At 54.2% G+C, this 57070-nt stretch carries 53 protein-coding genes and 2 tRNA genes (1 of these 55 cut by a window edge); 28 read left to right on the top strand and 27 right to left on the bottom strand.

All coding sequences use genetic code 11. The features are described from left to right. The first annotated feature begins 150 nt into the window (after positions 1–150). From JXQ85_RS07700 to JXQ85_RS07690, 3 genes are all read left to right on the top strand, one after another. Positions 151–747 (top strand): hypothetical protein, encoded by a 597-nt coding sequence (locus tag JXQ85_RS07700; RefSeq protein WP_421748308.1) that lies wholly within the window; start codon positions 151–153, stop codon positions 745–747. 269 nt (positions 748–1016) lie between these two features. Further along, positions 1017–1526, top strand: a complete 510-nt coding sequence (locus JXQ85_RS07695; protein WP_421748307.1) for a redoxin domain-containing protein — start codon at positions 1017–1019, stop codon at positions 1524–1526. 76 nt (positions 1527–1602) lie between these two features. Further along, positions 1603–2490, top strand: coding sequence for an NAD(P)-dependent oxidoreductase (locus JXQ85_RS07690; protein WP_421748306.1), 888 nt, complete (start codon positions 1603–1605; stop codon positions 2488–2490). A gap of 83 nt (positions 2491–2573) precedes the next feature. Here the strand turns inward: JXQ85_RS07690 and JXQ85_RS07685 are convergent, their stop codons facing one another. Continuing rightward, entirely contained in the window at positions 2574–5369 is a 2796-nt protein-coding gene (locus JXQ85_RS07685) for a bifunctional aconitate hydratase 2/2-methylisocitrate dehydratase (RefSeq protein WP_421748305.1), read from the bottom strand. Positions 5370–6206: 837 nt separating this feature from the next. Between JXQ85_RS07685 and JXQ85_RS07680 the strand changes: the two genes are divergently transcribed. Further along, complete coding sequence (locus JXQ85_RS07680) at positions 6207–6947, top strand: ribonuclease activity regulator RraA (RefSeq protein WP_421748304.1); 741 nt, start codon at positions 6207–6209, stop codon at positions 6945–6947. Positions 6948–6979: 32 nt separating this feature from the next. Then, entirely contained in the window at positions 6980–8515 is a 1536-nt protein-coding gene (locus JXQ85_RS07675) for an aldehyde dehydrogenase (NADP(+)) (RefSeq protein ID WP_421748303.1), read from the top strand. A gap of 168 nt (positions 8516–8683) precedes the next feature. On the opposite strand, the gene iolG is transcribed toward JXQ85_RS07675, so the two are convergent. From iolG to iolD, 5 genes are read right to left on the bottom strand one after another with little or no spacing between them, the layout of a single operon-like run. Beyond that, on the bottom strand, positions 8684–9670 hold the full coding sequence (gene iolG, locus JXQ85_RS07670; RefSeq protein WP_421748302.1) for an inositol 2-dehydrogenase: 987 nt from the start codon (positions 9668–9670) through the stop codon (positions 8684–8686). Between the two features lie 3 nt (positions 9671–9673). Next, complete coding sequence (locus tag JXQ85_RS07665; RefSeq protein ID WP_421748301.1) at positions 9674–10507, bottom strand: class II fructose-bisphosphate aldolase; 834 nt, start codon at positions 10505–10507, stop codon at positions 9674–9676. Continuing rightward, entirely contained in the window at positions 10504–11361 is an 858-nt protein-coding gene (locus tag JXQ85_RS07660; protein ID WP_421748299.1) for a 5-deoxy-glucuronate isomerase, read from the bottom strand. Before JXQ85_RS07660 ends, JXQ85_RS07665 begins: the two co-directional genes overlap by 4 nt. Positions 11362–11375: 14 nt before the next feature. Beyond that, complete coding sequence (gene iolC / locus JXQ85_RS07655; RefSeq protein WP_421748297.1) at positions 11376–12356, bottom strand: 5-dehydro-2-deoxygluconokinase; 981 nt, start codon at positions 12354–12356, stop codon at positions 11376–11378. Then, the gene (gene iolD / locus JXQ85_RS07650) at positions 12357–14225 is read right to left on the bottom strand and encodes a 3D-(3,5/4)-trihydroxycyclohexane-1,2-dione acylhydrolase (decyclizing) (RefSeq protein WP_421748296.1); all 1869 of its coding nucleotides are present in this window, start codon (positions 14223–14225) and stop codon (positions 12357–12359) included. A 152-nt stretch (positions 14226–14377) separates the two neighbouring features. Here iolD and JXQ85_RS07645 point away from each other — a divergent pair, with 152 nt between their 5' ends. From JXQ85_RS07645 to JXQ85_RS07635, 3 genes are read left to right on the top strand one after another with little or no spacing between them, the layout of a single operon-like run. Continuing rightward, positions 14378–15481 carry a Gfo/Idh/MocA family protein gene (locus tag JXQ85_RS07645; protein WP_421748295.1) on the top strand — a complete coding sequence of 368 codons (1104 nt, stop codon included), beginning with the start codon at positions 14378–14380 and terminating at the stop codon, positions 15479–15481. Positions 15482–15499: 18 nt separating this feature from the next. Next, entirely contained in the window at positions 15500–16393 is an 894-nt protein-coding gene (locus JXQ85_RS07640; RefSeq protein ID WP_421748294.1) for a TIM barrel protein, read from the top strand. A 12-nt stretch (positions 16394–16405) separates the two neighbouring features. Beyond that, positions 16406–17539 (top strand): Gfo/Idh/MocA family protein, encoded by a 1134-nt coding sequence (locus JXQ85_RS07635; protein WP_421748293.1) that lies wholly within the window; start codon positions 16406–16408, stop codon positions 17537–17539. On the opposite strand, the gene JXQ85_RS07630 is transcribed toward JXQ85_RS07635, so the two are convergent. The 5 genes from JXQ85_RS07630 to JXQ85_RS07610 form a co-directional block, all read right to left on the bottom strand. Next, entirely contained in the window at positions 17536–18558 is a 1023-nt protein-coding gene (locus tag JXQ85_RS07630) for a LacI family DNA-binding transcriptional regulator (protein ID WP_421748292.1), read from the bottom strand. The genes JXQ85_RS07635 and JXQ85_RS07630 overlap by 4 nt on opposite strands. A 322-nt stretch (positions 18559–18880) precedes the next feature. Continuing rightward, the gene (locus JXQ85_RS07625; protein WP_421748291.1) at positions 18881–19666 is read right to left on the bottom strand and encodes an ATP-binding cassette domain-containing protein; all 786 of its coding nucleotides are present in this window, start codon (positions 19664–19666) and stop codon (positions 18881–18883) included. A gap of 15 nt (positions 19667–19681) precedes the next feature. Then, positions 19682–20755: an ABC transporter permease gene (locus tag JXQ85_RS07620; protein WP_421748290.1), complete on the bottom strand. Its 1074-nt coding sequence runs from the start codon at positions 20753–20755 to the stop codon at positions 19682–19684. An 83-nt stretch (positions 20756–20838) separates the two neighbouring features. Then, positions 20839–21786 (bottom strand): substrate-binding domain-containing protein, encoded by a 948-nt coding sequence (locus JXQ85_RS07615; RefSeq protein WP_421748289.1) that lies wholly within the window; start codon positions 21784–21786, stop codon positions 20839–20841. Positions 21787–21869: 83 nt separating this feature from the next. Continuing rightward, positions 21870–22688 carry a TIM barrel protein gene (locus JXQ85_RS07610; RefSeq protein WP_421748288.1) on the bottom strand — a complete coding sequence of 273 codons (819 nt, stop codon included), beginning with the start codon at positions 22686–22688 and terminating at the stop codon, positions 21870–21872. A 324-nt stretch (positions 22689–23012) separates the two neighbouring features. On the opposite strand from JXQ85_RS07610, the gene phnC reads away from it, so the two are divergent. The 5 genes from phnC (at position 23013) to JXQ85_RS07585 (ending at position 27711) form a co-directional block, all read left to right on the top strand. Beyond that, a complete protein-coding gene (gene phnC, locus JXQ85_RS07605; protein ID WP_421748287.1) occupies positions 23013–23822 on the top strand; it encodes a phosphonate ABC transporter ATP-binding protein in 810 nt (269 codons plus the stop codon). 55 nt (positions 23823–23877) lie between these two features. Further along, positions 23878–24786, top strand: coding sequence for a phosphonate ABC transporter substrate-binding protein (gene phnD / locus JXQ85_RS07600; RefSeq protein ID WP_421748286.1), 909 nt, complete (start codon positions 23878–23880; stop codon positions 24784–24786). Between the two features lie 93 nt (positions 24787–24879). Further along, positions 24880–25758: a phosphonate ABC transporter, permease protein PhnE gene (gene phnE / locus JXQ85_RS07595; protein WP_421748284.1), complete on the top strand. Its 879-nt coding sequence runs from the start codon at positions 24880–24882 to the stop codon at positions 25756–25758. Position 25759: 1 nt separating this feature from the next. Further along, positions 25760–27091 (top strand): phosphonate ABC transporter, permease protein PhnE, encoded by a 1332-nt coding sequence (gene phnE / locus JXQ85_RS07590; protein WP_421748283.1) that lies wholly within the window; start codon positions 25760–25762, stop codon positions 27089–27091. Between the two features lie 2 nt (positions 27092–27093). After that, positions 27094–27711 carry a chloramphenicol acetyltransferase gene (locus JXQ85_RS07585; RefSeq protein WP_421748282.1) on the top strand — a complete coding sequence of 206 codons (618 nt, stop codon included), beginning with the start codon at positions 27094–27096 and terminating at the stop codon, positions 27709–27711. A 29-nt stretch (positions 27712–27740) separates the two neighbouring features. Here JXQ85_RS07585 and phnF read toward each other — a convergent pair whose 3' ends face one another. Further along, the gene (phnF, locus tag JXQ85_RS07580; RefSeq protein ID WP_421748280.1) at positions 27741–28463 is read right to left on the bottom strand and encodes a phosphonate metabolism transcriptional regulator PhnF; all 723 of its coding nucleotides are present in this window, start codon (positions 28461–28463) and stop codon (positions 27741–27743) included. 96 nt (positions 28464–28559) lie between these two features. On the opposite strand from phnF, the gene phnG reads away from it, so the two are divergent. The 8 genes from phnG to JXQ85_RS07540 are packed head-to-tail and all read left to right on the top strand — an operon-like array spanning position 28560 to position 34723. Beyond that, positions 28560–29021: a phosphonate C-P lyase system protein PhnG gene (phnG, locus tag JXQ85_RS07575; RefSeq protein WP_421748279.1), complete on the top strand. Its 462-nt coding sequence runs from the start codon at positions 28560–28562 to the stop codon at positions 29019–29021. Then, the gene (gene phnH, locus JXQ85_RS07570) at positions 29021–29584 is read left to right on the top strand and encodes a phosphonate C-P lyase system protein PhnH (protein ID WP_421748278.1); all 564 of its coding nucleotides are present in this window, start codon (positions 29021–29023) and stop codon (positions 29582–29584) included. The genes phnG and phnH overlap by 1 nt, the downstream gene beginning before the upstream one ends. Next, positions 29584–30672 (top strand): carbon-phosphorus lyase complex subunit PhnI, encoded by a 1089-nt coding sequence (locus JXQ85_RS07565; RefSeq protein WP_421748277.1) that lies wholly within the window; start codon positions 29584–29586, stop codon positions 30670–30672. Before phnH ends, JXQ85_RS07565 begins: the two co-directional genes overlap by 1 nt. Continuing rightward, complete coding sequence (locus tag JXQ85_RS07560) at positions 30669–31541, top strand: alpha-D-ribose 1-methylphosphonate 5-phosphate C-P-lyase PhnJ (RefSeq protein WP_421748276.1); 873 nt, start codon at positions 30669–30671, stop codon at positions 31539–31541. Before JXQ85_RS07565 ends, JXQ85_RS07560 begins: the two co-directional genes overlap by 4 nt. After that, positions 31538–32308 (top strand): phosphonate C-P lyase system protein PhnK, encoded by a 771-nt coding sequence (phnK, locus tag JXQ85_RS07555; RefSeq protein ID WP_421748275.1) that lies wholly within the window; start codon positions 31538–31540, stop codon positions 32306–32308. The genes JXQ85_RS07560 and phnK overlap by 4 nt, the downstream gene beginning before the upstream one ends. A 2-nt stretch (positions 32309–32310) precedes the next feature. Next, positions 32311–32994: a phosphonate C-P lyase system protein PhnL gene (gene phnL, locus JXQ85_RS07550; protein WP_421748274.1), complete on the top strand. Its 684-nt coding sequence runs from the start codon at positions 32311–32313 to the stop codon at positions 32992–32994. Next, positions 32991–33539 carry a phosphonate metabolism protein/1,5-bisphosphokinase (PRPP-forming) PhnN gene (gene phnN / locus JXQ85_RS07545; RefSeq protein ID WP_421748273.1) on the top strand — a complete coding sequence of 183 codons (549 nt, stop codon included), beginning with the start codon at positions 32991–32993 and terminating at the stop codon, positions 33537–33539. Before phnL ends, phnN begins: the two co-directional genes overlap by 4 nt. After that, positions 33536–34723: an alpha-D-ribose 1-methylphosphonate 5-triphosphate diphosphatase gene (locus JXQ85_RS07540; protein WP_421748272.1), complete on the top strand. Its 1188-nt coding sequence runs from the start codon at positions 33536–33538 to the stop codon at positions 34721–34723. Before phnN ends, JXQ85_RS07540 begins: the two co-directional genes overlap by 4 nt. A 3-nt stretch (positions 34724–34726) precedes the next feature. Here JXQ85_RS07540 and JXQ85_RS07535 read toward each other — a convergent pair whose 3' ends face one another. The 8 genes from JXQ85_RS07535 to JXQ85_RS07500 form a co-directional block, all read right to left on the bottom strand. Next, complete coding sequence (locus JXQ85_RS07535; protein WP_421748271.1) at positions 34727–35374, bottom strand: DsbA family oxidoreductase; 648 nt, start codon at positions 35372–35374, stop codon at positions 34727–34729. Between the two features lie 98 nt (positions 35375–35472). Further along, positions 35473–36402: an AEC family transporter gene (locus JXQ85_RS07530; protein WP_421748269.1), complete on the bottom strand. Its 930-nt coding sequence runs from the start codon at positions 36400–36402 to the stop codon at positions 35473–35475. 6 nt (positions 36403–36408) lie between these two features. Next, positions 36409–37209, bottom strand: a complete 801-nt coding sequence (locus JXQ85_RS07525) for an MBL fold metallo-hydrolase (protein WP_421748268.1) — start codon at positions 37207–37209, stop codon at positions 36409–36411. Beyond that, positions 37206–38012, bottom strand: coding sequence for a TatD family hydrolase (locus JXQ85_RS07520; protein ID WP_421748267.1), 807 nt, complete (start codon positions 38010–38012; stop codon positions 37206–37208). Before JXQ85_RS07520 ends, JXQ85_RS07525 begins: the two co-directional genes overlap by 4 nt. An 11-nt stretch (positions 38013–38023) precedes the next feature. Continuing rightward, positions 38024–39145: a DNA polymerase III subunit delta' gene (locus JXQ85_RS07515; RefSeq protein WP_421748266.1), complete on the bottom strand. Its 1122-nt coding sequence runs from the start codon at positions 39143–39145 to the stop codon at positions 38024–38026. Beyond that, on the bottom strand, positions 39142–39783 hold the full coding sequence (gene tmk / locus JXQ85_RS07510) for a dTMP kinase (RefSeq protein WP_421748265.1): 642 nt from the start codon (positions 39781–39783) through the stop codon (positions 39142–39144). Before tmk ends, JXQ85_RS07515 begins: the two co-directional genes overlap by 4 nt. Before the next feature lie 10 nt (positions 39784–39793). Then, positions 39794–40972, bottom strand: a complete 1179-nt coding sequence (locus JXQ85_RS07505) for a D-alanyl-D-alanine carboxypeptidase family protein (RefSeq protein ID WP_421748264.1) — start codon at positions 40970–40972, stop codon at positions 39794–39796. Between the two features lie 37 nt (positions 40973–41009). Further along, a complete protein-coding gene (locus JXQ85_RS07500; protein WP_421748263.1) occupies positions 41010–41882 on the bottom strand; it encodes an SPOR domain-containing protein in 873 nt (290 codons plus the stop codon). A 198-nt stretch (positions 41883–42080) separates the two neighbouring features. Between JXQ85_RS07500 and JXQ85_RS07495 the strand changes: the two genes are divergently transcribed. The 7 genes from JXQ85_RS07495 (at position 42081) to JXQ85_RS07465 (ending at position 50012) form a co-directional block, all read left to right on the top strand. Next, a tRNA-Ser gene (locus tag JXQ85_RS07495) sits at positions 42081–42139 on the top strand. A gap of 816 nt (positions 42140–42955) precedes the next feature. Further along, positions 42956–44572, top strand: coding sequence for a peptide ABC transporter substrate-binding protein (locus tag JXQ85_RS07490; RefSeq protein ID WP_421748262.1), 1617 nt, complete (start codon positions 42956–42958; stop codon positions 44570–44572). Between the two features lie 66 nt (positions 44573–44638). Then, positions 44639–45571: an ABC transporter permease subunit gene (locus tag JXQ85_RS07485; protein ID WP_421748261.1), complete on the top strand. Its 933-nt coding sequence runs from the start codon at positions 44639–44641 to the stop codon at positions 45569–45571. Continuing rightward, on the top strand, positions 45568–46497 hold the full coding sequence (locus JXQ85_RS07480; protein ID WP_421748260.1) for an ABC transporter permease: 930 nt from the start codon (positions 45568–45570) through the stop codon (positions 46495–46497). Before JXQ85_RS07485 ends, JXQ85_RS07480 begins: the two co-directional genes overlap by 4 nt. Positions 46498–46500: 3 nt before the next feature. Then, positions 46501–47457 carry an ABC transporter ATP-binding protein gene (locus JXQ85_RS07475; protein ID WP_421748259.1) on the top strand — a complete coding sequence of 319 codons (957 nt, stop codon included), beginning with the start codon at positions 46501–46503 and terminating at the stop codon, positions 47455–47457. Then, on the top strand, positions 47457–48431 hold the full coding sequence (locus JXQ85_RS07470; RefSeq protein WP_421748258.1) for an ABC transporter ATP-binding protein: 975 nt from the start codon (positions 47457–47459) through the stop codon (positions 48429–48431). Before JXQ85_RS07475 ends, JXQ85_RS07470 begins: the two co-directional genes overlap by 1 nt. A gap of 201 nt (positions 48432–48632) precedes the next feature. Next, positions 48633–50012, top strand: a complete 1380-nt coding sequence (locus JXQ85_RS07465) for an FAD-binding oxidoreductase (protein WP_421748256.1) — start codon at positions 48633–48635, stop codon at positions 50010–50012. Positions 50013–50082: 70 nt separating this feature from the next. Here the strand turns inward: JXQ85_RS07465 and JXQ85_RS07460 are convergent. The 7 genes from JXQ85_RS07460 to JXQ85_RS07430 form a co-directional block, all read right to left on the bottom strand. Beyond that, positions 50083–50156: transfer RNA gene (locus JXQ85_RS07460), tRNA-Gly, on the bottom strand. Between the two features lie 256 nt (positions 50157–50412). After that, complete coding sequence (locus JXQ85_RS07455; RefSeq protein ID WP_421748255.1) at positions 50413–51813, bottom strand: TRAP transporter large permease; 1401 nt, start codon at positions 51811–51813, stop codon at positions 50413–50415. Positions 51814–51822: 9 nt separating this feature from the next. Beyond that, positions 51823–52455, bottom strand: a complete 633-nt coding sequence (locus tag JXQ85_RS07450; protein WP_421748253.1) for a TRAP transporter small permease subunit — start codon at positions 52453–52455, stop codon at positions 51823–51825. Between the two features lie 99 nt (positions 52456–52554). Beyond that, positions 52555–53565 (bottom strand): TRAP transporter substrate-binding protein DctP, encoded by a 1011-nt coding sequence (dctP, locus tag JXQ85_RS07445; protein ID WP_421748252.1) that lies wholly within the window; start codon positions 53563–53565, stop codon positions 52555–52557. Between the two features lie 127 nt (positions 53566–53692). Then, complete coding sequence (locus JXQ85_RS07440) at positions 53693–54886, bottom strand: helix-turn-helix transcriptional regulator (RefSeq protein ID WP_421748251.1); 1194 nt, start codon at positions 54884–54886, stop codon at positions 53693–53695. A 291-nt stretch (positions 54887–55177) separates the two neighbouring features. After that, a complete protein-coding gene (locus tag JXQ85_RS07435; protein WP_421748250.1) occupies positions 55178–56521 on the bottom strand; it encodes a sigma-54-dependent transcriptional regulator in 1344 nt (447 codons plus the stop codon). Next, positions 56518–57070, bottom strand: partial view of a sensor histidine kinase gene (locus tag JXQ85_RS07430; protein WP_421748248.1) — the end only. The gene runs 1208 nt beyond the window's last position; only the last 553 of its 1761 coding nucleotides appear in the window; its start codon lies off the right edge, out of view — the gene reads right to left on this strand; the stop codon is at positions 56518–56520. Before JXQ85_RS07430 ends, JXQ85_RS07435 begins: the two co-directional genes overlap by 4 nt.

Raw genomic sequence — 57070 nt, 5'->3', positions numbered from 1 at the left:
CAATAGGCACCAATATCTTTTCAGGAGAAGGGTTAAGGGTATTCATTTCAATCACTTATTGCTTTGATCTGTGAGTATGGACAGAGCCGAGACGGCATTAAAATCACGGAGCGCATGGCAAAAAAGGGCACCTAAAAACAGGAGAACATCATGATTGTTCGCACCATGTGCCCCAAGGATATCGCAGAAGTGGCTGAGGTCGAAAAAATCGCTTGGGGACCGTTGGCAGCCTCAAAAGAAACTATCGCGCAACGGTCGGCCGTTTTTGAAAAAGGCAGTATTGTTGTTATCGAAAAGGGGCAGGTCGTTGGCTATGCCGCCTCTCAATTGACGGATCATATCTCAACCAAAAGCTGGGATGCTCAGACTGATTGCGGTCAGATAGCTCAGAGCCATCGACCAGAGGGCGCGATTGCCTATGGGGTTTCCATGTCCGCGCGACCTGGGGTGTCTGGCAAAGGCGTGGCGCATCATGTGATTGATGCCTATACGAAGATGTATTTAGGGGGCGGATGCCGTGCCATGTGTGTCGGCAGCCGTGTGCCGGGCTTCGTAAAGTGGATACGTCATAACCAAGATGGAAATCTAACGGACTATGTTGTTCCGCAGACTGATGGCCGGTTTCGCGATCCCGAGCTGCGCCTTTATGCGGCCAATGGGTTCAACCTTTTATGGGATATGCCTGACTACTTTCCTGACGAGAAAAGTGCAGGGCATGGTGCAATGATGATCCGCACTCAGATGTAGTCTGTGTTTAGCGCGGCAGATTAATATCACGACGACGCCCTTCGCGCGCAGCCGGGGGCGGATCGCTTTCTTCTCGACTTAATAAAGACAGACAATCTCAACTTATGGGTGGCCAGATCGGCCGCCCTTTTTTGTCCTCCGACCCCGAGGCGGGCCTTAGGCAATTCGTCAGATTTGGGCACATTGATCTGATTTGACGATACTAGAATGCTACTATAGTAGTCGGGCAATGTAGTGAAAACATAAAGGCATGCGCGAGAGGGATGCATATGAAACCTAAAGTAGGAGCCCAAGTCGGGCCGATTAGCATTCCAAGGGTGACAGGCGGCGAACCGATCCAGATCGGCACGCATAAGGATCGCTGGACCATGTTGTTTGTTTACCGCGGTGCGCATTGTCCGCGCTGCAAGCGGTTTCTCAACAAACTCAATGCCGTATTACCCAACTGGACCGATGTGATGGATGTGGTCGTGACTTCTGCCGACACATTGGAAAAGGCTCAGGCCGACCAGGCTGAATTTGATTGGACCTTTGATCTTGGCTATGGGCTTAGTGTCGACCAGATGCGCGCACTTGGTCTTTACGTGACCGAACCGCTGTCAGAGGCAGAAACCACGGATCTGTTTGCCGAGCCGGGGGCCTTTGGCATCCGGCCAGATGGGACATTGATGCTCGTTGATATTTCCAACGGCCCGGCCGCCCGCCCAGATTTGGAAGAGCTACTGGATGGGATGATTTTCAACATCACCAACGATCGTCCAACGCGCGGTACGGCCTAATCGCCTCTATTTTTCAACCACTCAAAGTCCAGCTCTGACGGAACAAACACATGGCTGGATCCCTCAGGAGAATACAATGTCAAAACCAAAAATCGGATTTATGGGGCTAGGCCTTATGGGAGCCCCTATGTGTCAGCGTCTGCTGGATCAAGGCTATGACATGTCCGTTTTGGCCAATCGCACACGGGTGCAGATCGATGCTGCATTGGCACGCGGAGCGACAGAAGTGTCGTCAGCGCGTGAGTTGGCTGAAACCGTGGATATCGTGATGATGTGTATGGATACGTCAAATTCTGTTGAAAACCGGATGCGCGGGCCAGAAGGTGTAATCGCGGGGCTGACGCCCGGAACGATTGTCATTGATTTTGGCACTTCTTTGCCAGAATCCACTCGCGCGCTTGCCGAAGAAGTGGCCACGGCTGGGGGTGTTTATTTGGATGCGCCTTTGGGCCGGACCCCGGCACATGCTGCGGATGGCTTGCTGAATATCATGTGCGCTGGCGATCAGGCTGCCTTTGCGCAGGTTAAGCCTGTGCTGGATGATCTTGGCGAAAACGTCTTTCACCTTGGCGCATCAGGCGCGGGTCACACTGTTAAGCTGATAAACAACTTCTTTGGCATGACCACCGCCATGGCCATGGGTGAAGCCTTTGCAATGGGCGAAGCCGCAGGCGTCGCGCGGGACACGCTGTACGAGGTAATGTCTCAGGGGCCGCTGAATTCGGCGATGATGGGTCTTGTGAAAAGCTATGCCGTTGATGGCGATGCAACGCAGCTGGAGTTCGCCTTGAAGAACGCCAAGAAAGACGTTGGCTATTACACCACCATGGCGGATGCGATGGGCAATCTGACAGTCATGTCGACCGGTACCAAACAGGCACTGGGGATTGCAGTGGCGCAGGGCCATGGTGACAAGATGGTTTCGCAGGCGGTTGATATGTTTGCAGATATGTATCGCAACTGATTGCATTACACATTGAAGAAAAAGAAAACCCCGGCGTCTCTTATCGAAACGCCGGGGTCTTTTATTCGTAACGATCCGTAGGATCAGAAGTGAACTGACTTCGGACCAAGAGGCTTTTGAACCGGAGGCGCGAACTTTGTCAGATCGATGCCTTCGACAGCCACTTTGTATTCTTCCAAAGTTGGTGTGCGACCCAAGATGGCGGCTAGAACAACAACCGGTGTGGAGGCCAGCAGGGATTCACCTTTTTTCTCAGGAAGGTCAGCCACAACACGCCCTTGGAACAGACGAGTGGATGTCGCAAGAACGGTATCGCCTTTCGCGGCCTTTTCTTGGTTACCCATGCAAAGGTTACAGCCAGGACGCTCAAGATACAGGATGTTTTCGTATTCTGTCCGTGCAGCAGTCTTAGGCGCTGAATCGTCGAATTCGAAACCGGAATACTTCTGCAGAACTTCCCAGTCGCCTTCTTCCTTCAACTCGTCAACGATATTGTAGGTAGGCGCCGCAACCACCAGAGGTGCTTGGAACTCTACCTTGCCGTTGGCGGCTTCAAGGTTACGCAGCATCTGCGCCACAATCTTGATGTCGCCCTTGTGCACCATGCAGGAGCCCACAAAGCCCAGATCGACCTTCTTTTCTGCGTTGTAGTAAGAGATCGTACGGATGGTATCGTGTGTGTAACGCTTGGAAACGTCAGCGTTGTTCACGTCTGGGTCAGCGATCATTGGTTCAACGATCTGGTCCAGGTCAATCACAACTTCTGCGAAGTATTTTGCGTTCGCATCTGGTGCCAGTGCAGGCACTTCACCCGATTTGATTTCCGCAATACGCGCATCTGCGATGTCGATAAGGCGCTGCAGCATGCCATTTTCATGCTCCATGCCTTTTTCCATCATGATCTTGATACGGGACTTCGCCAGTTCCAAAGAGCCAACCAGCGTATCATCGTTGGAGATACAGACAGAAGCTTTCGCTTTCATCTCTGCAGTCCAGTCGGTGAAGGTGAAGGCTTGGTCTGCCAGAAGGGTACCAATGTGCACTTCGATCACGCGGCCTTGAAAGACGTTGTCGCCGGAGTTCTGCTGAAGCATCTGCAACTGGGTTGCGTGAACAACGTCACGGAAATCCATGTGCTCTGCCATTTTGCCCTTGAAGGTTACCTTCACAGACTCTGGGATGGGCATGGAAGATTCACCGGTTGCCAAAGCAAGCGCAACAGTGCCAGAGTCTGCACCGAAGGCCACGCCTTTGGACATACGTGTGTGGCTGTCGCCGCCGATGATGATCGCGCGGTCATCCACAGTGATGTCGTTCAGAACCTTGTGAATAACGTCGGTCATGGCGTGATATACGCCCTTCGGGTCACGGCCTGTGACCAGACCGAAATCATTCATGAACTTCATCAGACGCGGGGTGTTAGCCTGTGCCTTCAAGTCCCAAACAGAGGCTGTGTGACAACCAGACTGATATGCACCGTTGACGGAAGGGGAGACAACAGTCGCCGCCATTGCTTCAAGTTCCTGCATGGTCATCAGACCAGTCGTGTCCTGAGAACCAACGATGTTGACTTTAACACGTACGTCAGAACCCGCGTGCAGAGGCTTGTCAGTTTTCACACCAACCGCGTTGCGGTTAAAGATTTTCTCTACAGCAGTCAGGCCCTGACCTTCGTTGTGAATTTCTTTGGATGGCGCAAAGACGGGCTTCAGATCAACGCCCAGTGCTTCGGATGCAAAGGCTTGCAGCTTCTTACCAAAGACAATGGCGTAAGAACCGCCCGCTTTGATGAACTCCATCTTCTGCGGTGTGAAGGAGCTGTCGACGCCAACAAGTTCTTTGTCGCCATCTTCGTTATAAAGCTTCTTCTCTTTGGTATTGATCTTCATCACGGTGCCGGTTTTGACAGAGTATTTCTCTTCCAAAACTGGGTTGCCGTCGTTGTTCATGATGACATTGCCGTCTTCGTCGGTTTTCTTGACCCAGTTTTTCAGGTCGATGCCGATGCCGCCTGTCACGCCAACGGTTGTCAGGAAGATCGGAGAAATGCCGTTGGTACCTGCAACGATAGGCGCGTAGTTCACAAACGGAACGTATTTCGATGCTTGCTTACCAGTCCACAGGGCCACGTTGTTGATGCCGGACATCCGAGAGGAGCCAACACCCATGGTGCCCTTTTCAGCAATCAGCATAACGCGCGCATCAGGGTGTTTTAGCTTCAGCGCTTGAATTTCTTCCTGCGCTTTTTCAGAGATCATGCATTTGCCGTGCAGTTCACGGTCCGCACGAGAGTGCGCTTGGTTACCTGGTGACAGAAGGTCGGTCGAGATATCGCCTTCACCTGCAACATAGGTGACAACTTTGATCTCTTCTTCGATCTTAGGTAGCTTGGTGAAGAATTCGGCTGCAGCGTAGCTTTCCAGAACGTCTTTCGCGATCGCGCTTCCGGCGTCCAGCGCATCCTTCAGGCGCGCCATGTCGGCGTCATAGAGGAAGAACTGTGTTTTCAGAACGTCAGCGGCGTCCTTTGCAATCACGTCGTTGTCGCCCAGAGCAAGGTCGAGCAGAACGTCGATAGATGGGCCACCCTTCATGTGAGACAGCAGTTCGAAAGCAAATGCAGGTGTGATTTCTTCAACACCTTGGTTGCCCAGAATGATCTCTTTCAGGAAGGCTGCTTTCACGCCTGCAGCGCTCGTGGTGCCAGGCAGTGTGTTGTAGATAAAGAAATTCAGGGAGGCATCACGGTGTTCGCTGCCGGTGTCTTTGATCTGTTCGATCAATTCGGCAACCAGATCGCCGTTATCAATAGGTTTTGGGCTCAGACCCTCGCCTTTGCGGGTTTCGATTTCGGTTAGGTAATCTGCATATAAGCTCATGATAATCCCGACGCCTTCTATGTTTCCTGTTGCTTGCAGCCAGCGCGCAGAATCGACGGCACACCAGTCAAGCTAGCTCAGCGCTGATATAGTTCAGCATACAATTGTATGCAAGTGTGTTTGGCCAGATAATTAAGGCCTTCATGCACCAATCCAACTTGCAGATCGTGCGCGCAAAACACGACCCAAGAAGGTGATTTGCGCTTGGTTAGCACATTTTAGGCGCTCAAACCAACGCACAGCGTCACAGACAAATGCGTTCCCGCCATCCCGGTTTTTCTTTCGCAAATGTGTAATTGAAACCCACTTGTCTTAATTTGTAAAAATTGGTAAGTATGAGTCACGAAGTTGTATTGCGGCTTTCTGGGGGAGGGATCAGCCCTTCGCCCCCATTGACCGCGTCCGGGAGGGGCTCGCGCGAAGTGCTTGCAGCACTTCATAGAGGTACAGCGATCTATGATGGATCTGAGGAGGGTCGTTTGGAAGAGAGCAGTAAACACGGTGTAATGTGCTGTTTTTTAACAGTAAATGCGCGTGCTTTCATTGAGGTCACGACGCAGTCGATGCACAGAATGTGCGCGACGGTTTTGCCGTTTAACTCTTGCTCACAGCACGGGTGGCACTGGATGTCTTTGCAGCCCGTCGTTGTTTCAAACGAAATTTGTAAGCCCACACCGAATCTGGGCAAACAAATCCGAACCGATTCCATTCCGCTTACTCAGCGCGCCGCGCCGTTCCCAACTTACGGAACCGCGCCCCAATTCATCCAATCACGGAGGTAAGCGCGAAATGACCTCTGATGATCAATCCATTTCCCCGGAAACGAAAGGAAACTCGATGTCCGAACACCCCCTAAAGCCAGCCACACGCGCGCAGCTGGAAAAGGTATCGGTCGCTACGTTGGCAACTGCGCTTTACAAGCGCGGCCTGCGGAGCCAGGTGATCCAAAACGTACATCCTTTGTCACAAAAGGGCCGTAACATGGTCGGTCCTGCCTTCACGCTGCGCTATATGCCGGCACGTGAAGATCGCAACCAACTGGTCGAATTCCGTAACCCAAAGCATCCTCAGCGGGTCGCCGTTGAAGAATGCCCACAGGGTCATGTGATGGTCATGGACAGTCGCAAATGCGCCAATTCGGCGTCAGCCGGTGATATTCTCGTCAGCCGTCTAATGATGCGGGGCGTTGCAGGGGTGGTCACGGATGGTGGCTTTCGCGATGCGATGAACATCGCACAGCTCGACATTCCAGCTTACCATCAGCGCCCGTCCAGCCCGACCAATCTGACCTCCAATGAGGCCATTGAGATCAACGTGCCAATTGGCTGTGGCGATGCACCGGTCTTCCCTGGCGATATCTTGGTGGGTGATGATGACAGCATCATCGTCATCCCCGCGCATTTGGCCGATGAAGTTGCCGAAGAAGCCACGCAGATGACGGCCTATGAGGATTTCGTGCTGTCCCGCGTTGCAGCTGGCGCCAGCATCATCGGTCTTTATCCGGCCACGGATGAAAAGAACCTCATTGCTTTCGAAGCTTGGCTGTCTCAGCAGAACGCCAAAGTCCCCGCTGAATAAGCGCTACTGAACATCGAGTTAAAGAGAACGACATGACATTCACACCTCATGGCAAACACCTGATCGCAGGAGAATGGGTCGCGGGCGAAGCACAGTTTGCAACCTCCCCGGTGCATGGCCCGTCACATCAATTTTCAGTCGGCACCCCGGCTTTGGTGGATGCAGCCTGCGAAGCCGCCGAAGGGGCGTTTTGGTCCTATGGCTATTCCTCCCGCGAAGAGCGCGCCGCATTTCTGAACACAATTGCAGATGAAATCGACGCGCGTGGCGATCAGGTGACTGAAATCGGCACACAGGAAACAGGGCTGCCAGAGGCGCGTCTGCAGGGCGAACGCGGCCGCACGGTTGGCCAGCTGCGCCTGTTCGCGAGCCACATTTTAGCAGGGGATTATCTGGACCTGCGCCATGACCCCGCACTGCCGGATCGCGCGCCGTTACCGCGCCCTGACCTGCGTTTGATCCAACGGCCGATTGGTCCTGTGGCTGTTTTCGGGGCGTCCAACTTCCCCTTGGCGTTCTCAACCGCTGGCGGCGATACGGCCTCAGCTTTAGCGGCAGGCTGTCCCGTCGTGGTCAAAGGCCACAGTGCGCATCCGGGCACAGGCGAGATCATCGCCGAAGCCATCGCAGCGGCCATCGAAAAATGCGGGGTACACCCGGGTGTTTTCTCATTGATTCAAGGCGGTAAACGCGATGTGGGTACAGCCTTGGTGCAGCACCCGCTGATCAATGCCGTTGGTTTCACGGGGTCGCTGGGCGGCGGACGAGCACTCTTTGATCTTTGCGCGCAGCGCGATTTGCCAATTCCTTTCTTCGGAGAGCTCGGCTCCACCAACCCAATGTTCTTATTGCCCAATGCTTTGGCGGAACGCGGTGCTGATATCGGGACCGGCTGGGCCGCATCTTTGACCATGGGGGCAGGGCAGTTCTGCACCAATCCTGGTGTTGCGGTTGTGATCGATGGTCCTGATGCCGACGCTTTTGTGGCCTGTGCCGTTGAAGGGCTGCAGCAGGTGGCCAGCCAGACCATGCTGACTAATGGTATTGCCGAGGCTTTCCGTTCGGGCCGGGACCGTATTGCAGCGGCTTCCGGTGTTTCTGAAGCCTTTGGCACCACTTGTGCCGCGCGTCAGGCCAGCCCGGTGTTGTTTGAAACCACTGGTTCAGAGTGGATGAACAATCATGACCTCAAGGAAGAAGTCTTTGGCCCGTTGGGCGTGGTTGTGCGCGTGAAAGACCTTGTCGAAATGCGCGATCTGGCGCGCGGCCTTGAAGGTCAGCTGACCTGTACGTTGCATATGGATGAGGCGGATACAGTGATTGCGCAGTCTTTGATGCCAGTGCTGGAACGCAAAGCAGGTCGTATTTTGGCCAATGGCTTCCCGACCGGTGTCGAGGTGTCTGACACCATGGTGCATGGCGGCCCATACCCTGCTTCTACAAACTTTGGTGCAACGTCTGTGGGTACGATGGCGATCCGCCGCTTCTTGCGCCCGGTCTGTTTGCAAAGCCTACCAGAGGCCTTGCTGCCAGAGGATTTCAAAGCAGATTTCACAGCGTCCCCATAACGTCTGTGAATTCAAAGGGGCGGTTGCCGCGGATCAGGGACATTCAGCTTAGGTATTCCTCCCCAAGCCGATACTCTCCGTTCTCTGATCCGCACGATACGGGTGGCCGCCCCCTCTAAATAAAACGGCCCGCAAAAATGCGGGCCGTTTTTGAGTCTTTTGTGAGATTCAAAGCGCGACGGGTTGCCCGCTGGCCTGCGATTGCGACGCGGCATCCGCCAGAACCTGCGCTCTGAGCCCGTCGTGAATATTGGGCGAAATCGCAGCTTTACCCTGCACGCCTTCAATAAAGTGCAACATCTCAGCACGATACGCGGCTTCATAGCGTTCTAAGAAGAAATGCTGGGCAGGGGCCTTGTTAAAACCTGATGCCGTCGCTTGCTCGACCGTGGTTTCCAATTGATTGTCTGCCCGCAACATGCCGCCTGAGCCATGCACTTCAATGCGCTGGTCATAGCCATATGTCGCGCGACGTGAGCATGAGATCTGGCAGATCTTACCGCTGTCGGTGGTTAGGATCACGGCGGCTGTGTCCACATCACCGGCCTCACCGATCTCTGGATCCACCAATGACGAGCCGCGCGCAAAGATGCTTGTGGGCTCTTCTCCCAGCAGAAAACGCGCCATGTCCAAATCATGGATCATCATATCCCGGAACAGCCCGCCCGAGCTTTTGATATAACTGATCGGCGGCGGGGAGGGGTCACGGCTCTGGATTGTCACCAGCTCTACATCGCCAATCGCACCATTAGCAATTTGGGCCTGTAGATGGGCGAAATTGGGATCAAAGCGACGGTTGAAGGCTGTCAGAAAAGGCACGCCTGCCTCCTCAACAACTTTGATACAGTCGCGAATGCGGTCAGCAGACATATCCACTGGTTTTTCGCAGAAGATCGCTTTGCCCGCTTTGGCCGCCGCGTGGATCTGATCGTAATGCGTATCCGTCGGCGTGCCGATCACCACCGCATCCACCGCGTCGTTGGCGATCAGTTCGTCGGTGTCCATCACGGCAGCACCGGTCTTGGCGGCAAGGGCCTCGGCGGGTTCCGAAAAAGCATCCGCCACCGCAGAAACCCGCGCATTATCAATGCCAAAGATCGAGCGCGCATGTACGACACCAATCCGGCCACATCCTAAAAGTCCAATGTTCAGCATGGGTTACGCTCCCTTAAAAGCCTGCAATACGGTCCGCGTGGCGGCAACCACCGGATCGTGGGTTTCTTTCAGAATGCTGACGCGATCAAAGCGATCCGGGTCTGCGTTCACCGCCTGACGCAGCGCATTGCCAAAAGCCATGCGCAGTTCCGTCCCGATGTTAAACTTACAAACTGCAGAGCTGCGCGCCAGATGTGTGCGTTGTGCCATCGGCACGCCAGAGCCACCATGAATGACCAAAGGCACATCTGTCACGGCTTCGATGGCCCGAATGCGTGGCTCATCCAGCCCCGCGCCATCCTTATCCTGCTGCAAATGCACGTTGCCAACAGAAATCGCCATGGCATCAACACCCGTGTCTCGCGCAAACTGCGCGGCTTCATCAGGATCGGTGCCCGCAGATTGCTCACCACCGGAATAGCCCACAAACCCGATCTCACCTTCGCAAGACACACCGGCCGCATGGGCCATTTCGGCAATCGCCGCGGTCTCATCGATGTTCTGCTGCAACGGCTTACGAGAGCCATCATACATGATCGAGGTAAACCCGCTGTCGAGTGCAATCTTGCACTCTTCCAATGTGTATCCGTGATCCAAATGCGCAACGACAGGCACCGAGGCATTTTCCGCCAGATACCGGAACGTCTTCCCTAGAATGGGCAAAGGCGTGTGTTCGCGACAGCCGGGCCCCGCCTGCAAGATCACAGCAACACCTTCAGCCTCAGCCGCCGCCACATAGGCGCGGGTTTCTTCCCAACCAAGAGTGACCAATCCAGCCACCGCGTAGTTGTTTTTCAATGCGGGTTGCAGGATTTCTGCAAGTGTCACCAAGCTCATTTGAACTTTGCCACCATATCCATGATCCCCGGGATCGTGTGCAGCTGCGCTTCATGGGTTGGTTGGAAATATTGCTTCAGGCTGCGCTGGCTGAGGCCACCCAAAATGGTGAAGTAATACATCTGATACCCCGGCAGCACCGCGCAGGGGTGATAGCCCTTGTCGATGCAAATCGTGGAGCCATCCATGATGTGATAAGCATCGCCCGGTTCATTGTCTTCACGCTGCAACATCTGCATGCCAGAACCATAGTTCGGCTTGAACCGGAAATTATACGTCTCGTCATGGCGGCTTTCGATCATCTCGCCATTGTCGTCCCAACGGTCGGTGTCATGCTTGTGGCTTGGGAAACCAGACCAGCCGCCTTCGCCCACGGTAAAGAGTTCGCTCACCAGCAGGCGACCCACCTTGTCATGATACTTTGTACCAAGGATGTGTTTGATTTTCCGGTGGGTTTTGGTGTCGTCCGATCCGTATTGCACCAGATCAATTTCTGCCTCGCGCACGTCAAAAGGTTCCAAAACCTTGTCGTATTTCGCCCCGGCGATAAAAACTTCGGTCGCCTCAGAGACGCAGGTAAAGCGGGTTTTGGCACCAACCGGGACATAAACGCCCTCTGGCTCACCACCCCAGACATCTTCGACGCGATTGCCAAGGGCAGGGTAGGATGCGCCCTCAACTTCGACGTTCACAGTACCCGTCGCTGGGACGATGCAGGTTTCATAACCCGGCACGGCGTAGTCAAAGCTCTCACCCTTTTTCAGCTTCACGATATTGAAATAGTTCAGCGGAACCAGCGAGTCTTCGGCGTCGACAATAGGTTTGTTCTGGTTGTCATGTGGCGCGATATGCATGGTCAGCGGGTCCTTTATGGTGCTGTTGGGCCAGCGTGGCTGGCCAGAAAGTCTTCGAGTTGGGGTGTGGTTGGCATGGAAGGCGCGCAGCCCGCTTTGCTGACCACAATTGACGCACAGGCAGAGCCGCGCAAAATGGCCTCTTTCAGATCGCGTCCCTCAGCGATCCCGGCGAGAAGCCCGGCCATGAAACTGTCACCTGCACCGTTGGGTTTAACGGCGGTCACGGGGTAAATCCCGGTGCGGATTTCTTGACCTTCAAAAAAGGTGACAGCACCTTCATGGCCCATTTTGTAGATGATGAAGCGCCCGTCTTGCGAAAGCTCCTTCGCCATGGCGAGGCCCTTGTTGATGCCGCCAGCCATAAAGCCGAACTCTTCGTCATTGCCGACGATCATGTCACTGGCTTCCCCGGCGCGGGTCAGCACATCGGCGGCCACTTGAGGCGAAGGCCAAGAATAGGGCCGGTAATCGATGTCAAAGATCACCGGCAGGCCTGCCGCTTTGGCGTTTTCAAAGGCTTTAAAGGTTGCCTCTCGGGAAGGCTGCCCGGCAAAGACAGTGCCTGCCGTGATCAGGGCAGAAAAGCGAGAATAGTCAACGCGATCAACGTCTTCTTCGGTCACTTGGAAATCAGCAGCCCCATTGCGGTAGATCACATTCTGAAAGTCTTCGATGCAGCTTTCATAGATCGCTAGCGAGGTCCGTGCCTCGCCGCCTTCGGGCCGCACATAGGTTGTGTCGACCCCGTAGTGTTTCAGCCGGTTGGTCGCAAACCGTCCAACAGCGTCATCTGAAACAGAGGTCACCAAAGCCGCCTCGCAGCCCAATTTGACCAGACCGGCACAGATATTGGCGGAGGACCCGCCCAGATCGGCACGGAACACCTCGGCGTGTTCCGATTTCGTGCCCACTGGGTCGGCAAACATATCCATGCCAGCCCGGCCAAAGACCACAAACTTTCGGGCCTTGATGGCTTCGATCAGGTCGCTCATTTAAACGCCCTTCCGCTGCTTGCTGCGGGAGGATTCCCAATCAATATGCGCGTCGCGCACGCGGTCGCTATCTGTGATATGCGGCGTGCCAACCTCCCACCATGTGTGGCCTTCGGTGGTCCAGCCTTCATAGGGGTCAACCTTCATCACAATCACATGGCTGCGGTCGCTGGCTTTGGCGCGTTTGAACGCTTCGCCGAGTTCCGCGGGGTTTGAAACCGTTTCAGCAATGGCCCCTTGCGACGCAGCATGGGCTTCGAAATCCACACCAAAGGCTTTGGGGATTGTCGGGCAATCCGCGAGGAGGTTGTTAAAGCTTTCATTACCAGTGTTGTTTTGCAGCTTGTTGATCACAGCAAAGCCGCCATTATCCAGCACCAGCACAATCAGTTTCTTCTGGCTCAGCACGGACGAATAGAGATCCGAGTTCATCAGCATGTAAGAGCCGTCGCCAATAAAGACGATGGTGTCCTGATCCGGCTCGCGTTCGGCCTGCGCAATACGCGCGCCCCAAGCACCGGAAATCTCGTAGCCCATGCAAGAGAAGCCAAATTCCACATCCACGGTGCCAATATCCAAGGTGCGCCAGTTGGCGGTGACTTCGGCGGGCAGACCACCCGCGGCGGCCACCACACGGTCGCGCGGATCACAAAGCTCGTTCACCACACCAATCGCTTGCGCGTAGGAGTTCGGTCGGTTCCCATGGGCGACATTCTCTGCCACATAGGCATCCCATTTCACACGCTCCGCTTTGGCGAAATCTGTCCAATTTTGTGGGGCCGTATATTCGAGTGCAGCATCCAGCGCCTTTAGGCTGCGTTCTGCGTCGCCAACCACGGGTAGAGAGCGGTGTTTGCCGGCATCATGCCGCGCTGCGTTGACGGAGATCAGCTGCGCATCCTGAGCAAAGGCCGTCCACGACCCGGTGGTGAAATCTTGCAACCGAGTACCAACGGCGACAATCACATCAGCTTTTCCTGCCGTATTGTTCGCACTGTTAGAACCTGTCACGCCCAGCGGGCCGATGTTTAGATCGTGTGTGGCCAACATATTGGCCCGGCCCGCGATGGTTTCGACCACGGGTATTTGGTGTTTCTCTGCAAAAGCGGTCAGTTCATCGACCGCTCCCGAATATTGCACGCCACCACCTGCGATGATCATTGGGCGTTCTGCTTTGGCAAGCGCAGCTACAGCATCGGCAATTTCCGCTTCATCTGGTGAAATGCGGCGAATGCGATGCACTTTCTTTTCAAAGAAAACGGCTGGGTAATCATAGGTCCAACCTTGCACATCCTGCGGCAGCCCTAGGAAGGCAGGGCCACAGTCTGCTGGATCGATCAAAGTCGCCAAGGCAGCGGGCAGGGATTGGATGATCTGTGCGGGATGCGTGATGCGGTCCCAATAGCGCACAACCGGTTTAAAGGCGTCGTTCACGCCAAAAGTCGGGTCGTTGAAATTCTCCATCTGCTGCAACACAGGGTCGGGCAGGCGGGTCAGGAAAGCATCGCCACACAAAAGCAACATCGGCAGGCGGTTGGCATGAGCCAAAGCAGCTGATGTGATCAGGTTGGACGTGCCTGGGCCTGCAGAAGCCGTGCAGAACATAAATCGCTGGCGCAGCCACTGTTTGCCATAGCCCGCCGCAGCGAATCCCATGCCCTGTTCGTTTTGACCACGATAGAGCGGAAGTTCCTCGCGATGGTTATAAAGCGCTTCCCCAAGGCAGGTCACATTGCCATGGCCGAAAATGCCAAACCCACCGCCACAGACGCGCATTTCCTGCCCGTCGATTTCGATGAATTGATTGGAAAGCCAACGAATGATGGCCTGTGCTGTAGTCAGCTGTATTGTGTCAGTTGCTGTCGTCATCTCAGTCTTATTAGGTCGGGCGACCTTCTCCAAAAATTCAGCGTCATGCCGAATGGGGATTGCGAGTTTTCGAATCCCACGATACAGTTTTTGCAACCGGTTGCAAACTGGTTTTCAAAAATCGACAACCAAGTTCTAGAGGGAGGGGCCTCGTGACTGAGATTGGCATTGGCATCCTGGGTGGTGGCTATATGGGGAAGGCGCATTCGGTTGCGATGGCCTCGGTAGGCGCTGTGTTCAACACGGCCATAAGGCCGCGCCTGGAAATGATCTGCGCATCATCACCTGAAAGCGCAGAGCGCTACCGCGTGGCCTATGGGTTTTCCCGTGCCACGCACGATTGGCAGGCGCTGGTGAATGATCCCGCCGTTGAGGCGATTGTGATCGCCACACCGCAGGAAACTCATAAGGAAATTGCCGAGGCAGCGTTCGCTTTGGGCAAGCCGGTTTTCTGCGAAAAACCCTTAGGTGCTTCGATTTCCGAGAGTGCAGCCATGGTCGCAGCCGCGGAAAAAGCGGGCGTCGTGAATATGACGGGGTTTAATTATATTCGCACCCCAGCGAGCCAGTTTGCCCGCAAATTAATCGCAGATGGCGCCATCGGGGATGTGACTTGGTTTCGGGGTGAACATACCGAAGATTTCATGGCCGATCCGCAGTCTCCAGCCACGTGGCGTACGACGGGCATGGCCAATGGCACCATGGGTGATCTGGCTCCGCATATGATCAATGCCGCATTGGCTTTGCTGGGCTCGATTGATCAGGTCATGGCCGATGTGGAAACCGTACATAAAACCCGCCCGGGTGGTGACGTTACCAATGATGATCACGCCCAAATGATGTGTCGTTTTGCAAACGGTGTCATGGGGCATATGTACTTCAGCCGAGTCGCCACAGGGCGAAAAATGGGCTACGCCTATGAGGTCACAGGCACCAAAGGTGCGATCCGATTTGATCAGGAAGACCAGAACGCGATCTGGTTCTATTCCATGGACGAACCCGAAGCCACACGCGGCTTTCGCAAAATTCTGACAGGCCCTGCGCATCCCGATTACGAACCCTTCTGTCAGGGCCCGGGCCACGGCACAGGCTATCAGGACCAGATCATCATTGAGGCGAAGGACTTCTTAGAAGCTATCGCCACAAAAACCAACACATGGCCAACCTTCAAAGATGGCCACGACGTAAATCGTATTGTCGCTGCGGCGCTTGCCAGCTCGGACGCTAAGTCCTGGCAAGACGTCAACGCATTCTGACCTTCGGAAAGGAAAATCATGACCATCAGAATTGGCAACGCCCCCTGTTCTTGGGGTGTGGAATTTGCAAATGACCCACGCAACCCAACCTGGCGCGAAGTGCTGCGCCAATGTGCGGCAGCGGGCTATAAAGGCATCGAATTGGGGCCGGTCGGTTTCATGCCGGAAGACCCGGCAGAACTCGGGTCAGCCTTAGAAGAGTTCGATTTGGAGCTGATTGGCGGCGTTGTTTTCCGCCCCTATCACGCCCCGGATGCATGGGATGAGGTGCTGGATGCAACGCACCGTACGGCGAAGGCTTTGCAAGCCCATGGCGCAAAGCATTTGGTGCTGATTGATTCGATCTCTCCGCGCCGTGCGCCGACAGCTGGTCGCGCGTCAGAAGCCGAGCAAATGGATAAGGCGGAATGGACAGCCTTCCGCGATCGCATTGCGGAATCGGCGCGCATTGGCGCTGAGGAATACGGTCTGACCGTTGGCATGCATGCCCACGCGGCAGGCTTTGTGGACTTTGAGCCAGAGCTGGAACGGCTGCTTGATGAAGTCGACGAGAAGATCCTGAAGATCTGCTTTGACACGGGCCACCATTCATATGCGGGCTTTGACCCGGTGGCCTTTATGAAGCGCTATGTGGATCGCATTTCTTACATGCACTTCAAGGACATCGACCCAAAGGTGAAAGCGAAGGTGATCGAAAACCGCACAGACTTCTACGAAGCTTGTGGCGATGGCATCTTCTGTAATCTCGGCGACGGGGATGTGGATTTCCCAGCTGTGCGCCAGGTGCTTCTGGATGCGGGCTTTGAAGGCTGGTGTACAGTTGAACAGGACTGCGATCCGCTGCTCGACCCAGACACTCTGGGTGATGCGCGCAAGAACAGAGAATATCTTGAATCCATTGGCTTTAACTAAGGAATATCGCTTATGGCAAAACTGAAATGGGGCATGATTGGTGGCGGCGAAGGCAGCCAGATCGGCCCGGCACACCGTATGGGCGCTTTGGCAGATGGCCGCTTTGAAATGGCTGCTGGCGCGCTCGATCACCGGCCAGACATCGGCCGCGAATACGCACAGCGCTTAGGTGTTGCTGCAGATCGCGCTTATGGCGATTGGCAAGAAATGCTCGCAGGCGAAAAGGGCCGTGACGACCGGATTGATCTGGTGACCGTCGCAACCCCAAACTCCACGCATTTTGAGATCACCAAGGCGTTCCTTGAGGCTGGTTTCAACGTGCTTTGCGAAAAGCCGATGACAATGACGGTCGAAGAAGGTGAGGAGATCGTTAAGATTTCTGAAAAAACCGGTAAAATCTGTGCGGTGAACTACTGCTATTCGGCCTATCCGATGGTGCGTCAGGCGCGCGCGATGGTCCGAAATGGCGAGATCGGCAAGCCGCGCGTTGTGGTGACGAATTTTAGCCATGGACATCACGGTGATGCCACCGATGCGGATAACCCGCGTGTGCGCTGGCGGTATGATCCAGCGATGGCCGGTGTCTCTGGCCAGTTTGCTGACTGCGGCATTCACGCGATGCATATGGCGAGCTTCATTTGTGATGATGAGGTCGAGAAACTCTCTGCTGACTTCGCTTCAGCCATCCCAAGCCGCGAGTTGGAAGATGACGCCATGGTCAATTTCCGCATGCAGGGCGGTACCATTGGGCGCCTGTGGACGTCTTCTGTGGCGATTGGGCGTCAGCATGGATTTGAAATTCAGGTTTTTGGTGAGACCGGGGGCCTCCGTTGGGCGTCCGAGCAGCCAAACCAGCTGATTTACACGCCGGTTGGCGGACGCACGCAGATCATCGAAAAAGGCGAGGGGGGCTTGCACGAAGATGCGCAGCGTCTCAGCCGCGTGGCGATTGCCCACCCAGAAGGCTTTCCATTGGCTGTGGCCAATATCTATTGCGATCTGGCGGATGCTATCCGTGGTGAAACCCGTGATGGGTTGCCCAACGCAGCGGCAGGCGTTCGTTCCATGGCAGCGGTGCATACGGCAGTGGCCTCTGCAAAAGAAGATGGCGCTTGGATGGACGCGCGCCCATCTATCTTCCGTTAAGGTGCAGACACCAAATTTAGGACGGGGCGCAATGTGCCCCGTTCAACAATCTCGCAGGGGAAAATGCGGGTTTCTGGATAGCGGTCGCTGTCATCCAGCATCGTCACCATCAGCTCAATGGACGATTGAACGATCTGGCGGATTGGCTGATGCACTGTGGTCAGATTGATGTTTTCCCACCCCGCCATTTCCATATCATTCAGCCCAATGATACCCACATCATCCGGGCAAGAGAGACCGCTGTCTTGCACAGCAGACAGCGCACCAATCGAAAGAACGTCATCGCCGCAGAAATAGGCCTCAGCCGGGTCGTCTTTCAGCAGGCGCAGCATTTCGGTGCGTCCTGCTTCAAAGGTGTATTGATCCGCAAAGGACGCCGTCATTTTAATCTCAGGATGTTTGGCCATTTCCGAGACAAATCCGGCGTGGCGGTCTTGTGTCGAGGTCGCGCTTAATGGCCCGCCCATAAAGGCCACATGTTTATAGCCACGTGCCACCAAAGTCTGCGCCACCATGCGGCCGCATTCCACGTTGTCGATGCTAACGATATGTACTTTAGGGGCAGAGGTCGCACGCCCGAAGGAATGCACCACGGGCACGCCTGCATCACGGAAGGCACGTGAAAACCCATCGGGCAGGGTGGATGATGCCACCACGGCCCCGTCCACCGAATATTGCCGCAGCAATTGTACCGAGGTCTCTGCGTCGGTTTCATCTGTCAGGTTCACGAGCAGGGGGCGCAATCCACGATCCTGAAGCCCCTTGGTGAAGAGATCAAAGACCTGAAGGAAAATTGGGTTGTGGAAGTTGTTAGACACCAGGCCAATTAGCTTGGTGCGGCCCGTTGTCAGCGAGGATGCCAGGGCGTTTGGACTATAGCCCAGATCCTTGGCTGCTTTTTCCACCTTGCGCCGCATTTTCTCAGAGACCGACGCGCCGTCGGTGAATGTCCGGGAAACTGCAGATCGAGAGACGCCAGCGCGCTCTGCTACTTCTTTCAAGGTGACAGTGACAGCCATTGAACTTCTGCAAACTCCTCTTGGTGCCCAATCAGGACCCCGGACGTAAAATTTAACGTCCTTTAGTCGCTCGCAGGCGTTGAGGAAACAGCAGACCGCAGCTTTATTGCTCTGAAAGCCCTATTTTGTTGCCGAATGGACAACGTTTGGGTGGTTTTACCCCGTTGAATATCGGGCAGGTCTCAGATGGGTCTTTGGTCTTTGCCACCATCTCGCGATGGCAATTTCGAGGCTCAACTCCTGATTGTCGCACTGGGGCGGGCGTTGTAAAAAATGTAAGGCCGCGAAAGTCTCCGCGGCCTCTGATTGTTTCGTTTCTGCGCTAAAGCGCATGCTCCATGAACTCTTCTCCGGTTTTGGCTCCGGTGATGTAGGAGACCACATCTTCGCCGGTGTAATCCCCGGTTTTGATGTCAAGGTCGGCACACATGCGCCCGCGTCGGAAGACCACAATCCGGTCCACCAGATCAAAGACCTGCCGCATGTTGTGGCTGATCAGAATCAGGGGTTCGCCAGCTTCTTTCAGAGTGCGTACAATGTTTTCCACTTGTGCGGTTTCCTGAACACCCAACGCTGCTGTTGGTTCATCCATGATGGTCAGGCGCGAGTGGAAGGTTGCCGTCCGTGCGATCGCCACACATTGCCGCTGACCACCCGACATATTGCGGATCGAATTGCGGATGTTGGGGATTTTCACCGCTGTCCGGTTCAGACCCTCGATGGTAGCTTCCCGCATGGCTTTGTAGTCCAGCATCCGAAAAGGGCCGAGCCAGTCGAACTTGGTGATTTCGCGACCAAGGAAAAGGTTGTCTGGCACATCCAAATCATCCGCCAAAGCGAGGGTTTGGAACACGGTTTCAATGCCAGCTTCACGGGCATCCAGAGGGCCTGCGAAATTCACCTCTTCGCCATAGAGCCACACTTTACCGCGGGTGCGTTGTTCAACACCGGTGATCTGGCGCACGAAGGTGGATTTACCCGCCCCGTTGTCGCCCATGATCGCCACGTGCTCGCCTTTGCGCATCTTAAAGTTTGCGCCTTCCAGGGCATGCACGCCGCCGTAGTGTTTCGTCAGGTCTTGGGTTTCTAGAACGTATTCTTCGCTCATGTTCATATCTCCTGACTATGCTCGGTTTCGTTGTCGGTATTGGTCAAGGATGACCGCCGCGATGATGATCGAGCCCATGGCAATGAGCTGGTAGGACCCATCAAGCTTGACGTAAGTAAAGCCTGAACGGATCACACCCAGAACCATCGCGCCCAGAACGGTGCCGATGACCGATCCACGCCCACCAGTCAGGCTGATGCCACCAATCACAGCCATGGCAATCGCAAAGAGTTCATAGAATTCCCCCATGCCTGCCTGCGCAGTAGAGGCTTTGGAGCTCAGAACAATACCCGCAAAGGCCGCCAGCATAGACGCGATCATGTAAACCATGACCTTGTGGCGTTTCACGTTGATGCCCGACATGCGCGCGGCTTCTTCATTAGAGCCAATCGCATAGGTGTGTTTACCGTAAACCGTGAAAGTCAGGATCAAGTGGAACAGGATCGCGAGGCCGATGAACCACACGACTGGCATCATGCCAGATCCGATGGCCGAGTAGGCCTCAGTCGGGAAAGATACAGGGTTACCAGATGTCCACCACAGCGCAATGCCGCGGCAGGCCAGGAACATGCCAAGCGTCGCGATGAACGGTGGGATGCGGAAATAGGCCACAAAGGTTCCGTTAATGGCGCCGATCATGGCCCCAAAGGTTAAACCGGCGATGACCGGGAAGATCACGGGAAGGTCCATCGCCCAAGTGCCGAATACTGCCTTAGGGTTTGGGTTACCATTAACCAATTCAGTTTGCCCAAAGCTCATGGCGATCATGGCTGTGGCGGCCACAAGCGGGCCAGAACTGAGGTCAATGCCTGCGGTCAGGATCACTTGGGTCACGCCGATGGCGATGATCCCAATGATTGCGACCTGTAGAATGATAATTTTCAGACGCGCTTCGTTGAAGATCGAGTCAAACCGATCACGCGTATCAAAGAGGAAACTCTGGCCATTCATATAAGGCAGGATCTGCCCCAATACTTCAAAAATGGCGATAATGATGATCAGGGCGAGCGCGATATTCAGCTCGTTGGGCCATGATCGCTTGGACTTGTCAAATGCAAGTCCGCCGGTGCCGTGGCTGGTGTCTGCCATTAGTCGGGGTTCCTTCTGGCGGCAAGTCGTTACACAGGGCGGCAGCATGTTGTGCCGCCCTGCGCAAGTGATTGAAAGTTAAGTTAGTTCTTGTTCAGGAACTGGTCCATGTTGTCTGGGGTCACCAGAACGAATGGGATGTAAACTTTGCTGTCTACGTCCTCGCCATTGGCCAGTTTGATCGCTGCATCGATCGAGCCTGTGCCTTGACCAACAGAGTCTTGGAACACAGTCACATCATAGTCGCCACCGGCCATAACCAGCAGAGCGTCTTGGGATGCATCAACACCGCCGACTTGTACGTCAGCCATATCGACGCCTGCAGCTTTCATCGCTTGGATCGCACCAATGGCCATTTCGTCGTTGTTCGCGAGAACAAAGTCAAAAGGCTCACCGGACGACATCCAATTGGTCATCAAGTCTTGCGCTTCATCGCGGGACCAGTTTGCAGGTGCTTCATCGATGATTTCCATGAAGTTACACATGTCCATGCCGATCACGTCATGCACGTCTTTGGAACGCTGAACCGCCGCTTGGTTGGACAGCTGGCCGTTCATCAGGTAGCCGCGTGCGCCATTGCCCAGACCCGCTGCACGCAGGTTTTTGCAGACTTCGAATGCAGACAAAGTGCCGGATTCGATTTCATTGGATGCAACAAACGCTTGAGTCGCTGGCAGAACGTCCACGTTGTCAGGCTCACGGTTTACAAACACCAGTGGTGTGTCGCCTGCAGCTGCTGTGATCGCCGCGCCTGCGGATGTGTCCACGATGTTCACGATGATCGCGTCAACGCCCTGTGCCACGAAGTTGGTGACTTGGTCGATCTGCTTTGCAAGGTCATCGCTAGCGTCTTCTTGCTGGTAGGTCAGCCCATCAATGGTGCCTGCATATTCAACCATACCGTTGCGTAGAACGGTCAACCAGTTGTCATCAAACCGCGAAAAGGTCGCGCCGATTTCCAGTGCAAACGCACCAGTGCCCATGACTGTGGCAACGCTGGCCATCATAAATGTCTTGAGTGTTTTTTTCATAAGTTTTTCCTCCCAAAAGTGGTGTCCGGCACACCTTCTCTTTCACCGGAACGCCCCGTGAAGGGGCAAGACAGCACCGCGCGTCAGGCCGCTTTCGACTGTAAATGCGCGGTTATGAATTCAATGGATCGTCTAATCTCTGTGGTCAGTGTCGGCCGCGTCTGTAGTGAAGGCGCGAAACATTCGAATGAAAATGAGCCAGCATACCCAGCTTCCAGTAGGGCGGTGATTTGGCCCAAATTATCCAGCCGATCCGCCGGATCGACCAAGACACGGTGGTCATCTTCAAGGTTGCTCAATGGCAGATCTGTGGCTGTAACGCCTGAAATGTGCACGATGCCGGTTTCAGACGGGTAAAGATCGCTTTCCTGCGCAAGCGCGTGATGGAAAGTGTCGTGAACGATTTTGATCGTCCCAGAAGCACCGATTGATTGGATCACCTCTACAGCTTCGGTTTTTTGCTGCAGTGAAGCGCGCGCAAAGCCCAAAGGTTCCAAATATGCAGCCATACCCGCGTCATTTAACAGAGGTAGAAGCGCCTCTAAGCCACGCTTTAGATCGTCCAGCCGTTCTGGAGCACTCAGCCGCGTACCATCGTTGCAAGGTATCAGATTGATGGCCTCTGCACCCAGTTCAACTGCCGAGGCGATCAAGGTTTGGCTTTCGGTTGCAAGAGAGGCTGACCACCGGTTGCAGGGGTAAATCTGTGACAATCCCAACAGCTTCAAGTCATGATCCTGTAGCATGTCACGCACCGATTTCTCTGGCAGCCCATCAAAAGTGGGCCGCGCAAGATCATTGCGTAACTCTACGCCATAACAGCCTAATTTCTCCGCTGCCGCCAAAAAGGCGGGCAGTGGCGTGGCAGCCATAGTGACTTGGTTTAACGCGAAATCGAGCATTTCTCCCCCTGAGAGCAATTCGGAAATTGCATTGTGTCGACTCTCTTTGTCATACAGAAACTGCGGGTAAAGCGGGTGTGAGTCAATGAATTTTTGCAACCGGTTGCAATTTTTTGCACAACGCCATTTCCCAACAGGCTTTTTGCGCCTCTCAAATTGAGGATTTCAGGAGGGGAGCTGGATGTAATCCGGGCCATTCGCAGGAGGAAAACTTGTCTAGCGTGACATAAAACTGACATCTGCCGTTAACGTGAACGTCACTCGTCCGACAAGAAACTGCAATCCGCCGTCTTTAGGTTGCCCAGAGAATTTTGGGGAACTGCTATGCTGACCGTAACAAGTCTGACCAAACGGTTTGGAACTAAAGCCGCCGTTGATAATGCGAATTTCGATGTGAACCAGCCTGCGATGATCGGCATCATTGGCCGGTCGGGTGCAGGTAAATCGACCCTGTTGCGTATGATGAACCGATTGGCGGATGCGACCGAAGGCTCGATTATCTTTGACGGCGAGGATGTCACTGCTTTAACAGGGGCAGCAAAGCGCCAATGGCAATCACGTTGCGCGATGATCTTTCAACAGTTCAATCTGGTGCCGCGTATGGATGTGGTGTCCAACGTTCTGCACGGCACGCTGAACCGTCGCAGCACATTTGCGACGATGTTTAACCTCTATCCACAGGACGACATTCACAAAGCCATCGACATTTTGGACCGGCTGGGCATCGCCGAGCAGGCGCCAAAGCGCGCAGAGGCGTTGTCAGGTGGCCAGCAACAGCGTGTCGCGATTGCACGGGCATTGATGCAGGACCCGCAGATCATTTTGGCGGATGAGCCGATTGCTTCGCTAGATCCGATGAATGCGCAAATCGTGATGGAGGCCTTGCGCCGCATTCACGAAGAAGATGGCCGGATGGTCATTGCGAACCTGCACACATTGGATACGGCGCGTCGTTATTGTGATCGGGTGATTGGCATGCGCGATGGGCGCATCGTGTTTGACGGAACGCCTGAACAGCTGACCACAGGCGTGGCGCGCGACATCTATGGCGCGGGCGACGACTTCTCTGAAGAAGCCACATCTACAGAAATCGAAACATTGGATCGACCCAGAGCACAGCCTGTTCCGGCTTGATCCTTTTCAATTGCGCACCGAGGGGTGCGTGAGACCTATCATCATGGAGAGACTGATGAAAAAGACTATCGCTTTGGCTCTGGCCACATCTACTGTTCTGTCTTCTGCGGCAATGGCAGACGGCATCACTGAATTCCGCATCGGCGTATTGGGCGGTGAAAACGCACAAGACCGCATGAACTCTTACGAATGCTTGAAGGGCTACGCAGAAGAGGCCCTGGGCGTTCCTGTGAAAATCTTTGCGCCAGCTGACTATGCCGGTGTGATCCAAGGTTTGGTTGGCGGTACGCTGGACATGTCCTGGCTGGGCGCGTCCTCTTATGCGGCAACATATCTGCAAGACCCAGAAGCTGTTGAGCCAGTTCTGGTCAAAGTGAACGTGGATGGCTCCATCGGCTATCACTCCATCGGGTTTGCACGCAAAGATGCACAAATTGCATCTTTGGACGAAATGCAGGGCAAAGTCTTTGGTTTTGGTGATCCAAACTCTACTTCCGGCTACCTGATCCCATCCATCGAGATCCCTCAGTACAAAGACGGCATCACTATGGATTCCGGCGCTTACTTCGGTGAAGTGAAGTTCACTGGCGGCCATGAGCAAACCATCGTTGCGGTCAACAATGGCGACATCGACGGCGGTGTGACTTGGGCAGACGGCCAGGGCAACTGGGAAGACGGTTACAACTCGGGCGCGCTGCGCCGCGCTGTTGATGCCGGCCTGGTTGACATGAATGACCTCGTGCAGATCTGGAAATCCAAGCCAATCCCTGAAGGTCCTGTTGTTCTGCGCAAGCAATTGCCAACAGATGTGAAGGCTATCATGACCGAGCTGGTCGACAACCTTTATGAAAACGACCCAAGCTGTGCCTATGGCGTTTTCGCGGGCGACTCTTTGGGTGCACAGCCAGTGACCCACGCGACTTACGAAACCATCATCGAAGCGCGTCGCCTGAAGTCCAAATAATTGGATCATTGATAGGGGGCGGGTCCTGAAACAAGGGCCCGCCTTTTATATGCAGCCTTCATCAAGTCATTCAAAAATTAGGGGGCATTCCACATGGCAGAACTCTCACCGGGTCAACTATCGGTTGGGCAAATCCAATCATCTTACATGGCGCAAATTCAGCGCAAACGCTTGTATTCAGGACTGACGATGTTGGTCTTTTTGCTGCTGATGATCTCGGGCTTTAACACGGCCGCTGCGCGTAATGGTGGCAGCTTTTGGGGTGGGTTGGACAACTTCTTTGATTATCCTTCTGATGTGATCCGGGAAGCCATAGAGAAAGCCGCTGAGATCCCCGGCCATCTGGTGACCTTCTTTCCAGCGTTGGTGGAAACTGTGAACATCGCTGCCGTGTCGACATTGGTGGGGGCCATTGCTGGCATTTTTCTATCATTGCTGTCCACGCGCGGATTGGCGCGCTGGCCGCGCCTTATCCCAGTGTTCCGCCGCTTGGCGGATACGATGCGCGCGATTCCGGAAATCGTTGTGGCGTTGATCCTGATCTTTGTTTTGGGCGGTGGTCCGGTACCGGCAATGATCGCAATTGCGTTTCACACAACAGGTGCGCTTGGAAAACTCTTTTCCGAAGTGAATGAAAATGCCGATCTAAAGCCCGTCGATGGGTTAAGTTCCGTTGGTGCTACTTGGATGCAAAAGATGTTGCTGGGTGTGGTGCCTCAAGTAGCACCAAACTGGCTGTCTTATGCTTTGCTGCGCTTTGAAATTAACATCCGTGCCTCAGCCATCTTGGGCTTTGTAGGCGCGGGCGGTCTTGGCTACGAGCTGAAGACAGCGATCCAATGGGGGCAGGGCAAATACGATGATGCCGCCGCCATGTTCATTTTGCTGATCTTAACCATCATCTTCGTGGATCAACTGTCGAGCTTCTACCGTGACCGACTGGTCCATGGCACTCAGAAAGGCACGCATTAACATGACCGCAATTGATGCAACCCCGCCGTCCGTTGGCGATCTACGCCGCAAAACGGAACACCTAATGCGCCGCAAACGCATGGTCGCTTTTGCCATTCCAGCGGTGATCCTGGCTTATTTGACCTATATTTTTATCGCCTTTGATGTGGCGGGCCTGTTGGGCAAAGCCAACACGGATAATGCGCGCAGTCTGGTCAATGACATGGTGTCATATAAAACCCATGTGACCCGCGATAACCGTTCAGGTGCCGTGACTTACGCAATCGAAGGTGAGAAAAAAGGGCGCTATCCGGAGGGAGCTTCGCCAAGCTGGGTCACTCAATCTGATGGTGAGACTATTGTCGATTTGGGCGAGGGGCACATTGTTACCTATGGGTCTGAAACCATTTCTTTTAACATTCCGGGCTATGGGGTGATCACCGCCACCCCAAGCCGTGCCAAGGGTGTTGTACAGACCTTTCCAGAGGGTCCGCTGCCTGAGTGGATCAACTCTTCTAAGAACCGGCTGGCAATCACCACAGACGCTGGCCGCCTGACGGTGACGCGCAATCGGGCGGAGGTGTTCCGCTATTTCTATGGTTGGGAGCTGTTCTTTTTTACGCTGGATAGCCCGTACCATGGTCTTGGCTTCGGTGAGCTGGTGACACGTGCGGTCTCTGGTGAGGCTGCGGCTATCTGGGATGGGTTCTGGAACAATCGCATGTGGCGTCACAAGGATGTATTCTGGGCAATCTACGAGACCGTGTTGATGGCTTTCCTTGGAACCATGGGAGCCGCGATTGTGGCTTTGCCACTGGCCTTTCTTGCCGCCAAAAACTTTGCCCCTCTGATGGTTGTGCGTTTTGCCATGCGTCGTGTGTTTGACTTTTTCCGAGGCGTGGATGCTTTGATATGGACGATCATCCTAACCCGTGCCTTTGGGCTTGGGCCTCTGACTGGTGCGCTGGCGATCCTGATCACGGATACCGGCAGCTTTGGGAAGATGTTTTCAGAAGCGCTTGAGAACGTGGATAAAAAGCAAATCGAAGGTATTCGCTCAACCGGGGCCAAACCCGTGCAGCGCTATCGGTTTGGAGTGATCCCGCAGATCACGCCGATCTTGCTGTCACAGGTGCTCTATTTCCTAGAATCCAATACCCGGTCTGCGACAATTATTGGGGCGATCACTGGGGGCGGTATTGGTCTGTTGATCACGCAGGCGATCATCACCCAGAAGGACTGGGAAGAGGTGACATATTACATCGTACTTGTGGTCTTGATGGTTATGGCGATGGATTGGTTCTCTGGCTGGTTGCGTGGACGCTTGATTGGCTCCTCAGAAGATAAGCATTAACCATGGCGCGCTTGAGTGAAGATCAGCCCTTTCTGCATCCGGATGTTGATTTAACAGAGGTGCAGATGGGGCGCTTTGTCGAGATCGGCAAAGGCAGTCGTATCGCCTTTTCCAGCTTTGATGATTACTCCTACTGCGATCGGTTCGCGGATATTGCGAATGCCACGATTGGCAAGTTCAGCAATATCGCGAGCTACGTACGGATCGGGGCAACGGATCATCCGATGGATACCGCCTCGTTGCATCATTTCCTCTATCGGTCAGGTGACTACTGGGATGACACGCCACATGATCCGGCGTTTTTTGAACGTCGCAAATCGAGACGGGCGTTCATTGGGCATGACACGTGGATTGGTCATAACGCGATGGTAAAACCAGAGGTCACAATTGGGCATGGGGCCATCGTCGCCGCCGGATCAATCGTGACCAAGGACGTCGCGCCTTATACGATTGTTGTGGGTGCGCCGGCGAAGGCGATGCGCCTAAGGCAGCCGCCACAGGTCGCTGAACGTATGATCGCTTTGGCTTGGTGGGATTGGGACCACGCGCGCATTCACGCAGCACTTGAAGATTTCCGCACGCTGAAAGCCGAAGCATTTTTGGAAAAATACGAAGGGTAGGGTGCCTGCTTTGAGAGTTGGGGTGGCGCTCAGTCGTCCTCAAGTGTGAGAGTCATGCGATCCCCACAGAACCACGTCATGCCGTATTCCACAGGCAATCCTTCATCATCCACATCCAGACCCGTTGAATAGATCAATGGCGCGCCTTCTGAGATTTGCAGACGCAGGGCGTGCGTCGCGTCGGCCAAGACGGCTCTGATCCGCGTGCTGGCGCGGGTGAAGTCGGCGACACCTACTTTTGTCAGCGCCTTGGTGATACTGGTTTCCTCAGACAGTGCCTGCGCCACGCCTGGCAAGCGTGCTTCTGGGAAATGGCTTTCTGAAATCGCGATGGGTTGGCCATCTGCCATGGACAGCCCGTGTTTTACGCAGATCAAATCGCCTGCTACGAGCTTTAGCCTTGCGGCTTCTTCCTCAGTTGCAGCACGGGTTTCCAGACTGAGTGTGCGTTTGGATGGCAGTCGTCCTGCTTGCCGCAGGTTCTGGTGAAATCGCATGCGTTTGCCAAGCGGGTATTCCGCAGGTGCTGATTTCACAAAGGCTCCAGCGCCGCGCCGGGTGTGAACAAGGCCTTCGTCTACAAGAACTGACAGGGCATGCCGCACAGTATGGCGATTCACACCGAACCGTTCTGACAACACCGCCTCGGTCGGGAGCTTGTCTCCCGGCAGGTAGCGTTGCTCTGCAATGTCCAGCCGCAGCGCATTTGCGATGGCCTGCCAAATCGGGGTTTTACGTCGGGATTGGGTCATTTCACGGAAGTTTCACAAAACTCTTCTGGTTCGACTCACCTATATCGGCGAATATATGTCTAGTTGTATAGTAAACTTCAGATTTGTCGAGAGGGCATGTCGAACGTGATGCAAGAGACCCAACAAAAAATGCGGAAAGCTTGGTTGAGCGTGATGGCAAAGTCGCCAGAGGGGGCTTTGACCAAGCTTTTTGAACAAGAAACGGCTGCACCAGACTTTGAATGGCTGCGCCCACCGGAGGTCGGCAGCGTCATGGTGCGCGGGCGGACTGGTGGAACGGGGGCTCCGTTCAATCTGGGTGAAATGACGGTCACGCGGTGTTCGTTAAAGATTGCCAGCGGAGAGGTTGGTCATGGCTATGTGCAGGGGCGTCGCAAAGGCGATGCGCAATCTGCGGCTTTGATGGATGCGCTGATGCAGACAGAACGCGCTGCGGAATTGCAGGTGAAGGTTTTGAGCCCGCTTGAGGATCACATGGCCGCCGCGCAGGAAAAGCGCGCACGCAAAGCTGCGGCAACCAAGGTCGATTTTTTCACGATGACGCGAGGTGAGGATTGATGCAGGCTATTGAACTTGAAGGTGGGTTTTCAACCCCTGCGCAAGACTCTGCGCGTGCCTTTCGTCAGATTATGACCGTCATGGCCAATCCGGGTCGCATAGAATGTATCGAAGGCGCAGCCGCGCCAGAGCCATTGTCCAAAGCGGCAGCGACTTTGCTTTTGACGCTTTGCGATCCTGAAACACGCATTTTCCTTGCGGGTGAAGTTGATGTCGCACCTGTGCGCAATTGGATCAATTTCCATATTGGGGCACCGTTAGTGGATGCCCAATCTTGTGACTTTGCTGTGGGAACTTGGCAGGATCTGGCACCGCTGTCGCAATATAAGATCGGCACAGCAGACTATCCTGATCGCTCGGCCAGTTTGGTGGTTCAAAGTGACATGCTGGAAGTGCAGGGCGCAGTTCTACAAGGTCCTGGGATCAAAGACCGCGCGGCTTTGTCATTGCCAGAAATCGCGGCTTTTCAAAGCAATCATAAACAATTCCCGCTGGGGTTGGATTTCTATTTCACCTGTGGTGAACGCATCGCAGCGTTGCCGCGCACGACGGAGGTTCGCTGATGTATGTTGCAGTTAAAGGCGGCGAACGCGCGATTGAAAACGCCCATACTTGGCTGGCCGAAGAACGCCGTGGCGATCCATCCGTGGACGTATTGTCGATTGCGCAAATTCGGGAGCAATTAACACTCGCCGTGAACCGCGTGATGGCGGAAGGTTCGCTTTACGATCCTGATCTTGCGGCGTTGGCCATCAAGCAGGCACGCGGGGATTTGATCGAAGCGATCTTTCTGATCCGCGCTTATCGCACAACCTTGCCGCGGTTTGGAAACTCGTCCCCGATCAATACCGCAGAAATGGCCTGCGAGCGTCGCGTTTCGGCAACCTATAAGGATCTGCCGGGTGGGCAAATTCTGGGGCCAACCTTTGATTACACGCACCGTTTGTTGGATTTCAAACTGGCAGCAGATGGCGAAGCTTTTGATGCGCCTGAACGTGAGGCTGCTCCTGAAACCGTGCCGCATGTGACGTCGTTTCTGAATAAAGAAGGGCTTATTCAGGATGAGCCAGCAACTGATGAAACACCGCCTGATTTAACTCGTGAGCCATTGGAACTACCAGCCGAACGCGCGCTGCGTTTGCAATCCTTGGCGCGGGCAGATGAAGGCTTCACCTTGGGCATGGCCTATTCCACACAGCGCGGCTATGGGCGCACTCATGCTTTTGTCGGCGAGTTGCGGATCGGGGCTGTGGCTGTGGAAATGGAGATCGCAGAGCTTGGGTTTGCCATCGATTTAGGCGAAATCACGGTCACGGAATGTGAAACAGTGAACCAATTCACCGGATCCAAAACTGAGCCGCCGCAGTTTACACGCGGCTATGGGTTGGTCTTTGGGCAATCGGAGCGCAAGTCAATTTCCATGTCGCTGGTGGATCGGGCCCTGCGCTGGGAAGAACTGGGTGAGGACAACGTTGGCGCGCCAGCGCAGGACGCAGAATTTGTGCTTTATCATGGAGATAATATTCAAGCGACGGGCTTCCTCGAGCATATCAAACTGCCTCATTACGTGGACTTTCAGTCAGAATTGGAATTGATCCGTAAACTACGTCGCGAGGCAAGCGAACACGCAGTGCCGGAGGCAGCAGAATGAGCGATTACAACTTTGCTTACCTAGACGAACAAACCAAACGCATGATCCGGCGCGCCATTCTGAAAGGGTTGGCGATCCCGGGCTATCAGGTGCCATTTGCCAGCCGAGAAATGCCGATGCCTTACGGCTGGGGCACAGGCGGTGTTCAGGTCTCTGCCGCCACGCTAACGCCCGAAGACACGCTGAAGGTTATTGATCAGGGGGCGGATGACACCACCAACGCGGTCTCTATCCGTAAGTTCTTTGAAAAGACGGCTGGGGTGGACACCACCACCGAAACCTCTGCGGCCACTGTGATCCAAACTCGTCACCGTATTCCTGAAGAAGAGCTGACTGAAGATCAAATCTTGGTTTATCAGGTGCCAATTCCGGAACCTCTGCGTTTTTTAGAACCGCGAGAGACCGAGACACGCAAGATGCATGCGCTCGAAGAATATGGTTTGATGCATGTGAAGCTATACGAGGACATTGCGAAACACGGCCACATCGCGACCAGCTATGCCTACCCGGTGCGCATTGAAGGGCGCTATGTGATGGACCCGTCACCGATCCCGAAATTTGACAATCCTAAGATGGAAATGGCAGCGATCCAATTGTTTGGGGCAGGACGCGAGCAGCGGATTTATGCGCTGCCTCCCTATACTAAAGTTGTCAGCCTCGACTTTGAAGATCACCCGTTTGATCCGTCGAAAGCGCCGCATGCCTGTGGGTTGTGCGGGTCTGAGACCAGCTACTTGGACGAGCTGATCACAGATGACAAAGGCGGTCGTATGTTTGTCTGTTCTGACACTGATTATTGCGAGAAACGCCGGGAGGCGGGGCATTCCGGTGCTGCGGCACCCAGCCCTCAGAAGGAGAGCGCAGCATGACACCGTTGCTATCTGTTCAAAACATCTCGAAAACTTATGGGGCGCATATCGGTTGCGCAGATGTTAGCTTTGACCTTTTCCCAGGCGAAGTCATGGGTATTGTTGGGGAATCCGGTTCGGGTAAATCCACATTGCTAAATTGCCTGGCAGGGCATTTGCCAGCTGATGGTGGGCAGGTGATTTTTGACACGCGCGCCGACGGCCCAAAGGACACTTTGCAAATGAGCGAGCCTGAGCGGCGCATGTTAGGGCGCACGGATTGGGCCTTTGTGCATCAACATGCACGGGATGGCCTACGCATGGGGGTCAGTGCCGGAGGCAATGTTGGTGAACGGCTAATGGCCGTTGGCGCGCGTCACTACGGAGATATTCGGGCTGAGGCTGTGGATTGGCTGGGGCGTGTGGAAATCACCGAGGATCGTGTGGATGATCGCCCGACAACCTTTTCTGGTGGCATGCAGCAACGGTTACAAATCGCCCGCAATTTGGTGACAGGGCCGCGGCTGGTTTTCATGGATGAACCCACCGGCGGGTTGGATGTGTCCGTGCAGGCGCGATTACTGGATTTGCTGCGCGGTCTGGTGCGCGATCTTGGTCTGTCAGCAATCATTGTGACCCACGACCTTGCTGTTGTCCGACTTTTGGCGGATCGTCTGATGGTGATGAAGTCAGGCAAAGTGGTCGAAACAGGCCTTACGGATCAGGTTCTGGATGATCCACAACATTCCTACACTCAGCTGCTTGTCAGCTCTGTTCTACAGGTGTGACTATGATTGAAATTTCAAATGTCTCCAAAACCTTCACCCTGCACAATCAGGGTGGCGCCGTGCTTGAAGTCATGCGGGGTGCCAATCTTTCGGTGCCTGCAGGCGAATGCGTCGCGCTGACGGGCGCGTCTGGCGCGGGCAAATCGACATTGATGCGGATCATCTACGGCAACTACCTTGCCGCGTCAGGCCGCGTCACCGTTGGCGGCCTTGATGTGACTCAAGCCGCGCCGCGCGATATTCTGGCTTTGCGCCGGGACACGCTAGGTTATGTCAGCCAATTTTTGCGCGTGGTGCCGCGTGTGCCGACCTTAGAGGTCGTCGCAGATCCGTTGCTCGCACTTGGTGTGGATGAGGCGCAGGCCAAAGACAGAGCTGCAGCCCTTCTGAGCAAACTCAATATCCCAGAAGCGCTTTGGGGCCTCAGCCCAACCACATTTTCTGGAGGTGAGCAGCAGCGGGTGAATATCGCGCGGGGATTTGCCCATGAATACCCAGCGCTATTGCTTGATGAGCCAACTGCCAGTCTGGACGCCACCAACCGAGAGGTTGTTCTAAGCTTGATTGAAGAGGCCAAGGCACGCGGTACGGCGATTGTTGGCATTTTCCACGATGAAGCCGCCCGCGCGCGGGTCTGTGATCGAGAGATCGACGTGTCAGATTTCACGCCAAAGGTCGCCGCATGACGGGGAGATTGATTGGTATTGTTGGGCCTTCGGGTGTGGGCAAAGACAGTGTGATGCATAGGCTTGTGAGCGCCGTGCCTGACCTGTCGCTCGTAAAACGCACGATCACTCGTGCGCCGGGGTTAGGGGGCGAAGACTACGAGGCTGTGCTCGAGCAGGAGTTTGACATGCGCGCGGCGGCTGGCGAGTTTTGCCTGCACTGGGAGGCGCATGGTTTGTTTTACGGCATACCCGACACAGTGCGTACGCGTGTGGCGCGTGGTGAAGAATTGCTGGTGAACCTAAGTCGCGCCATTTTACCCAAAGCCCAAGAAGTTTTTCCGGATCTGCTGACCTTTAACATCACAGCAAAACCCGAAACCCTTGCCAATCGCTTGGCGGGCCGGGGGCGTGAAAGCGAAGCCGAGATTGTTAAACGGCTCGAGCGCGCCAAAAAACCTCTGCCTGCCGGGGCTAAAGTCATCAATCTTTCAAACGATGGACCTATCGAGGAAACCATCGACGCGGCAATTGCCGTGCTTTATCCAAAGAAAGTACCGTTATGAACTCTCCTGTTTCTTTTAAAAGCTTGACCCCGTCATCGATTGCTCAGGGCCAGTTTTGTCTCGCCAATGCGCAGATCGTACTTGAAGATCAGGTGATCGCAGGGGCGCTTAGGGTGCAGGATGGTGTGATCTCTGAGATTGAAGAGACCGATTTGATCCCAGATGGCGCGATGGATTGCAAAGGCGACTATTTGATCCCGGGTTTGATAGAATTGCACACCGACAATCTAGAGCGTCACATCCAGCCACGTCCAAGCGTGGATTGGCCCCATGATGCCGCGATCTTGGCGCACGATGCAGAATTGGCAAGCGTAGGCATTACTACAGTGTTTGATGCGATGCGGGTCGGATCGATCCCGTCAGGTAAAGGCAATTACGTGAAATACGCGCGCCAATTGTCAAAAGAGCTTTGGCAATTACGCGAGAAAAACGTTTTGAAAATCAGCCACTTCTTGCACCTGCGCGCAGAGGTCTGTTCTGAAACTCTCGCAGATGAGCTGTCGGAATTCAGCGCGGAAGACCGCGTGGGAATTGTTAGTCTGATGGACCACACACCGGGCCAGCGTCAATTCCGAGACATCTCGAAGCTTAAGACCTATGTGGCCTCCAAGCGTGGGATGAATGATCAGGAATTCGAAGAGCACGTGCAGAAGCTTCTAACCCTGCGTGAAACCTTTGGGGACCTGCACGAACGTAAAACCGTGGAAGAAGCACGCCGGTTTGGGGCGGTTTTGGCCAGCCATGACGACACGACATCAGAACAGGTCGAAACGTCGGCCAGCCATGGTATTCATTTGGCAGAGTTCCCGACCACTGTTGAGGCGGCAGAAGCCTGTCGCACCAATAACATCGCCATCATGATGGGGGCGCCAAACATCATTCGAGGCGGGTCGCATTCAGGCAATGTTTCGGCTTTGGATTTGGCAGACAAAGACCTCTTGGACATTATATCGTCTGACTACGTGCCAGCGGCTTTGCTGTTATCTGCCTTCCGATTGGCCGATCGCTGGGACGACATCCCACGCGCGATCCGCACGGTCACAGCAAATCCGGCTGACGCCACGGGTTTGACGGATCGCGGTCGTCTGAAGCCGGGAATGCGAGCGGATTTGGTGCGTGTTTCCGCGCTGGGCACCACCCCCGTTGTGCGGGGTGTGTGGAGCCAAGCGCGGCAGGTGGGCTAGGGCTCAGCCCTTGTCGGCCGACTGACCTGCTAACTGCTGCAGGATACTGATATAGGTCTCGGTGCCTTGGGCACCGGGCACCAGATGTTTGCTGTCAAAGATCATAGACGGCACGCTATTGATCCCGCGTGAGTGCCAGAATTCCTGTTTGCTGCGCACCATATCGGTGAATTCACCGCTTTCAATCGCCTCTCTTGCCTGATCAGCGTCAAGGCCAATCCTAGCCACTTCGCCAAGCAGAACTTCGGTATCAGAAACATCTTTTCCATCGGAAAAATAAGCAGTCAGCAGCGCGAGTTTTAAGTCATGCGCTTTGCCTTGTTCGCCGGCCCAATGGATCAACTGGTGGGCGTTGAATGTATTGAAAATCCGGCTGTCGTCTTTGAAGTTGAAGGCGAAACCCAGATCATTGCCTAACTCTTTCAACTTGCCACGCACCTCGTCGGATTGCTCTTTGGTGGAACCGTATTTTTCCGCCAGATGCTCGCGCAGGTTTTGGCCTTCAGGAACCATTTGCGGGTTCAGTTCGAAAGGGTGCCAGTAGACTTCGATCTCATGGCCCGAAGCGGCCACAGCCTGTTCGAGCTGTTTGAAACCAACTGCGCACCACGGGCACACAACGTCTGACACGATATCCACACGCAAAGCCATATTAGCATCCTTTGATTTTGCTTAAGTCCAGAGAATGGCGATTGCACAGGTGTTCAACAAGAGGCGGTTGATCACATCATTATGATATATCCTTTTGCTCAGGGCAGAAGGACCAGCCAGACCGATACGGATACAATCGACATCGCAGTCCCGACCAATACCGCACTGGCGGCCACCCGTTTGGCACGGCCATAGATATTGGCAAAGAGGTAGGCGTTGACGCCCGGTGCCATGGAGGCCGTAGTGATGACGGACCGCAGGCTATCTGTTGAAAGTTCCATGGATTGGGCCAAGACGTAAGCAAGGCTTGGGTGGAAGACCAAGGACATAAGGCAGATGAAAAAGATCGTGCGCAAATCGCCCTCTGGCCGGTAGCGCCGCAGAATGCCACCAATTGCAAACAGTGCGATGGGCAAGGCCGAGCGCGCCAAGAGATCGAAACTGTCATCGACCGCTGAAGGTATTTGAAGACCTGAAAGATTGACCGCGAAGGCACAAGTAATCGCAACAACGAGTGCATTTGATACCATGCCTTTCAGGACGGTTATCAGCGTTTGAAGAACGGATTTTCCGCGCGCTCGCACGATCTCCATTGTGGTGATGCCGACGCTATATGCAAAGAGAGAGTGGATTGAAATAATTGCAAAATTTCCCGAAAGCGCTTCTGGACCATAGGCGCGTTCGGCAATCGGTAGGCCCAGCATGAGCGAATTGGAAAAGAGGCAAGCAAAGCCGATGACGATACTATCTTCGATATCACGTTTGAATAGAAACCTTGCGCCAAGAAGGCCGAGGCAAAAGCTCGCGGCTGCAGCGATGTAAAAGCTGCTGAGCAAAGCCGGGTCGAAATTCTGCGACAGATCGAGTTTTGAAATCCCCTGAAACAATAGCGCAGGCACCGCAAAGGTAATGGCAAAGCGCATCAGCGCATCTACCAGCGCGTCTGTGATCAAATTAACCCAACGCGCAGCATAGCCGATCCCAATCAGAATGAAGACTGGGAGGATGATATTCAGAATGTCTAGCATTTGGTTTTAGATCGGAAATTTCAGAGTAAGCCCATCATAAGCGGGCTGGATATGATCCGCAGTTTCCTGCGTGAGGGTCTGATAATCCAGATCGATATGCATGTTGGTCAGCACGGCCTCTGTGGGCCCGGCGCGCTCGATCCATTCCAGTGAGCGTTCCAGATGCGCGTGTGTTGGATGCGGAGTGCGGCGCAGGGCGTCCAATATCCAGCAGCGCAAGCCTTGCAATTTAGGCCAGATGGCTTCTGGAATATCGGAGACATCGGGCATGTACAAAACGTCATGCATCCGGAACCCAAGCGCGTCGATGCCACCATGGACCACTTCGAGTGGCTCAAAGGTGATCGGTCCGCCGGCTCCATCAATGGTCACGTCGCCTCTGATCCCATTCAGATCCAGGATCGGAGGGTAGGGGGAGCCATCGGGTTGCACAAAGGCATAGCCAAAGCGCGACAACAGGGCGTCTTGGGTCGGGACATCCGCCCAGACCTTTACCCGTTCGCGCATGTTGAACACAATCATGCGCAGATCATCCAGCCCATGCACGTGGTCGGCATGGGCATGGGTGTAAATCACACCATCCAAGCGACCAACATCCTCGCGCAGAAGCTGATGGCGCATGTCTGGACTTGTGTCGATCAAAACTGTGGTTTTGCCCTCAGCCCCTTCGCGTTCCACCAGCAGGGAACAGCGCGTGCGTCGGTTCTTAGGTTCCGATGGGTCGCAATCACCCCAATGGCCGCCAAGACGCGGCACGCCGCCAGAGCTGCCGCAGCCTAAGATGGTGAAACTCAGCGTGTCACTCATGCGGCGGCTGCCTTTTGGGCTGCTTTTGCGAACAGACGTTCAAAATTAGCTTCGGTCTGGGCTGCGAAATCCGCGTACTCCATGCCAAAGACCTCGGCGCCTACCTGGGCGGTATGCGCTGTGTAAGCTGGTTCGTTGCGTTTGCCTCGGTAAGGCGTTGGCGCAAGATAGGGGCTGTCGGTTTCGACCAGCACGCGATCGACTGGCGTGGCAGCAAAGATATCGCGCACCTCTTGGCTTTTCTTGAAGGTCGCGATGCCCGACATTGACAGATAGAACCCAAGATCAACACAGGTTTTGGCCAGCTCTGGCCCCGAGCAATAGCAATGCATGACACAGTCATATGCTCCGGCCGCATGTTCTTCAGACAAGATGCGCGCCATGTCGTCATCCGCCGCGCGGGCGTGGATGATCAGGGGCAAACCGGTTTGACGTGCTGCTTCGATATGGACGCGGAGCGATTGCTTTTGGATCTCAGCGCTTTCAGCGGTGTAGTGGTAATCCAACCCCGTTTCACCAATGGCCACGAATTTTGGATGCTGAGACATCGCCACAAGTTCTTCCACAGTCGCCAAAGGTTCTTCAGCGGCGCTCATCGGATGGGTGCCTGCGGCGTAGAAGACCGGTGCGTATTTCTCTGCCAATGCACGCACTTGCGGTTCGTTCTTCAGCCGCGTGCAAATGGTAACCATGCGGCCCACGCCTGCCTCAGCAGCGCGCGCGATCAGCGCATCGTGTTCACCGTCAAAATCCGGGAAATCCAGATGGCAGTGGCTGTCGGTAATCAATGGGGCGTTGGTCATAGTCAGCCTTATCAGCCTTGGGCGGTTTGTTGGATCTTCCAAACCGTATCCAGCACCAAGGCGGCGGGGTCAAGATTAACTGACTTGCCGTGGCGACTGCGCGACGTGATCTCTGCAGCGACTTCAGCCCATGCCCGTGTTTTATGCGGGGTTGGGGACAGGCGTACCAAAAGTTGTGTCTCTCCGGGCGCGGCCTCAACAATCGGCGGCTGACCTGTTGCGCCCGTGCGGGCAATGCGGATCAGGAAGAGATCAATCAGATTAAGCAGCAGATCATAACGTTCTTCCGCACCGCGCCCGACCACAGAGTCCGCCAAGGCCAAGGCTCTTGGGCGGTTGAGTTGTGGCAGTTCAGAAAAGAGATTCACGATATCTGCATAAATCCGCATTCCATCAGATTGCGATAGGCGAATGGCCTCACCAACCGAACCCGCTGAAAGTTCAGCCATAGCAGCGGACTGTTCTGTCCCAACATCCGCCTGCGTGAGGGCGGTGGCCATGTCATCGCTGTTTAATGCTGATAGACGCAACTCGCGGCAACGCGAACGGATGGTTGGCAAAAGCCTTGATGGCTGATGTGAGATCAAAAGGATCGTGGTGTCTGCGGGGGGCTCTTCCAGTAGCTTCAAAAGCGCATTGGCGGCGCTGACGTTCATTTCGTCGGCGCTGTCCACAATCACCACGCGGCGGCCACCATCGGCGGCCGAAAGCGCAAAGAAATTCTTAAGCTTGCGCACCTCATCAACGGTGATCTGGCTTTTCAGTTTTTTGGTTTTCTCATCATAAGGCCGTTTGACCGAGAAGAGTCCGGGTTCTGATCCCGCCTGAATACGCCGGGCAACAGGATGTTCAGGATCAATATCCAGCGTTTCGGTAATCTGTGGGGCGTCGCCAAAGAGACCACCGCCATCATCTTTTGGGGTCGCCAACAGAAACTGCGCGATCTTCCAAGCGAGAGTCGCTTTTCCAACACCTTTCGGGCCAGTCAGCAGCCAGCCATGGTGTAGTCGATCTGCATTGAAAGCTTCAAGAAAGCCTGCCTGTGCCGCATCTTGTCCAAAAATTCGGGTGGTTTCACGTGGATGTGGCGCACCGTCGATCCGGTCGCTTTCAGGTAGCGCGTCATCGCTCATGACAGGTAGTCCGATACCGAGAGCTGAATGTCCGCTGCAACCTCATCCATGCTGCGGTTGCCGTCGATCAAACGGAAGCGATCTTTGAATTGTTGGGCAAGGTCCAAAAAGCCATGACGCATTTTGATCTGCAGCTCTTGGCCGAAGTCCTCAAACCGTTCTTCGGCGGTCTGGCGGCCCTTTGCACGGGCCAAACCGGTGGCAGGGTCCATGTCGATCAGGATGGTGAGGTCGGGTTCGGTGCCAATCATAAGTCGATGTAATTTATCGACTTTTTCGCGCAGATCACCGCGCGACAGACCTTGATACATGCGTGTGCTGTCGGCAAAACGATCACAGATCACGATCTTACCGGCCTCGAGTGCAGGATAGATTGTACGCTCCAAGTGATCGCGCCTTGCGGCGGTGAACAGCAAAAGCTCTGTTTCGGCAGACCAGCGATCCGGATCGCCTTCCAGGACCAAGCTGCGGATTTCTTCGGCCCCAACCGAGCCACCGGGTTCACGGGTTAAAATGACCTTGTGACCAAGGTCTTCCAAATAAGCGGCAAGACGTTTAGTTTGCGTGGATTTGCCGGAACCGTCGATGCCTTCAAAGGTGATAAACGTGCCGGGACGTTTGAGTTGTTCTTCTGTCATAATATGCGGGTCAACTTGCGCCCTCAGCTGTCAGGCCAAATTGCGACATCAAAACCGAGGTCGCTGTGCGCATACGTACTGTAAACCCGCCAGCGCCCACATCTGTTTCGGCAACAAGCGGGACGCGAATTTCCGGCAGGTCGGTTGGTTTGATCACCAGTTCCGCCAGTTGCTGACCTTTGGTGATCGGAGCTTCAAGTGGGCCATTATAGACCACTTCAGCATCGACATCGTTCTGACCAATGACAGGCAGTAGGATCTGCACATCCTGTTCGGCGACCAAGCCGACCTTTTGTGCCTCACCCATCCAGACTTCGGCTTGGGCAACCCGTTTTCCTGCACGCAGCACCTGACGTTCGCTGAATTGGCGGAAGGCCCAGTTGACGATCTGTTCGGAAACTTCGGCGCGGTCCTTGGCGCTGTCCATACCCGAGACCGCAAAGATCACGCGGCGGCCGGCCTGCTTGGCAGATCCAACAAGGCCATAGCCTGCTTCTTGAGTATGTCCGGTTTTTAACCCATCCGCGCCAATGCCCAGCTTTAACAATGGGTTACGGTTCAACGTGTTGCGTGGCGCTCGGCCATCAAAGGCAAATTCGGTTTCAGAGAACATCGGGTAGAATTCTGGGAAATCAGAAATCAATGTGTTCGCCAACAGTGCGAGATCCCGCATGGACATCCGGTGGCCCGGCGCAGGCCAGCCGTTGGAGTTGGCGAAAGTCGAATTGGTCATCCCCAGCTGACGTGCGCGCAGGGTCATCTGACGCGCGAAACCTTCTTCGGTGCCATCTGGGCTGAGGGTTTCAGCAATCACCGCGCAGGCGTCATTGCCAGACAGTACAATGATGCCGCGGATCAGATCCGCTACTTTGACACGGTCGGTTGTGTCCAGAAACATGGTCGAGCCGCCATAGCTCATGGCGTGTTGTGAGACAGGCAAGCGCTCTTCCATAGACAGGCGGCCATCACGCACCGCTTCAAAGGCCATGTAAAGCGTCATCAGCTTAGACATCGAGGCAGGCGGCAACGCTTCGTCGGCGTTTTTTGTCATCAAGACGGTGCCGGTGGTTTGATCCAACACGAAGGCGGCTTTGGCGCGGGTTTCAAACGCCCAAGCCGGTACAGAGAGCATCGCGGCAGCAACCGTGCCCAAAACCAACGATTTCAGAGTGTTCTTCATGATCCCCATCCTGATTTGTCAGACATCATTCGCGATATTTTTTGACTCAATGGGTCACCGCGTATGCATCGGTAAACCCTGTGCCTTTGATCTTTTTCAAAAGGGCTGTGCGCTCTGCAGAGGTCTGGGCTGGGCCCACCACCACACGCCAGAAGGCCTTGCCATTGCTTTCGCCGGTTTTGATCGATGGTACCATGCCCGCACGGCGCATCTGCGCTGCAGTGTTTTCTGCATTGTCTTTCACACTGAAGATACCAATTTGAATGTATGGCTTGGAAAGACTGCTGGATTTAACCGGTTTAGGGACCTCTGCCTGCGGCGCGGGCGCGGCCTGAACGGCCGGCTTTTGTTCTGCCGCATCAATGGCTGCTGCTGCGCCTGCCACCGGATCGAGCGCCTCGGTTTCGACGGTTTCAGCTTCAGGAACCGTGTCGGTGACCTCGGGCGCAACTGGAGCCTCTTCGCGGCGTAGGGCGGTGACCTCAAGTTCCACGGGTTGGCCAGCCAACATCGACAAGGCACCAGCGGCATCAGAAGAGACCTGCAGACGCGGGCCGGGTAGGGCGCGTTCGCGACGGAACAGCGCGCCGATGACAAACTTGCCATTGGCTTTGTTGCGGATGATCACCCGTTCTGGGTCTGATACATCCGGGTGCGCCACCCAGACGCCACCAAGTGAAGGGCGTCCGTCCCAAAGGCCGGCTTCGCTGGCCGAGAACACTTCGGGTGCTTCCACATCGCGTTCTACAAATTTGGTTGAGGTGCTTTGGGCAGGTCCATCCGCGTCAGCGCCATTTGCGCCGTTTAAACTAAAACCTTGAAAGTCTTCGCAAGCGGCGAGAATGGCCAGGCTTGAGACCAGCACTACGGCCCGTCCCATACGTAGCGTGAAAGGTTGTCGGTGGGAAAAACTGTTCATTACTTGCCCTTTTGCCCGAATTTTGCGCCGATTGGTGGCGTTCTTTTATCAGACACCCATACCCCGTGTGGCATCCGTTCATTTGGCCGCAGCTTACCGCGCGGCAGGCAATGTGAAAAGGCTACATGCAACGATCGGCGAATTTTCCCCATTTCGCCCCTTTAAGAATCAAAACAACCGACATAATCAGTGTGCGTCGGAGAAGTGGCAGAGTGGTCGAATGCACCGNNTGGGTTCGAATCCCACCTTCTCCGCCATCCATCATTTGGTTGCCGTTTTCAGATAGCGAAAGCTCCTTCAGGGGCTGCTTACCTGTTTCGGACCGTGGCATGGCAATTCGAAATGATTTGATTTGGTGTGGCGAAGGTTGCGATAATTTTGTGAATCTACCCGCGGTGCCATCGTTCGAATCGCGCATTCGAATCAACTGTTAATCCTTGGGGTTTAAACTCAAGATCGCTGTCTTGATTTGGCGAAAACGGTCGATTTTTGACTTTTTTATTTCTTCTGAAAATTCGTCAATTCGGCTAATTTTTGCCTGCTCTGAGGTACTTTTGAGCGCCGTGATTTTTGCAACTTTAAATTGATTTAAGTAATTTACTGAATGGTAAAAAGTCAGCGAAGAACCACAGGTTTCATGGCGAATTTAAACGACGCTAAGCGACGGTTTCAAGAATTCGTATTTCTTCACAGCCAGTTACAAATTTGGGTTATATATTATGAGTTTTTTTGATCTATTCCGGTCATTTCGCACGTTGGCAGGTCGTTTTGTTGGAAATGTCCCTATGCGTGTACGTGCCAATTTGATCCTTTCCTGACCTGAAGTGAGGCAAGGCTTCAAACATACTGTTTTGCAAATTCGAAAATCTGGCGTTAAGCCAATAGGGGAGTGATCGTGATACGGGCCTCGGAAGAGGTTCATTGGGGCCCGTTTCATCCTCATTCTGGAATCGGGTATCCTCCCGATTTTCAGATCCAAAGTTGCGGAACCGGCGGTAAAAACGCACGGGGTTAACGAGGCGTCGTTCGGTTTTGCAATTGAATAGTTCAATTAATGAACAGGGAAACAAAACATGAAAAAATTTACACTCGCACTGGCATTGTCCGCAACGACTGCGTTGACGACAGGTGCCTTCGCCGCAGACGTTCCAGCTGGCACCGTGTTGGCTGACGATCAAACTTATACCTACCGCTTGCTGGATGAGAGCTCTTCGCTGGACCCGCAATTGGTTGAAGACACAGATGGGTCCGGCATCGTGCGCGACCTTTTTGAAGGTCTGTATAACCAAGACGGTAACGGAAAGTTGGCCCCAGGTGTTGCGCTAAGCCACACTGTTTCTGCCGACAACATGACTTACACATTCACCTTGCGCAAAGACGCAAAGTGGTCTGATGGCAACCCAGTGACAGCGCATGACTTTGTTTATGGCTGGAAGCGCGCTGTGACACCAGAACTGGCGTCCCCTTACGCTTGGTACATGGAACTGATGTCCATCAAAAACGGCGCAGAAATCATCGCCGGTGACGCACAGCCAGAAGATCTGGGCGTGTCTGCGTCTGACGATCACACGCTGGTTGTTGAGCTGTCCCAGCCACTGCCATACTTTGCGGATATGGTGGCACACTCCACTACATTCCCAGTACCTAAATGGGCAATCGAAGCCCATGGCGAAAAGTGGACCCTGCCAGAGAACATCGTGGGCAACGGCGCCTACAAGCTGACCGAGCATGTTCTGAAAGAGCGTTCCACACGTGTGCGTAACGACATGTATTGGAACAACGAGAACACCGTTCTGGACACTGTCGTAGCTTTGGTCATCGGCGACGAGAACCAAGCGCTGACACGTTACCGCGCAAACGAGCTGGACAAAACAGACACACCAGCGGGTCAGTACCCAACGCTGAAAGCAGAGCTGCCTGATGAGGCCATCGCGGTGCCACGTCTGTGTAACTATTACTTCTCTTTCAACTTGGATTCCGGCCCAGAAGCGTTCCAAGACGTGCGCGTCCGTCAGGCGTTGGCTTTGGCCGTTGATCGTAACGTGATCGTGGATCAGGTTCTGCAAGGTGGTCAGTTCCCAGCCTATAACTTTACGCCTGCGGCAACCGCTGGATTTACAGCACCAGAAATCGCATATGCTGGTATGTCTCAGTCCGAGCGTGACGCAAAGGCGATGGAGCTGATGGCCGAAGCTGGCTACGGCAAAGGCGGCGAACCTTTGTCCTTCACGTACCTCTACAACACGTCTGAATCTCACCAGCAGGTGGCGATTGTTGCGACCCAAATGTGGAAGCAAAAATTGGGTGTGGACGTGAGCCTGGAAAACCAAGAATGGAAAGTGTTCTTGGAAAACCGTGGCGCGCAGAACTTTGAAATGGCACGTGGCGCATGGTGCGGCGACTACAACGAAGCCTCCACATTCTTGGACCTGCTTCAGTCTGACTCTGGCTACAACGATGCGAAATACAACAACGCGCGCGTAGACGAGCTGCTGGCGACTGCGAAGTCTTCCAGCGATACATCACCTCTCTATACAGAAGTAGAGCAGATCTTGGCCGACGAAATGCCGGTTATTCCGATCTACCACTACTCTGCCAATATGATGCTGAAAGCTGACGTTAAAGGCTGGCCTGTGAACAACGTTCAGCAGAAGTACTATTCCAAAGACATGTACAAAGTCGCGAAGTAATCCGTCTGATTTTGTGCAACACTTTACCCCGTCGCTTTTCATAAGCGGCGGGGTCTTGAGGTATTCATGCTTAGCTATACATTGCGCCGCCTCTTGGCGGTTATTCCGATCGTTCTTATCCTGATCGTGATATGTTTCTTCCTGATGCGCCTTGCGCCGGGGGGACCATTCACTTCAGAACGCCCGCTTCCACCAGCTGTGATGAAAAACGTTCTGGAACGTTACGGTTTTGACGAGCCGCTTTACGTCCAGCTGTGGACGTATATTAAAAATATTGTGTTCTACTTCGACTTCGGTCCGAGTTTCTCGCAAAAAGACCGCACCGTGAACGACCTGATTGCGCAGGGTTTCCCTGTGACGCTGACCTATGGGTTCTTTTCAGCTGTTTTTGTTCTGGTGCTTGGCATTCCATTGGGTGTCGTGGCCGCGCTGCGTCACAATTCCTTCTGGGACTATGTGATGACAGGTCTTGCGATCTTCTCGCAGATTTTCCCGAACTTTGTTCTCGCACCGCTGATGGTGCTGCTATTTACGTTGGCCTGGGGTTTGTTGCCCGGTGGCGGCTGGAATGGTGGACAATGGCCGTATGTGATCATGCCAGCTGTGGCTTTGGGCACATCTTACATGGCATCGGTTGCGCGTCTGACGCGTGGCGGACTGCTGGAAACCCTGTCTGCACCCTACATCCGTACGGCGCGCGCCAAAGGCCTGCCAGAACATACAATCCTGATCCGCCACGCGCTGAAACCCGCTTTGTTGCCGGTGATTTCTTACATGGGGCCGGTCTTTGTTTACATGATCACAGGCTCGGTTTTCATCGACATATTCTTCTCGACCGGTGGTATCGGTCAGAACTTTATCGATGCGGCCTATACCCGCGATTATTCGGTGATCCTTGGTCTGGCCATTCTCTATTCTGTGCTGACCTTTGCGCTGACCCTTTTGACGGACCTGATCTACGCGTGGATTGATCCGAAAGTCCGGAGTGGCTTGAAATGAGTATCAGAAAAACCATGAACAGCGCGGCATATGCCAATGCCGCTGCAGAAGAAATGATCAACAGCCGGTCCTTCTGGGCAGATGCACGGATGCGTTTCTTCAAAAATAAAATGGCAGTGGTCTCGCTGGCCATGCTGGTTCTATTGGCGCTATTTGCGAGTTTTGGTCAGTATTTCGCTCAGTGGAGCTATGAAGAGATCGACTGGTCGGTCTTGGGTAAAGTCAAAGAGCAGGGCGGCCCGAACTGGGAGAATGGCCACTATTTTGGCGTGGATGAGCTGGGCCGCGATCTTTATGCGCGCGTCGCACAGGGCTCCCGCGTGTCATTGTTGGTCGGTTTCCTTGCCGGAATTTGCGCGGTTCTCATCGGTTCGACCATGGGTGCCATCGCTGGTTTTTATGGTGGTCGCATTGACCAAGTGATCATGGGTGCCTTCAACATCACCCTGTCGATCCCATACATCATCTTCTTTGTTGTCTGGCAGGCCTTCTTTGGTCGTTCGATTGAGCAAATGATCATTGTGATGGTGATTATTAACTGGACCGCTGGTCTGTTGATCGTGCGTGGTCAGGTGCAAACTCTTAAGAACAAAGAGTTTGTCGATGCGGCTCGCATGCTGGGCATGAGCGATGCGCGGATCATTTTCAAACACATCTTGCCAAACATGCTGTGGGTGATTGTGATCTACATGTCGATTGCGATCCCAGAGATGATCATGATGGAAAGCCTCGTGTCCTTCCTTGGAGTGGGTATTCAAGAACCCAACACCAGCTGGGGTGCACTGATTTCAGAGGGCGCAAAAACCATGACCTATGGTACGCTTTGGCAGCTTGCCTTCCCGGCGGCCTTCTTTGTCGTGGCGCAGGTTTCACTTTACTACATCGGCGACGGCCTTCGGGACGCGCTTGATCCTAAGGAGCGTTAATTCATGCTCTCTGTTCAAGACCTTTCAATCCGCTTTAAAACGCCAGATGGCTATGTGCATGCTGTGAACAATGTCAGCTTTGACATTGCGGCAGGGCAGAAACTGGCCATCGTGGGGGAAAGTGGATCGGGCAAATCCCAGATCGCTCTGTCGATCCTTGGTTTGCTTGCCAAAAACGCCGAACCCACTGGCCGCATTCTGTTTGAAGATCAGAATCTACTCAGTATGCCTGCATCACGGATGAACAAGATCCGTGCCAAGGAGATTGGCATAATTTTCCAAGACCCGATGAGCTCGCTTAATCCATACATGACAGTGGAACGCCAGCTGAACGAAGTTTTGGAGCTGCACGAGGGGCTGCGCGGCAAAGCGGCGCGCGCTCGTGTGTTGGAAGCCATGGATGCGGTGCAAATTCCAGATGCGAAAAACCGTCTGAAAAGCTATCCGCATGAGTTCTCCGGCGGTATGCGTCAGCGGATTGTGATCGCCATGGCGCTCCTCTGCCGTCCAAAGCTGATCCTTGCGGATGAGCCAACAACGGCGCTGGATGTGACCGTTCAGGCGCAAATCATGAAACTGCTGGATGACATCCAAAAGGAATACGGCAGCTCGATCATGCTGATCACCCATGATCTGGGTGTTGTGGCAGGTTTCTGTGATGAAACGCTGGTGCTGTATGGTGGTCAGGTGATGGAACGCGCCGAAACGCGCGAAATCTTTGCTGCTCCAAGCCATCCATACACTCGCGGTCTGATGCGGGCCGTGCCAAACATCAATGATGTAGACGGAAAGCTGCAAAGCATTCCAGGTCAGCCGCCAAACCAGTTGAACCCACCAGCGGGGTGCCCCTTTGCAGAGCGTTGCTCTGACGCGGTGGCCACCTGTGCTGAAACCATGCCGGTTCTGACGGACGGCGCCCACCAACGCGCTTGCCTGCGCACTGTCGAGGAGTTGAGCTGATGACGGAAATGCTGTCCGTTCAGGACCTCGCGGTCCAGTTCCAATTGCTGAAATCCAAAAAATGGCCTTGGTCCGCACCCGCGCAATTGCGCGCGGTCAATGGCGTTAGCTTTCGCGTCGACAAGGGACAAACCCTTGGCGTTGTTGGGGAAAGCGGCTGCGGGAAATCTACGTTGATCCGTGCCATTGCCGGTCTGGTGCACCCATCAGAAGGCACGGTGATGCTGGAAGGCAAACCAGTGGATTACAGCAACAAGAAAGAAGTTCTGGCCCTGCGTCGTCAAGTGCAGATGATCTTTCAGGACCCTGTGGCCTCGCTTAATCCGCGTATGACCATTCGCGAAACAGTGGCAGAGCCTTTGGCAATGTTCTTTCCAGAAATGAATCAGGACGCGCGTATGACACGGGTCTATGAGCTGTTGGATCGTGTTGGCATTCCACGCCGCAATGCCAACCGCTACCCGCACGAATTCTCTGGCGGTCAATGCCAGCGGATCGGCATCGCGCGGGCCTTGGCAGCGGAACCTAAGGTTCTGTTGTGTGACGAGCCGGTGTCAGCGCTCGACGTATCCATTCAGGCGCAGGTGGTGAACCTGCTGCAAGAATTGCAACGCGAAATGGGGCTGACCCTGATCTTCGTGGCCCATGATTTGGGTGTCGTGCGGCATATCTCGGATGAGATTCTAGTGATGTACCTGGGCGGTATGATGGAGAAAGCGCAAGCGGATGAACTGGTGCAAGCACCGATGCATCCATACACGAGCGCTTTGCTGTCTGCGGTTCCGGTGCCTGATCCGGATGCGAAGCTGGAACCAGAGGTGCTGGATGGTGATCTGCCAAGCCCGCTGAACCCTCCAAAAGGGTGCCTGTTCCAAACCCGCTGCCCAAAACGGTTTGACCGTTGCATCAGCGAGCGACCTTCTCCGGTTTTTGTTGGGGCACGTCAAAAGGCCTGTCACTTGGAAAAGCTCTGAGCTAGTAAATTGTTAATTTGAAATAATTCAACGCCGCGATCATTAAAGGTCGCGGCGTTTTGCGTTTTGCTTTTATCTTAAGTTCAAAGAGTAGGGCGCATGTGGCTGTCTTTGCAGATCACATCTTAGAAATGCGTCATTGAAATCGATTACATAAGGTGAAATATGCCTTATAGAGCATATTCAAGAGGAGAGGCAAATATGGGTAGCTATGCGGCAGCCATCAAAGAATTGGAAAACCTGTTGGGCGATCGCCTGTCCACGGGGCAATCTGTGCGCGAAACCCATAGTCATGATGAGGCCTATACGACGCCGGTCCTACCTGATGCCGTAGCTTTCCCTGAAAACACACAAGAAGTCTCAGACATCGTTAAGATCTGCGCGCGTCATAAATGCCCGGTTGTACCTTATGGCGTTGGCTCTTCGCTGGAAGGGCATGTGGTGCCGATCAAAGGTGGGGTAAGCCTGAATATGATGGGCATGAACCGCATTTTGGATATTCATCCCGAAGATCTGGATGCTGTTGTGCAGCCGGGGGTCACCCGCACTGAACTAAACACGGCGTTGCGTGATACGGGTCTGATGTTCACCGTCGATCCCGGGGCGGATGCCACCATGGGCGGCATGGCAGCGACGCGGGCGTCTGGCACAAATACCGTGCGCTACGGCACCATGCGCGAGAACGTTTTGGCGTTGGAAATTGTCACTGCAGATGGCTCGATCATTCGCACAGGCACGCGGGCCAAGAAATCATCAGCGGGCTATGATCTGACACATCTGTTCATTGGCTCTGAAGGGACGCTTGGCATCATCACCGAACTGACAGTACGTTTGTTTGGTCAGCCAGAAACCATTTCGGCGGCCACCTGTGCATTCGAAGACATCGATAATGCGGTGCAAAGTGTGATTTTGGCAATCCAAGTTGGCCTGCCGATGGCGCGGATTGAGCTGATCGACGAGGTTCAGATACGAGCGCTAAATGCCTATAACGACAGCTTTGATCTACCCGAAAAACCACATCTGTTTTTGGAATTCCACGGCTCCCCTGCAGGGGTGGCTGAACAGATCGAGATGTTCAAAGACATTGCTGAAGACCTTGGCGCGAGCGATTTTAAATGGGCTGAGAAGACTGAAGATCGCAATCGACTATGGGCTGCGCGTCATAGTGCATATTATTCCGTGAAGGCCTTGCGCAAGGAGGCTGCGGGGATCGTGACGGATTGCTGTGTACCTATTTCGGCGTTGGCAGAATGCATTCGGCAAGCCAAAGTTGGGATCGCGAAAGCTGGACTTATCTCCCCACTTATTGGCCATGTGGGGGATGGGAATTTCCATCTACAGCTTCTTGTCGATCCCAAAGATCCAAACGAAATGAAGGCAGCGCGGGCATTGGTGTCAGAGTTAAACCATCTGGCTATCGAACACGGCGGAACAGTCACGGGTGAGCACGGAGTGGGTGTTGGTAAGTTACCTTACATGCAGACCCAACATGGTGAGGCTTACAATGTCATGGCCACGCTGAAACGCGCGATGGATCCAAACAATATTTTGAACCCAGGTAAAGTGGTGGCTTTAAACTAAGGCCCTTAATAGAGCCAAAAAACCAACAGAAGTCAGTGGGTTTTGCTGCAAAGTTGATGTTTGGAAATCTTGGAGCGGGCGGCGGGAATCGAACCCGCGTCATTAGCTTGGAAGGCTAAGGTCTTACCACTACACAACGCCCGCTCTGTGGAACAAGGATGTATTTTATCCAGATTCCATCGTCAATAGCTCTCACGCAACAAATCACATTAACTGCGTTTAGGCGGTGACTGACGGCAGCCAGCTTTCATATAGATTGACCCGTAGAGGTGCGTATCCTGTTCATCGTGGTTGGTATTATCCGGTCATTAAGAATTTACCGAATGAGGTCGCAACAAAACAGATGCGCCGATTGCTTTTTGAGAAACCGGCGCATCTAAGACTTATATGTCTGAGTGTTTTAAACCTGTCCGGGTAACCAAAGAACGATTATTGGGAAGGCAACCAAAAGCGCGATGGTGATGGCATCGGCGATGAAGAAAGGTGTTACGCCTTTAAAAACATCCTGCACCGATAGATCATCGCGCACACCAGCCACAACAAAGCAGTTCAGACCAATTGGTGGGGTGATCAGACAGAATTCGGCCATTTTCACCACCAAGATCCCAAACCAGATCGCACACATTGGGCCGCTCATACCAAATGTGCTTTCTGCAGCACTAACAGCTTCGCCACCATTCAAGGCCATGACCGCCGGGTAGACCACAGGTAGGGTCAGAAGCAGCATGCCGATGGCATCCATGAACATGCCAAGCACAGCATAGGCCAAAAGGATGCAAATCAGGATCAACATTGGCGACATGGTCAGGCTGGTGATCCAATCAGAGAACGCACCCGGCAGATCGGCAAAGCCAAGGAAGCGCACGTAGATCAGAACGCCCCAGATGATGGTGAAGATCATCACCGAAAGCTTGGCGGTTTCCAGCAGTGCTTCTTTGAGTTGCGGCCATCGCATGCCTTGATATAGCGCCATGAGGAAGACCACGAAGGCTCCGATGGCGCCGCCTTCGGTTGGTGTACCCCAAGCGTCGCCGCCAAACGGGTTGTAGACAAAGAAGATGATCGTCACGACCACAAAGAGGATCGGCAGGGCTGGGGGTAGGGCAAGGAAACGCTCTTTCCACGTGAAGCCGGAAACCGCTGGGCCAAAGTCTTTGATGGTCAACGCCATCCCGATGATCAGCAGGCCATAGATTAGGGCAGAGAAAGCACCGGGGATGAACCCCGCTAAAAGCAATTTACCCACGTCCTGTTCCACGATGATGGCGTATATCACCAAGATCGCTGAGGGGGGGATTAGGGATGCTAATGTCCCCCCCGCAGCGACGACCCCTGCCGCAAACCGTTTATCATAACCAATTTTTAACATTTCAGGGATCGCAATCCGCGCGAATACAGCGGATGTCGCAACCGACGCGCCTGACACGGCGGCAAAACCCGCCGTCGCAAAAACCGTCGAGACCGCCAAACCACCTGGAACCCACGCAAGCCACTTTTTCGCTGCTTCAAAGAGCGCTTTGGTAAGCCCTGCGTAATAGGCCAAATAGCCAATCAGAATAAATGTGGGGATCAGGCTGAGGGCCTGACTAGAAATCTTAGAATGCGGTACCTGACCTGCGGTTTTCACAGCAACTGTCAGCGCTTTTTCAAAGCGTGAGGGATCGTAACCAAACTTGGCCCAGAAAATCCAGATCAGGCCAATCATGCCTGCAAGACCTGCCGCAAAGGCGACGCGCATGCCGAGGACCACAAGCACCAGCATGCCGCCAGTGACCACAAGTCCAATATCGATGGGTTCCATTGTGCAGTCCTACTTTTCGTTGCCCGAGACTTGCTCGGCTTCCATGGCGGCCTGCGTCGCCGCATCGGCGATCAGCGGCACGGCCACGGGTTGATCCATATTGTTCAGAAAGGCGCGCGCGTAGGCGACGAGTTGCAATGCCAGACGCAGAGCCAACAAGCCAAAGGCCAAGGGGGCCATCAGTTTGGCGGGCCAGATCGGCAGGGCGATATCCATCGAGCTGTCACGGCTCCACATAGGAGAGCCAAAATCAAAGCTGCGCTGAAAATGTGCCCATGTGCCCCAGACCAGCAGGACCATCAGGGCGAAAATTGCCAGCGTTGTGATGAATTCGACTGCGTAAAGCGTACGGCCTTTCAATGCGCCCACCACCATATCCATGCGGATGTGGCCACCATCGCGTTGCGTAAAGGCGATGCCCATAAAGGCAATCAGGGGCATGGCCTGTTCAATCCAGTCCACATAGCCAGGCAGCGGTTGATTAAAGAAGTTGCGTCCAGAAACCGAAATCACCGCGAGGATCATCAGCGAAAACACTGCGAGGCCACTGATCAATGCAAAGATACGTTCTAGTCGATAAAGCCGCCTGTCTACGCGGCTAAGTAGGCTGTCATCTGACAGCACCAGAGAGGAACCGGCCATGCCATGTTCTCCTGTAATATGTCGGGTGGATCCGAAAAAAGACCGCGCCGGAACCAATTTGGGTCACTCACCGGCGCGGTCCTCATAGTCGCAAGAGGCTTACATGCCCTTGGCAATCATACCTGTGACCAGATCGTAGAGTTCCTGCGCAGGCAAGCCACGCTTGGTGTTGTCTTCGATCCATGCAGCGGCGGCTGGTGCAGCAGCAGCTTCTTTGAAAGCAGCAATTTCCGCGTCGCTAAAGGTCACTTCGGTGATTCCGCGCTCTTCCAGAGCAGGGCCCCATGCGGCCATCGTCTTGTTATTGTAGTTATCGATGTAGTGGTCTAGCGCCTCATCAACAGAGCTCAGCAGCGCCTCACGATGGGCATCAGACAGATCCGCCAGCGCGTCGTTGTTCACCACAACTGGGCAGTTCACTGTGCCTGGGTTCAGGTTGGTGGTCCACCATTTGCCGTTTTCAATGGTGCCGAAAGACATGTGGGCGTGAGGTGCGAAGCTGACGGCTTTCACAACGCCTGAATCCATTGCTTGGCGCACTTCGGTTGCAGACATCGATGTTGGCACTGCGCCTACAGTTTCCATTGCTGCACCGATACCACCGGTCGCACGCACGGACAGGCCTTCGAAGTCAGCCAAGGTAGCTGGCGCATCGCCCACACCGACGAGGTTGTACTGCGGTAGCGGTGACGGCATCAGCAGGGTTGCGTTCCAGCGGCCCAGATCTTCTTGAGTGGCTGGGTGGCTATAAACGGCCATGGACAGCTCGACTTCCTGCTCGAGGGACGCAACGCCCAAGAACGGCAGTTCCAGTACTGTGATCGATGGGTTCTTGTCACGGTGGTAACCTGCGCAGAATTGCGCCATTTCAAACGCACCAATTGAGATACCGTCGAGATTCTCGCGGTTTTTGGAAAGACCACCGTAGCTGATGTTCAAAGTGAACTCGCCACCGGTTTTTTCGTTGACCAGTTCAGCCAATTTTTCGACGTGCTCTGTGAAGGCACGGCGTTTGCCCCAAAGGGATACATCCCATGAGGTCGCAGCAGCTTCTGTTGCGAAAGCAAGGGTTACGGCGGCGATGGCCGCGCCTTTAAGTGAATGTTGCATGAATTCCTCCCCGTCATGCGGCTTTGTGAGGAGAAGATAACAAGCATCGCCTTGCAATTGGTATGAAGGAAATTGCCACTTTTGGATTAGGTTCCCTGCGGATTTCCGCAGGGTCTTGCACTAGGCACTATGAAGGTTGGTTCAAAAGTGTCGTTGATCCACTTTCAAACAGTGTTCCGACCGTTTTAAAGACAGACAGCGTGTCTAAGAGTTCGGCATTGGAGGATACGCCAACTTTTTCATAGATCATTTGAATTTGATTGCGCACGGTCTTTGGGGATCGGTCCGAAATCGCTGCGATGGCAGCCACATTTCGACCCATAAGCAGGCTTTTGCAAACTTGGGATTCTCGCGCGCTTAGATCAAAGACATCCTCAAGCAGGCCCGTGTTCACAGCATCCTGTTCTGATTGCCCGACAAAGATTGCAAACATGCGTTCTTCGTCCAGCAGATGTCGATCAATCGCGCTGGCATCTTGCATCGAAGGGCGAAACGGGGAAATCGCAAGCATCAAAGGGCTATCATCTGTTTCAATGCGCAACCCACTTTGCACAAGGTCTCGACTGGTGAGGTTGAGCTTGTGGTAAAGATCCGCAGTGTCGTAACTATTGGTTAGTTTCACGGTCCCATCCGCGGCCAATCGGAAGGGGTTTGCGCGTTTTAAGGCTTGGCGGCCGGCTTTGTTCCCGAAAAGGTATCTGCCTTTCACATCTGTCACCAGCATCGGCAAAATGATCCCATCAAAGAACCCGCTGAAAGCTTCGGTCGCTCGTTTGGCCAGCGTCAGGGCACGCGCCAATTGGCTTGCACGTACAGCATGTGGTGCAAGCAGTTTAAGGACTTGGAAAAGGGGGGCGTGTATCTTTTTTTCCAAGGACTTATCTTCAGGGATTGGAAACCCCAGAAACGCACCTCGGTCGCCGTTGTGATCGACTTTCAGGTGCAAAGAATTCCGGTACCCGGACGGCTGTAGAAAATCTGTATAGCAACGCGAATTCAAAAGTTGATGTTCTGGAAAATATCGAAAGGTTCTGACGACGTACCCATTAGGTGTGCGTTTGACCGCATCCGCGATGGTCTCCCCGACGTCGGTCCTCATATTGAATTCAAAGGATTTGGGAAATAGCGCACGTTCACCAGCGCTGATGTATTCTGGAAGCATGGTGTCTCCATCATACCCCCAAGCGACAGCACCGACGCCAGGAAACATTTTACTGATCTTATTCAGCAATGTTTTCCATTGAACTTCTTCAAAGGCTGAATCGTAAACAACCCCGATCAGTTCCGAGAGTTCCTCTGATGTGAATGACAACTTATCCATGGCGGTATTTTACATGAATTTGCCCATAGCCAATGGGTAAAATTACCCAAAAGCGCTTGGGCAAGCCTACTCATGTAATGCTTTCACGAGCGCGCAATAAATGAGGTCGTTGTTATTGGAGTAAGTACAAATGACCCTCAAAGCACATTCTTCCAGTCAATGGGCGGGCTCTGGCGATCGGCGATTTAATATGGCACGCCGCAGTCTGATAGGCGCGATTGTCGGAACGCTGAAATCAAATCTGTTGCGTGTATTCAGTATGCCAAGAATTTTGCCTGGCCGCTGGTACCTTTAAAGCAGCGCCTCTTTATCCAACCCCAGCTTCACAATCTTCTCGTTCAACGTCCGTCGCCCAATTCCCAAAGCTTCGGCGGCGGCATCCATCCGGCCTTCTTGGTCTTTTATGGCTTTGGCAATCATCTCACGTTCTAAAGCAGCAACGGCTTCGCGCAGGGTGGCGGGCATTTCTTCTGTCGCGGCTCCGGAGATCGCCTCAGCCAGCGAGCCACGCCCCCTGCGGGCCGCAAGGATGCGGCGCTCGCAGGCATGGCGCAATTCGCGCACATTGCCGGGCCAGTCATGTGACAGCATCGCCGCCAGATCTTCGCGCGATACAGCTGGCACGTCGAGTTCGTAAATCCGGGCGTATTCTTCTAAGAAATGTGTGGCCAGAACAATCAAGTCGTCGCGGCGTTGTCGCAAAGGCGGGACCGTGAGGGCGACGGTGTTTAACCTAAATAAAAGATCACGGCGCAGTTGCCCGGTCCCGACCGCTTTGCCAATATCTTGGTTGGTAGTCGAAATCACCCGAAAGGCCACAGGAACCGGTGTGGTCGCGCCGATGGGCAGCACCTGCTGATCCTCGATGACGCGCAAGAGTTTGGCCTGGACTTCTGGCGGGCAGGCGCAGATTTCATCCAGAAAAAGCGTACCCCCCGAAGCAGCGGTCAATCGACCATCGGTTTGTCCAGCTTGGCCGGCAGTGCCAAACATCTCTGCTTCAAACCGATCTGAATTCAAAGCTGCACAATTGAGGGCAAGAAAAGGCGCATCCGGATTTGAGCCCAGATCATGCAAAGCCCGAGCCACTAATTCTTTGCCGGTGCCCGTTTCGCCCTCGATCAAGACTGCAGCGTTGGTTTGGGCAAAATCTAAAATGTCATCGCGTAGTTCAGATACGGAATCGGTTTGCCCCAATAACACCCGATCCAAGCCCGACAGGCGATAAAGCCGCTCTTTGAGCCGATCATTGTTCTTACGCATACGGTATTGTTCCGCGGCGTGTATCAGCACTGTTAGCAACCTGCGCGGCTCATATGGTTTTTCTAAAAAACTATAGGCCCCAGCCTGCATGGCTTGCACGGCCATTGGGATATCGCCATGGGCGCTGATCAGAACCATAGGCGGGGCTTCTGCGTCTAGGCTTTCAAGCAGCTCGAGGCCTGACATGCCAGGCATACGCACGTCACTTAGGATCACATCAGGCAGCGATGATTTCAAATGCGCGGCAACCTTATCGGCGCGGGGAAGGGCTTCGACTTGCCAGTCTGCTGCTTCCAACAGGTCTACAAGCGAGTGCCGCATACCTGTGTCATCATCCACCACCAGAATTCGAAACGGGTTTTGCTCGCTCATGTAGATTGATCCTTATTCAAAGCCTGTGTTGCCTCCGATTTCGAATGAGGCTGCGATAAGGGGAGAGATACGCGGAAGACTGCGCCGCCGCGTTGTGCATTACGCGCGCTCATTTCTCCACTGTGGTCTTCGACAATACTGGCAGATATGGCCAGACCAAGTCCCATACCCTGACCGCTTTCCCGTGTAGTCACAAAAGGTTCCTGCAGTTCTGCCAAAGTGGTCTCGCCAAGCCCATGGCCACTGTCGCGGATTTCAAACCATGCGGTCTGCGCCTCGTGTCCAACAGATACTGCAAGTTGGGGGGTATCGCTGTCTTCCATGGCGTCGATGGCATTGCGCAAAAGGTTCGTCATTACCTGTTCAAGGCGCAGCCGGTTGCCGCGTACAAGAAGCGGTACATCAGGCAGCTCTAGATCTACGCTGACTTCTTTAGTGGCGATATTGGGATCAACCAGCGCAAGGGCTGCGCGCATTGCAGCGCCTAGATCAACGTCATCAAAGGGATCGTTTTCAGAACGCGCAAAGAACTTCAATTGTCGGGTGATG

Source organism: Cognatishimia sp. (genome assembly GCF_049116455.1).
GTDB lineage: Bacteria > Pseudomonadota > Alphaproteobacteria > Rhodobacterales > Rhodobacteraceae > Cognatishimia.
The sequence above is the reverse complement of the archived record's forward strand: the minus strand, read 5'-3'. Positions and strand labels throughout refer to the sequence as shown.

Coding starts and splice junctions, on each gene's coding strand:
- JXQ85_RS07535 (WP_421748271.1), bottom strand. CDS start 35,374: ATGGCTTTGCGTGTGGATATCGTGTCAGACGTTGTGTGCCCGTGGTGC.
- JXQ85_RS07490 (WP_421748262.1), top strand. CDS start 42,956: ATGAAAAAATTTACACTCGCACTGGCATTGTCCGCAACGACTGCGTTG.
- JXQ85_RS07480 (WP_421748260.1), top strand. CDS start 45,568: ATGAGTATCAGAAAAACCATGAACAGCGCGGCATATGCCAATGCCGCT.
- JXQ85_RS07560 (WP_421748276.1), top strand. CDS start 30,669: ATGAGCGATTACAACTTTGCTTACCTAGACGAACAAACCAAACGCATG.
- phnC (WP_421748287.1), top strand. CDS start 23,013: ATGCTGACCGTAACAAGTCTGACCAAACGGTTTGGAACTAAAGCCGCC.
- JXQ85_RS07585 (WP_421748282.1), top strand. CDS start 27,094: ATGGCGCGCTTGAGTGAAGATCAGCCCTTTCTGCATCCGGATGTTGAT.
- JXQ85_RS07675 (WP_421748303.1), top strand. CDS start 6,980: ATGACATTCACACCTCATGGCAAACACCTGATCGCAGGAGAATGGGTC.
- phnD (WP_421748286.1), top strand. CDS start 23,878: ATGAAAAAGACTATCGCTTTGGCTCTGGCCACATCTACTGTTCTGTCT.
- JXQ85_RS07525 (WP_421748268.1), bottom strand. CDS start 37,209: ATGAGTGACACGCTGAGTTTCACCATCTTAGGCTGCGGCAGCTCTGGC.
- JXQ85_RS07630 (WP_421748292.1), bottom strand. CDS start 18,558: ATGGCTGTCACTGTCACCTTGAAAGAAGTAGCAGAGCGCGCTGGCGTC.
- JXQ85_RS07530 (WP_421748269.1), bottom strand. CDS start 36,402: ATGCTAGACATTCTGAATATCATCCTCCCAGTCTTCATTCTGATTGGG.
- JXQ85_RS07435 (WP_421748250.1), bottom strand. CDS start 56,521: ATGAGCGAGCAAAACCCGTTTCGAATTCTGGTGGTGGATGATGACACA.
- JXQ85_RS07620 (WP_421748290.1), bottom strand. CDS start 20,755: ATGGCAGACACCAGCCACGGCACCGGCGGACTTGCATTTGACAAGTCC.
- JXQ85_RS07450 (WP_421748253.1), bottom strand. CDS start 52,455: ATGGCCGGTTCCTCTCTGGTGCTGTCAGATGACAGCCTACTTAGCCGC.
- JXQ85_RS07680 (WP_421748304.1), top strand. CDS start 6,207: ATGTCCGAACACCCCCTAAAGCCAGCCACACGCGCGCAGCTGGAAAAG.
- iolD (WP_421748296.1), bottom strand. CDS start 14,225: ATGACGACAGCAACTGACACAATACAGCTGACTACAGCACAGGCCATC.
- JXQ85_RS07485 (WP_421748261.1), top strand. CDS start 44,639: ATGCTTAGCTATACATTGCGCCGCCTCTTGGCGGTTATTCCGATCGTT.
- JXQ85_RS07625 (WP_421748291.1), bottom strand. CDS start 19,666: ATGAGCGAAGAATACGTTCTAGAAACCCAAGACCTGACGAAACACTAC.
- phnE (WP_421748283.1), top strand. CDS start 25,760: ATGACCGCAATTGATGCAACCCCGCCGTCCGTTGGCGATCTACGCCGC.
- phnF (WP_421748280.1), bottom strand. CDS start 28,463: ATGACCCAATCCCGACGTAAAACCCCGATTTGGCAGGCCATCGCAAAT.
- JXQ85_RS07685 (WP_421748305.1), bottom strand. CDS start 5,369: ATGAGCTTATATGCAGATTACCTAACCGAAATCGAAACCCGCAAAGGC.
- JXQ85_RS07440 (WP_421748251.1), bottom strand. CDS start 54,886: ATGGATAAGTTGTCATTCACATCAGAGGAACTCTCGGAACTGATCGGG.
- phnG (WP_421748279.1), top strand. CDS start 28,560: ATGTCGAACGTGATGCAAGAGACCCAACAAAAAATGCGGAAAGCTTGG.
- JXQ85_RS07695 (WP_421748307.1), top strand. CDS start 1,017: ATGAAACCTAAAGTAGGAGCCCAAGTCGGGCCGATTAGCATTCCAAGG.
- JXQ85_RS07505 (WP_421748264.1), bottom strand. CDS start 40,972: ATGGGGATCATGAAGAACACTCTGAAATCGTTGGTTTTGGGCACGGTT.
- tmk (WP_421748265.1), bottom strand. CDS start 39,783: ATGACAGAAGAACAACTCAAACGTCCCGGCACGTTTATCACCTTTGAA.
- dctP (WP_421748252.1), bottom strand. CDS start 53,565: ATGCAACATTCACTTAAAGGCGCGGCCATCGCCGCCGTAACCCTTGCT.
- phnH (WP_421748278.1), top strand. CDS start 29,021: ATGCAGGCTATTGAACTTGAAGGTGGGTTTTCAACCCCTGCGCAAGAC.
- phnK (WP_421748275.1), top strand. CDS start 31,538: ATGACACCGTTGCTATCTGTTCAAAACATCTCGAAAACTTATGGGGCG.
- JXQ85_RS07465 (WP_421748256.1), top strand. CDS start 48,633: ATGGGTAGCTATGCGGCAGCCATCAAAGAATTGGAAAACCTGTTGGGC.
- iolC (WP_421748297.1), bottom strand. CDS start 12,356: ATGAGCGACCTGATCGAAGCCATCAAGGCCCGAAAGTTTGTGGTCTTT.
- JXQ85_RS07610 (WP_421748288.1), bottom strand. CDS start 22,688: ATGCTCGATTTCGCGTTAAACCAAGTCACTATGGCTGCCACGCCACTG.
- JXQ85_RS07690 (WP_421748306.1), top strand. CDS start 1,603: ATGTCAAAACCAAAAATCGGATTTATGGGGCTAGGCCTTATGGGAGCC.
- JXQ85_RS07665 (WP_421748301.1), bottom strand. CDS start 10,507: ATGAGCTTGGTGACACTTGCAGAAATCCTGCAACCCGCATTGAAAAAC.
- JXQ85_RS07615 (WP_421748289.1), bottom strand. CDS start 21,786: ATGAAAAAAACACTCAAGACATTTATGATGGCCAGCGTTGCCACAGTC.
- JXQ85_RS07470 (WP_421748258.1), top strand. CDS start 47,457: ATGACGGAAATGCTGTCCGTTCAGGACCTCGCGGTCCAGTTCCAATTG.
- iolG (WP_421748302.1), bottom strand. CDS start 9,670: ATGCTGAACATTGGACTTTTAGGATGTGGCCGGATTGGTGTCGTACAT.
- JXQ85_RS07660 (WP_421748299.1), bottom strand. CDS start 11,361: ATGCATATCGCGCCACATGACAACCAGAACAAACCTATTGTCGACGCC.
- phnL (WP_421748274.1), top strand. CDS start 32,311: ATGATTGAAATTTCAAATGTCTCCAAAACCTTCACCCTGCACAATCAG.
- JXQ85_RS07700 (WP_421748308.1), top strand. CDS start 151: ATGATTGTTCGCACCATGTGCCCCAAGGATATCGCAGAAGTGGCTGAG.
- JXQ85_RS07515 (WP_421748266.1), bottom strand. CDS start 39,145: ATGAGCGATGACGCGCTACCTGAAAGCGACCGGATCGACGGTGCGCCA.
- phnE (WP_421748284.1), top strand. CDS start 24,880: ATGGCAGAACTCTCACCGGGTCAACTATCGGTTGGGCAAATCCAATCA.
- phnN (WP_421748273.1), top strand. CDS start 32,991: ATGACGGGGAGATTGATTGGTATTGTTGGGCCTTCGGGTGTGGGCAAA.
- JXQ85_RS07520 (WP_421748267.1), bottom strand. CDS start 38,012: ATGACCAACGCCCCATTGATTACCGACAGCCACTGCCATCTGGATTTC.
- JXQ85_RS07635 (WP_421748293.1), top strand. CDS start 16,406: ATGGCAAAACTGAAATGGGGCATGATTGGTGGCGGCGAAGGCAGCCAG.
- JXQ85_RS07540 (WP_421748272.1), top strand. CDS start 33,536: ATGAACTCTCCTGTTTCTTTTAAAAGCTTGACCCCGTCATCGATTGCT.
- JXQ85_RS07500 (WP_421748263.1), bottom strand. CDS start 41,882: ATGAACAGTTTTTCCCACCGACAACCTTTCACGCTACGTATGGGACGG.
- JXQ85_RS07565 (WP_421748277.1), top strand. CDS start 29,584: ATGTATGTTGCAGTTAAAGGCGGCGAACGCGCGATTGAAAACGCCCAT.
- JXQ85_RS07640 (WP_421748294.1), top strand. CDS start 15,500: ATGACCATCAGAATTGGCAACGCCCCCTGTTCTTGGGGTGTGGAATTT.
- JXQ85_RS07475 (WP_421748259.1), top strand. CDS start 46,501: ATGCTCTCTGTTCAAGACCTTTCAATCCGCTTTAAAACGCCAGATGGC.
- JXQ85_RS07455 (WP_421748255.1), bottom strand. CDS start 51,813: ATGGAACCCATCGATATTGGACTTGTGGTCACTGGCGGCATGCTGGTG.